Consider the following 56,576-nt stretch of genomic DNA (forward strand, 5'->3'; position numbering starts at 1 on the left):
CTTCAGCCGGACTCCTTGGCAAAGTACGCGGCGGCCTTTTTTAGGATGTCTCGCTCTTCGGTCACTCGCTTGAGTTCAGCACGCAGACGACGCAGTTCGGCCTGCTGATCGTTCTCTTGCTGCCGCTTTTCCTGGGGCTTGCTGTAGCGCTTGATCCAGGCATACAGGCTGTGCACCGACATACCTAACCGCGCTGCCACTTCGGCTACAGGAAGGCCACGCTCGGTCACTTGCTTGACCGCTTCGATTTTGAATTCTTCGGGGTAACGCTGGTTGCTCATGGCACCTCCTAGTGGGCCTCATTATGAGGCTTGGAGGTGTCTACGAAACTAGGGGCGATTCATTCCAAAAAGTCCATCTCGAGTCGACTCAGCTTGATTAATAGGCGTTAGCCTTTCCCATACACCAGGATTCTCCTTACGCCACTGCTCAGTCGTCTTATGTTGCTCGAACCCCGCTTTGTTATTACAGTAATACCGATAGGTAATTTCCATCGGAATTCAGTCCCAGAACACCATGCCCAGCATCACCACAAAGGCCGGCACGCCAACTGACCAACCTCGCCAGTCGCGCCGCGAGCTTGGCAATGAAAAACGACAGGGCTAGATAAACAGCCAGTGCCAGAAAGAATGCGACAGCAAACATAGCGATCACCAAATAAACCTAATCATCTTTCAAGATAAATACGTGTCGGGTCTCCCCTGCTACAAGGACGTATTTTCTATACATTCATAGCCCTAACGGAAGCGAGCCGCTCCACCTTGCTTGCGACCAAAAGGGGACAGATTTATTTTCTTTGTCACCAACTCCATTTGGTATGAAAATCCCTGAAGGGAGAAAATTCAGCAACCTGTCAATTACATCGCCAGCGTTACCAGGGTTTTCATTGCTGTATGGATCTGCCCCGCCTTTGATAACTTCAGCGCCAGTCTTAGCCGCGTTGCTTACCGTTCCCATGCCACTTCCCTTTTGCTGGTTAGTTACTGTGCCGCTGATATTCTTCTAGAATTCGCACAACCCCTTTTCGCCTCTCTGAAGACTCATGCTTGTAGAGCAGCGCAGCAAATTCGAAGCTGTTTAGGCCATTTACCCAGGGGCGCTTGCTTCTAATTTTAAGCATGGGATCGGCCCCAATTTTTAATAAATGATCAAGCAGTTCGGGTTCGCCCTTCAAAACTGCCACATTTAATGCTGACGTTCCTTCACTGTCGCGGGCCTCTAAAGAACAACCATTGGCGACTTGCATTTCAATCAGATAAATAACTTCATTTTTTTCGACACTACTTAAACTATAAGCGGTCGCAGTGAACGGAACTATTGCTTCCTTTTTGCCTCTATAAGTGATCTCACACAATTTTTCCGTAGTGGCTTCGCTAAGAGTCTGCATTGCCTCTAGCTCACCACCAGTAACTTTCAAGCAAAAAAACACAGCAATTAATGTCAAAGTTGCAATTTTCAGACGCATATGGTCTCCAGGTCTTGATTTACTTAACAAACGGGGCGCTAATCACCCTCCTAAATCCGCAGTCCCCCGGATGACGGGGAGCCCATCGGCATGTGTGAAGGGCGCGTCGAGCAGGCATGTCGGGGGATATTGATGCGCCAGATTTATTTTTTCAGTTCCTTCTTGATTAGTTTCTTTAGCGCTCGGCTAGCCCTTCGTCCAGATGTTGCTGCAAGGGGCTGAGAAAATAATCGATCACCTTGCGCTTGTCGGTCTTCACCTCTGCTCGTACAGCCATACCTGGAGACAGCGCAACAAGGCTGCTCCCCACAGCAATAGAATTCTCTTTCAATTGAATTCGCGCGCTGTAAACCAAACCAAGTTTTTCATCCTCAATCGCATCGCTGGAGACGCTCACCACAGTCCCATCGACCACACCGTATTTTGTGAAGTTAAAGGTCTCGATCTTTACTTCGACAGCCTGGCCAGGTCGTACGAAACCGACGTCCTTGTTCTCCAGCATCGCCTCAACTTCCACCGGCTGGTCGCTCGGGACAATGACCATCAGCGGCTGGGCCTGAGTTGCAACGCCGCCCTGGGTATGGATCGCTAGCTGTTGGACAGTCCCGTCTACAGGTGCAGTGAGCCGCGTGAGCCGGTTTCGCTGCTCTGCCTTTCTAAGTTCCTGGGTGAGGCTTGCTGCACGAACGTCTGCATCGTTCTGCAGATCAAGCATCGCCCTACGCGTCTGTGCTAAAACCCCAATGCGCTGCTGCTGGGCAGCTTTCAAAGCGGCTTCCAATTCGCTGATTCGTGCTTTTTGCTGGGCCAGCTCACGCTCCTGACCCAGAAGAATCTGCTCTTTCTCCAGGTAGGCGTGTTTGGCGACAAATTGCTTGTCGAGCAGGCCACGGTAGTCGGCTGCCAGCTCACGGGAGATAGGGAGCGTTTTGCTGAGTGCAGTGATAGAGGCTCGGAGGGAGCGTATTTCAGCCTCGCGTTGCTCGATCTGGGCATCGCTTTGGTCGAGGGCTGCACGCAGCTCGAGATACTGACCTTGCACCCATCGCTGCAGACTTTCCTGATGCGCGGGAGTGGCGTTCGGAATAAAACCGGAAACAGATGCTGGCTCGGTCTTATCTTTTATTGCCTGCAGAAGCAGTCGAGCGCGGGCGCTATCGACTTGGGCGGCGAGTAGCTCACTGTGGAGCCTCTCGACATCCGCCCCAGTGATCTGGCTATCGAGTTCAACGAGCAGCTCACCTGCCTTCACCTGCTGGCCATCATGAACATAGATGGCCTTGACCACGGCGACCTCATTGGGCTGGATCACCTTGGTTTTGCCGCTTGGCACTATCTTGCCGGTCGCAGTGGCCACGACATCAATCTCGCCAACACAGGCCCAGACCAACGCGAGCGCCGCGAAGACCATGATCGTCCACTGGATGTAACGAGGGGCCGGGTGAACGGGCTTTTCCTGCAACGCCAGAGCAGCGGGCAGAAACTGAACTTCGTGACTTAGACGAGCCGGCGCATCCATCGCCTTGCGGTTACGCCATGAGTGTCGCCAGGCACTGCGGTAACGATTCAGTAACTCACGCTTAGCGCCCATGGCATTGCTCCTTTGCCAACGGCAGTACGCACGACGCTAGGCAACTGTTCATGCCACATCCCCCTGCTGCAAGCGATGCAAGCGCGAATAGTGCCCTGCCTGGTGAGTCAGTAATTCGGAGTGGCTGCCCTGCTCCACGATCTGGCCACGATCCATGACAACGATGCGGTTTGCATCGCGCACGGCAGAAAGCCGGTGAGCAATGATGATCACCGTCCGTCCCTTGCAGATGGCCTGCATGTTGTGCTGGATGACCCGCTCGGATTCGTAGTCGAGGGCACTGGTGGCTTCGTCGAAGATCAGGATGCGCGGGTTGCCGATCAGCGCCCGGGCGATGGCGATGCGTTGCCGCTGCCCGCCGGACAGCGAGGCGCCGTGTTCGCCGACCACCGTGTCGTAGCCTTCCGGCAATTCGAGGATGAAGTCATGGGCCCCGGCCATCCTGGCTGCCTGCATCACCGTTTCGATGGGTGCACCGGGATCGGTCAGGGCGATGTTTTCCCGAATGCTGCGGGCGAACAGCATATTGTCCTGCAGCACCACGCCGATCTGCCGGCGCAGCGAGGACACGTCGGCCAGTGCCAGGTCCATGCCGTCGACCAGCACGCGGCCCCGCTCCGGTGTATACAGCCGCTGCAAAAGACGCGTCAGCGTACTCTTGCCCGAGCCCGATCGACCCACGACGCCAATCACCTCACCAGCCTGAATCCTCAGGCTAACGCCACGCAGCACTTCGGAACCATCCGGCCGGTAGCGGAACTGTACCTGGTCGAACTCGACGTCGCCCTTGAGGGGCGGCAAGGCGCTGCGCGAGGCCTGGGACATCTCCGTGCGGCTGTTGAGGATATCGCCGAGGCGCTGCACCGAGACGCCTGTTTGCTGGAAGTTGGTCCATAGCTGAGCGAGGCGCATGATCGGCTGCGACACCCGGCCGGCCAGCATGTTGAAGGCGATCAACTGGCCAACGCTCAGTTGCCCATCGATTACCAGGCGGGCGCCCAGCCACAGGGTCGCCACGGTAACCAGCTTGCCGATCAGCCCGACGCTCTCGTTGGCCAGGTTCGACAGGTTCTGGGTCTTGAAGCTGGCCGCCACATAGCCGGCCAGCTGGTTATCCCACTTGCGGCCCACCTGCGGCTCCACCGCCATGGACTTGAGGGTGTCGATGCCGTTGACGGTTTCCACCAGAAACGCCTGGTTCTCCGCACCGCGGGTGAAGCTCTCGTTGAGCCGCGCGCGCAGTACCGGGGTAATCAGCAGCGAGACGATGAAGTACAGCGGCAGCGACAGGATCACCACCAGGGTCAGCCAGCCGCTGTACATGAACATCACGGCGATGAAGACCACCGAGAACAGCACGTCCAGCACCAGGGTGATGGCGTTACCGGTCAGGAAACTGCGGATGTTCTCCAGTTCCCTGACCCGGGCCACCGAGTCCCCCACCCGGCGCGCCTGGAAGTAAGCCAACGGCAGGGTGACCAGATGCCGGAATAGCCGCGAGCCCAGCTCCACATCGATGCGGCTGGCGGTGTGGGCGAACACATAGCTGCGCAGCCCCGACAGCAGGGTCTCGAAAATCATGATGCCGAGCAGGCCGATGGCGATCACGTCCAGGGTGGTCAGCCCCCGGTGCACCAGCACCTTGTCCATCACCACCTGAAAGAACAGCGGCGTCAGCAGCGCGAATATCTGCAGCACGAAGGAGACCAGCAGCACCTCGCCCAGCAACTTGCGGTACTTGACGATCGCCGGAATGAACCAGGTGAAATCGAACTTCGACAGCTCGCCGCTCATCGAGGCCTCGGAGCGGATCAGCAGCAGATCACCCGTCCAGCGCGCCTGCAGGTCTTCCAGGGTGAGCACTTCAGGGCGCTGCGCGCGAGGATCGTGGATCAGCGCCTTGCCGTCATCCATCCGGGCGATGATGAAAAAACGGCCATCCGTGTCAACGGCAATCGCCGGCAAAGGCGTCTGCGTCAGTCGCGATAGCGAGCTACGCGCGGACTTGGCCTTGAGCCCGAGCTTTTTCGCAGCCAGCAGGATTTCCGGGCGACCGAACAGTCGACCGTCTTCGGCGTACTCATGGGTGAGCTGTTCGGCAGAGGCGGCAACATTGTGGAAACGGGCCAGCATGACCAAAGTGGCCAGGCCTGTATCCAGCTCGGAGGCGGGTTCGGGGGCAGCTGAATCGTTCAGCATCATTGCGTCCATGCAAGTGCAATGGCAAAGCGCCACCGCCTGTACAGATTTTACTCAGTTACCGTGGCAGGGCAAGATGCCGGATATCGATTGAATCACAGAATTGCGAATAAATCCCATCGCCCGCAAAAAGGCATTCTAGAGCCGTCGTACCTATCGATTTCGCTTGAGCCAGATACCTTTTTCTATCGCCTGGGCGGACACTCAACGCTGATCTACGCCAGAGCGCACCGCCGGCAGAAAATCGCGATCAGGGTCGTAATCCGATTTCAGATAACCGGAAAATTCTTCGAGATCACCAACACCCAGCATCCCGGCAGCCTGTTTGAGCTTGAAGTTATCGATGATGTAGTCATAACGGAAATTGTTGTAGTCACGTACAGCCGCATACAGTTGCCGCTGGGCATTCAGCACATCTGCCATGTTGCGAGTCCCCACCCGTAACCCGACCTGGTTAGCCTCCAGGGACATCCTGCCGGATCTGATGGCCTGCAGCCGCGCGGCGATCTGCTCCACGCCGGCGTTGATCGCCCGATGTGAGCTCCGCGTCAGGAAAACCACCTCGCGCCTGGCGTTTTCGCGGTCATCCTCACTCTTCGCCAGAAGCTCCACCGATTGGCGCACCTGGGAGCGGGTCATGCCGCCGCTGTAGAGGGGGATGTTCAACTCGATGCCGATGCTGCTCTGCGCCACGTCATCGCGGTAGTCGCTGCGGCCAAAGTCGGATGGGTTGTTGTAGCCGAAGCTGTCGTTGTCTCCTTTTCGGTAGGAGGCGACGACATCGACGGTGGGTGCAAACCCCGCCTTGCTTTGCCGGACCTTCTCTTCAGCGAAGCTGACCGCGTGGTTGCTTGCGAGCAGGTTGAGGTTCTGCCTGGTGGCCGAGTCGACCCATACCGCGGCATCATTGGGCAATGGTGGGTTTACCGGCATGGAATGATCTACGCCATCGATATAGGCATAGTCGCGCGTGGTCAGCCTGAAAAGCACATCGAAGGCCTCATCGGCGTTACGTTGAAAGACCTGGGTATTCGCTTTTGCCAAGTCATGGGCAGCCTGTGCATCCAGCACATCGGTGATGCTGGCCACACCGCCTTCAAGGCGCCCTTGGGCCTGGGCCTGCTGCTCCAGCAAGGCCGATTCTTCTGCCCGGGAGGCAGCAAGGGCATCCAGCTGACGCAGCACGTCGAAATAGGCCTCGGCAACCTTCAGGATCAATGCCTGCTCTTTGGCCGCCAGCTCCATTTCCGCCTGGGCGACATCGGCCTGGGCAGCCTTGAGCTCGAACCAGCGATCGAGACGAAACAGCGGCTGGGTCAGGCTTGCGCGGAGCGTCGTGCCACTGCGGGAACGAATCAGTTCCGGCCGGTCCCTGTCCAGCCGGGTCGCCTCGCTGACCATCCCGGCCGTGATGCTCGGCAGCAACCCCGAACGCGCCTGGGGAGTCGCCTCGCTACGGGCCTGATACTCATGCCGCGCAGCCGCCAGTTCCGCGTCGTTCAGTGCGGCCTGGGTGTACACCGACAGCAGACTAGCCCGAGTAGCGGACTGCCCTTCGCGGCTTTGTGCATGACCGACTAGGGAAACCAACATCAAGGACATCAAGCCCGCGCGCGCAACGAAATATCTCATCAACGATCCTTGTCAAATTGCCATCATGAACGGGCATGGTGCCGAATCCTAAGAGATCGGTGGATTACGTCAAGATGAAAAATCCCGAGTCAGGAGCTGGCTCAAGTTCATGACCCGTTTTTTAGGCGCCTGAACGATTCGCAGAGATCGTCCTGTCGCATTCGCGAGGCACCTCCAGCCGCAATCGTGGACGGCGCAGCCGGGCCGCTCTGCATACCGTCCGCTCACGATCGAGGTTTGTATTCCTGATAAACTCGCCCCCAATTCCTCGCCCATACCCAGGCTCGGCGCTACATGGCGCTGACGAATTGCCTTCGGGCAGCGCCGGGCGCCCGTAAATACGCCTAATTCAGCGAAAGTCAGACGTCACGCATGCAACCAGACCAAGCCTCAACGCCACACGCTACTCGCCCCGAGCCGTCCCATCGCTTCTCGGTGGCGCCGATGATGGACTGGACGGATCACCATTGTCGGTACTTTCTGCGTCAGCTGTCGCAGCACGCGCTGCTGTATACCGAAATGGTCACCACTGGCGCATTGCTGCACTGCGATGCCCAGCGGTTTCTGCATTACGACGAGACCGAGCACCCGCTCGCGTTGCAACTCGGTGGCAGCAATCCGGCCGATCTGGCGGCCTGTGCACGGCTTGCCGAGCAGGCGGGCTACGACGAGGTGAACCTGAATGTCGGCTGCCCCAGTGACCGGGTACAGAACAACATGATCGGCGCCTGCCTGATGGCTCATCCGGCGCTGGTGGCCGAGTGCGTCAAGGCGATGCGCGATGTGGTGAACATTCCCGTCACGGTCAAGCATCGTATCGGCATCGATGGGCGTGACAGCTACGAGCAGCTCTGCGATTTCATCGGCCAGGTGCGTGACGCCGGTTGCCGCAGTTTCACGGTGCACGCCCGTATCGCCATTCTTTCCGGGCTGTCGCCCAAGGAGAACCGCGAGGTGCCGCCGCTGCGCTACGATATCGCCGCGCAGCTGAAGCAGGATTTCCCCGAGCTGGAGCTGGTGCTCAACGGCGGGATCAAGACCCTGCAGGCCTGTCAGGAGCACCTCGAGACCTTCGATGGCGTGATGCTCGGCCGTGAGGCGTACCACAACCCTTACCTGCTGGCCGAGGTCGACGGGCAGCTGTTCGCTAGCGAACGGCCGCCAATCAGCCGGCATGAGGCCATGCGGGTGATGCGCCCCTATATCGAGCGGCACATGGCCGCCGGCGGCCTGATGCACCACGTCACCCGCCATATGCTCGGCCTGGCCCAGGGCTTCCCGGGTGCCCGGCGCTTCCGCCAGTTGCTTTCGGCGGACATCCACAAGAGCGATCAGCCACTGGCCATTTTCGACCAGGCCAGCGAACTTCTGCTGGGTCGCTGACAGGTCGTCGAAAGGGACCTGCCGTGCCACCAGTTGAGCCCTACATGATGCTCAGGTAAGGTCATGGCACCCGAATCGACAAGGCCGCGCCATGACCTCCAAGCTGGATCAACTCAAGCAGTTCACCACCGTGGTCGCCGACACCGGCGATATCGACGCGATTGCCCGCCTCAAGCCGGTGGACGCCACCACCAATCCTTCCCTGTTGCTCAAGGCAGCCGCCCTGCCGCGCTATGCCGAATTGCTCAAGCAGGCGGTCAGTGCCAGCAAGGGCGATGTCGATCTGGCCAGCGACCGTTTCGGCGTGACCGTTGGGCGGGAAATTCTGCAGGTGATTCCGGGGCGCATTTCCACCGAGGTGGACGCCCGCCTGTCCTTCGACACCCAGGCGACCCTGGCCCGTGCCCGACGCCTGGTCGAGCTGTATGAAGAAGCCGGCGTCACCCGCGAGCGGATCCTGATCAAGATCGCCTCGACCTGGGAAGGCATCCGCGCTGCCGAGCAGCTGGAAAAGGCTGGCGTGCAGACCAACCTCACCCTGCTCTTCTCCTTCGCTCAGGCGCGCGCCTGTGCCGATGCTGGTGCGTTCCTGATCTCGCCGTTCGTGGGCCGCATCTACGACTGGTACAAGAAGGCCAAAGGCCGCGACTATATCGGCGCCGAAGATCCCGGCGTGCAGTCGGTGGCGCGCATCTATGACTACTACAAGGCCAACGGCCACAAGACCGTGGTCATGGGCGCCAGCTTTCGCAACATCGGCCAGATCGAACAACTGGCCGGCTGCGACCGCCTGACCATCAGCCCGGAACTGCTGCAGCAACTGGCCGACGATCATGGCCCGCTGCAGCGCAAGCTGAGCGCGGAGGTTTCCGGGCAGAGCGAAGCACACATCGGCGAGAGCGAGTTCCGCTGGGAAATGAACGAGGACGCCATGGCCACCGAGAAGCTCGCCGAAGGCATCCGCCAGTTCGCCCGAGATCAGGAAAAGCTGGAAAAACTGCTAGTCACCAACAGCTAGCAGAATGGAGAACTGGGCGCCGACTCCATCGGCGCCCCGCTATCGGCAGCAGCCAGCGTTCAGGGATGCTGCTCCAGGGCGCTGACCAGGTCATGGAAGGCCGCGCGGTTCGATTCGTTCAAGCCCATCAGAATCCTGTGGGCTTCCAGTACCCGAGCACGCACCACATCCTCCGACTGATCCTGCGACGGCAGATCGGCCAGGCAGTCCGGGCACTCGTAGGGCTGGTTGATGATGTTGAACACCTGATCGAAGCCCATCGATTGCAACAGACGGGTGATGTCGGCGTGGGTGGTCACCACCGTCGGCAACAGGCCGACCTTCTGCCGCGACAGAATCGACAGTTTGGCCAACAGCCCCAGGGTGGTGCTGTCGATGCTACGCGTCTCCGTCAGGTCGATGACGATGGCCGAGAAATTCAGCGCAGTGAAAATCTTTTCGATCGTGGAGTCCAGCGCCGAACACAAGGTCAGGCGCACTTCGCCGATGAACTTCAGGACGAAGGTTCCATCCTGCTCGGCGAACTGGATTCTACCGGGGTTTGTCCCAGGATTCATGCAAGGTTCCTGCTTAACACCAGCAAGGCGATATCATCTGGCATCTCCGCCAGACTGGCCAGTCCAAACACGCTGCGCAACCCATCCAAGGTTCCGCCTGCTTCGCTCACCAGTTTCGGCAGCAAGGCTTCTTTTTCCTGCAGAGTGTCACCGGCCAGCAAATCGAGAATGCCATCCGACAACAGGGTCAGACTGAACGTCTGTGGAAGATCAATTTCCAGATCAGTGTAGTCCGCTTCCTTGAACAGGCCCACAGGCAAGCCACGGCCTTCCAGATAATGGGCTTCGCCGCCGCTGTACATCACGGGCAGCGGCAGGTGGCCACCGATACTGTAGGTCAGGCGGCCACTCTCCTCGTCGATCACCCCGCCGAGCATGGTCACGTGCTTGCCCAGCTTGCAATTGATCAGGCCACGGTTGATGTGTCCAAGCACGTCCGACGGCTTGAACTCCGGCAGCATGCCGTTGCGCTTGGACTCATAGAGCAGGCGCGTGGTCATGAACTTGAGCAGGACGGTGACGAATGCCGATGACGCTCCGTGCCCGGAAACATCTGCCAGATAGAACGCGACGCGCCGCTCGTCGACGCGGAAATAGTCGACGAAATCGCCAGAGAGGTAGAGCGAGGGAATGATCTGGTGGGCGAACGAAAGCCCGCCGTTGTCCCAAGGCGTGACGGGCAGCATGTTCATCTGCACCTGGCGCCCGGCGTTCTGGTCCTCCTGCAGCAGATGCAGGCTGGCCTGCAGCTCGCGGTTGGCGGCTTCCAGCTTGTCGCGGTACCGCTCGTTCTCCTGGCGCAGTTGCACACGATCCAGGGCGCGTCGTACCGAGTGTTCGAGCACGGCGAGGTCTTCGAGGGGCTTGATCAGATAGTCGGCAGCACCAAGGCGCAAGGCTTCGACCACATCGGCCATTACGCCGGCACCGGAGACCACAATGATCGGTGCGGGCATTTCCAGGGCATTGATACGGCGGATCAGTTCGAGACCATCTACCTGGGGCATGCGCAAGTCGCAAATGACCAGATCCGGTCGCTCGCGCTCGAACACTTCGAGACCTTGCGTGCCGTTGCCGGCGAGCAGGATGTTGAAGCCGCTGTCTTCCAAGTAGGCTGCAATGCTGGCACGGACGACCTCGTCGTCATCGATCAGCAGCAACGTGGCACTGGTTTTGTGCATGGGGTGTCCAGGCAAACTGCGCCAGGGATGGTCAGCGTAAACGCCGCCAACAACCTGCGCGGGTACACGGTTCGCGTCAAGGCGCAGACGGTACTCCCATCCTCAACACGATTCAACAGGCGCCGTTCACCACCAGGCGACTTTACACCTGAAATCGGTGAGGGTTATAAGAGCCGCAACAGAGCCCGACAAAAACGAGGATAGCTTGATGAGCCAAAGTGATCGTGATTACGAAGAAAAGCGCGATTACATTCGCATGCGTCTGGAAACCCAGGTGACGCTCCACCATGGCGGTCAGGAAATTCCGGCACTGTGCCTTGACCTGTCGAGCACCGGCATGCAGCTCGAAGCACAGTGCAACGTGCAGGTCGGCGACAAGGTGCGCGTCTGGGTGCCTTCCGGGCACGGCGAATTGAAGGGGCTGGAGACCGAAGCGGAAGTGGTGCGGGTGACCGAACAGGAAGGCGGCCGGCAGATTCTCGGCCTGGCCGTGGTATCGATGAGCTGAAACACGCGGTAACGCGATGGAGCGGTTTCCATCGCGTCGCCATGTGTCCAGCCTTGCTGCCTGATCCTTGTCAAGGCGACAAGGTCTCGCGTTCAGAAGTCGTCCTCGACGTCACCGTCGCGCACGCGGAACTCACGGTTCTGCAGGTAGGCGTTACGGATGAAGATGTATTTGTCGCCACTGATCATGCGCTCGGCATCCAGCAGGCTGGCGCGAGTATCCACCACGTTGATGCCCCGGGTGACATTACGACTTGGCACGTGATCCATATACGGATAAGGGGTCAGGAAACTGTCCGGTATCTTGCTCGGCGCATCGCGCAGCGAGCTCGGGCCGAGCAGCGGCAGCACCAGATACGGGCCACTGCCCGCACCCCAGACACCGAGCGTCTGGCCAAAATCCTCGTCGCTGCGCTGCAGGCCCATGCGGCTTGCCACGTCGAAGAAGCCGAGAGCACCCAGGGTGGTGTTGAGCAGCAGACGGCTGGTATCCACGCCGGCATCGTGTGCCTTGCCCTGCAGCAGGTTGTTGGCCAGGTTGCCAACATCGCCAACGTTGCGGAATACGTTGTGCACACCGGTCTCGAGGAACTGTGGCGTCACGGCCTGATAACCTTGGGCCAGGGGCTTGAGGGCATAGGTATCGACGGTATCGTTGAAGCGGAAGATGGGCCGGTTGAACGACTCCCAGGGGTCTTCCGTCGCCGCCTGGCTCGCCAGCGGCAGTACCATCACACCGGCGCAGGCCAGCATGCGCCCGACACTTCCGATCCAATCCGATCCAATCAAAGGCATTACTGTTCTCCTAGGCTATTGAGCACGGTATCTCCGGCAGCAGCGGCGCAGTATAAAGCCGCGCGCGGGCAATAGGCAGCACACCGATGCCGGGCCACTCCGCGCAAGCCCTATCCCCATCACCTACGCTTGCCGGGTGTCTGGCCGCAGGCTGGCGTCACCTTATCGTCACAATCGCTGGTCATGGTAAACGCGATCATCGCCAGGGAACGACATCGCATGCCTCAGCCAGCACTGTCCGTAGTGACGCCATCCTTCACCGCCTTCCTGTTCGGCCTGTCCGGCTGCCTGGTCGATTTCGGAGCCCGTGGCGCCTCGCGGGCCGGCGCTCGCCACCTGACGCTGCTCGGTGAGGATGACAGCCCAACGCGCGACATGGAAACCTGCGCCGAACCGACACCCGGCGCGATGGCGGCCCTTCACAGCCTGCGCGCGCAGGGTGTCCCCTGCGCCTGGCTTGACGAGCTTCCCGCCCTCCTCGCCGAGAAACTGACGAAGCAGCTACCCGGTTGGCTGAAGGCCTCACCTGCCTGCTCACAGCGCGCCTGGCCGGCACCGGATGCCTGCTGGCAGGCATTGAGTACCCTGCAGATCGATCGCTTGGATGGCTGCGTGCTGGTCAGCGGTGAACCTCGCCTGCTGCAGGCGGGCCTGAATGCCGGGCTATGGACGGTCGGCCTGGCCGCCTGCGGTTCGCTGGCCGGCCACGCCCTCAGCGACTGGGAAATACTCGATGCCGCGCAACGTGATCGGGTGCGCGCTGATGCAACCCTGGCGCTCTACCGGTTAGGTGCTCATTCGGTGATCGATCAACTGACCGATCTGCCCGCCTGCCTGGACGACCTGCAGATCCGCCGCAGCAAGGGCGAGAAACCCTGAACGGGTGGCGACAGCGCGGCGACGAAGTACTGACCTTTCGTCATGTCGTAGGGTCTATGGTCTTGCCTATCAAGAAACGGAGAATCTCCATGCCTGCGAACCATCTGCAGCAGCAACTGGAAGAGCTGCACAAGCAACTGGCGCAGAACCCGCCGGTAAACGAGGAAGATCGCGAGTCGCTGGCCCTGCTGGCCCGCGACATTGAACTGCAGCTGGCGGCTCAGCCTGTGACCACCCCCGACGCATCGCTGGTCGATGGGGTCAACCTGGCCGTGGAGCGCTTCGAGGTGAGCCATCCGACGCTGGCCGGTAGCCTGCGCAATATCATGCAGAGCCTTGCCAATATGGGCATCTGATAGTGATGGGGAAAACCAGCCTTGAAGGGCTGGTTTTCGCTTGTGTGACACTTACTGCCTGACCAGGCGCCGATTTTCTGGCAATTGAGTCAGTGTCGTCCGGTAGGGGTTGATATCCAGCCCACCACGGCGCACGTAACGCGCATAAACGGTCAGGTGCTCCGGCCGCAGCAACCGCTGCAGATCCAGAAAGATGCGTTCGACACACTGTTCGTGAAAGTCGGCGTGCTGACGAAAACTCACCAGATATGCCAACAGGCTCGCCGGCTGCAACGCTGCACCACGGTACTCGACCACCACACTGCCCCAGTCGGGCTGGCCGGTTACCGGGCAGTTGGATTTGAGCAGGTGGCTGTGCAGAGCCTCCTCGACGATACGTGACGCATCACAGCTCAGCAGCTCGGGCCGGGGGGCCTCGTAGGTACTGACGCTGATATCAAGATCGTCGATACAGACTCCTGGCAATGTCGCCAAGCCTTCCTTCGCTACCTCGCTCAAGCTGCGCACCCGCACGCCAACCGCCTTGCCTGCCGTGGCAGAAAGGTCTCTCTCCAGCACCGTCACCAACTCGGCCTTACTGGCGAATACCGACTGATTCAGCGAGTTGAGGTAGAGCTTGAAGGATTTCGACTCGATGATGTTCGGCGAATCGGCGGCAATGCTGAACTCACCGATCGCCACCACCGGTTTGCCGGACGGCAACAGCCAGGACAGCTCGAAACAGTTCCAGAAATCCACACCCCGATACGGCAGGGTTTGCGCGCTCAATCCCAGCTCGGCCCACTTGGCCGCGCGAGGGATGGCAAACAGCAGTTCGGGCGAATAGCTGGCGATGTACTCGCTGCGCTTGCCCAGCGGCGAATGTTCCACGGAATGCATGACGGATTACCTGCAACGCACAAGGGTACGGCGGCCGGATCGCCACCGTACGGGAATGGATGGACCGATCAGCCCAGTTCGGCGACCAGCTTGGCCAATGCGGCGGCCGGGTCGGCAGCCTGGCTGATCGGTCGGCCGATCACCAGATAATCCGAGCCGGCTTCCAGCGCCTGGCGCGGCGTGAGAATGCGCCGTTGATCGTCCTGCGCGCTGCCAGCCGGGCGGATGCCCGGCGTGACCAATTGCAGTGCAGGTTGTGCCGCTTTCAGCGCCGGGGCTTCGAGGGCCGAACAGACCAGGCCGTCCAGGCCAGCCTGCTGGGCCAGCGCAGCCAGACGCAGCACCTGCTCCTGGGGCTCGATGTCCAGACCGATGCCGGCCAGGTCCTCGCGCTCCATGCTGGTCAGCACGGTGACGCCGATCAGCAGCGGCACGGGACCATTGAATGTGTCCAGGGTCTCTCGGCAGGCACTCATCATGCGCAGGCCACCGGAGCAATGCACGTTGACCATCCACACGCCCATTTCCGCCGCGGCCTTGACGGCCATGGCGGTGGTGTTGGGGATATCGTGGAATTTAAGATCGAGGAACACATCGAAGCCGCGCTCGCGCAACGTGGCGACGATATCCGAGGCGCAACTGGTGAACAGTTCCTTGCCCACCTTGACCCGGCACAAGCTGGGATCGAGCCTGTCGGCCAGGGCAAGCGCGGCCTCCCGGGTCGGGTAATCCAGAGCGACGATGAGCGGGGTCTGACAAACGGACATGGGGCAATTCTCGAGCGAGCCAAATTCGGCGCGCATTGTAGCGCAAGTGCTTCCTAGAGTTCGCTGCGCAAGCGCAACGCCGCATCGCTGAGACAATTGAGCTGCACCGCAGCGAGGCCAAGCCAGGCTGCCAGGTCATGCAAGGTGCGGGCGAGCTGGGCCATGCCGAACTCATCCAGCCCTTCCGGCTCGAGGTGAACGGCATGCACTGCCAGTCGTCCCTGGCTGCGCTCGGCACGAATGTCCAAGCGTGCGGCGATACGCTCGCCGTACAGGAACGGCAGCACGTAGTAGCCGTAAACCCGCCTGTGCTGCGGTGTATATAGTTCCAGGCGATAGCGGAAATCGAAGAGACGCTCGGTGCGTGCTCGTTCCCAGATCAGCGAGTCGAATGGCGACAGCAACGCACAGGCACTCACTCGACGGGGAATCTTCAACGGCTGCAGACAATATGCAGGCTGGCTCCAGCCGCGAACTTCGACCTGGTTCAACACACCCTCCTCCAGCAACTCCTGAAGCCGCGCCCTGGCGTCGGCGGGCTCGAAACGAAAGTAGTCGCGCAGATCGCGTTCCGTGGCGACGCCCAGAGCCTGCGCCGCCTTCAGCAACAGGCGTCGTTGCGCCTCTGCCGACTCCAGCTCGGGGTGTGCCAGCCAGACAGCCGGCAGTACGCGCTCGGGTAAATCGTACAGGCGCTCGAAGCCACGGCGACCCGACACGGTCACCTCACCTGCCGCGAACAACCACTCCAGCGCCTGCTTCTCGGCCGTCCAGCCCCACCAGGGCGCGCTGCGCGCATGCGACTGCCTCAGACTACCTGCACCCAATGCCCCTCGCTCACGGACTGTCTGCAGCACCTGAGCGATCAGCCCTTGCTGCTCGCGGCCGAACGAGGCCAGCCCCTTGTAAATCCCCCGCCCCTGTCGGGCACGCTGCATCCGCCAGCGCAGCAGGGGGTAAGACGCCAACGGCAGCAACGATGCCTCATGCCCCCAGTACTCGAACAAGGTACGACTGCGCCCCCGCCCCCAGGCGGCCTGCTCCAGCAAGGCCGAGTCATAGCCGCCGAGGCGCGAGTACAGCGGCAGGTAGTGCGAGCGCACCACGGCATTGACCGAATCGATCTGCAGCACACCCAAGCGCTCGACCAGGGCATTCAGCTGTCGGGCGCCTGGCGCTGCAGAGCGGAGCCGCCCGGCAAACCCCTGGGCCGCCAGCACCGCGCGGCGCGCCTGGGGCAAAGACAGGGATTCGATCATGGGCATGCCGCTACCTCGGACGCGGGGGCGAAGTGTTCACGGTAGATCATCATCCGCCCACGGCCAACCCAGCCTTTTCACTTGCACAACGGGTCGTCCCAGAAGGGCCGCTCGGTCTCCTGGAATACGTCGCCGCGGCTGAGGCCGAGGTCTTTCAGCCCGGCATCGCTCAAAGACGCCAACTGCCGACGCTCACGCGCCAATTGGTGCCAGCGCGACAGTCGCCGTATCAGCCGGGTCAATACACGTCGCACGCCAGGCAGCGAATGCTGCGACACCTCGCTACGGACACAGGCTTTACTGTTCATCTGATTGCACTCCGCTGGGATTGGCGACAGTCTCCCGCTCGGCATATGATCAATCCAACGAATGTTATTTATGCCTTACATCTCGGAGATTGATGGATGGCCTGGTACCCGAGCATCGACAGTGAATTGCTGCGCACCTTTGTCGCCATCGTCGATCAGGGTGGTTTCACACGCGCGGCAGACGTCATCAATCGCACTCAGTCGGCGGTCAGCATGCAGATGAAGCGGCTCGAGGAAGAGGTGATCCAACGCCCGTTGTTTCACCGCGAGGGTCGCCAGCTCAACCTGACCGCCGAGGGCGAAGTACTGCTCGGCTATGCCCGTCGCATCCTCAGACTGCACACGGAAGTGCTCAATACCCTGCGCGAACCGCATATGGTCGGCACCTTGCGAATTGGTACACCGGACGATTACGTGATGCGCTTCATGCAGGGCATCCTGATGCGCTTTGCCCAGGCCTATCCGCTGGTGCAGGTGGAGCTGCACTGCGAGCCATCCTTCGCCCTGCTGCAGCGCCAGGATCTGGATCTGACCATAGTGACCCGCGAGCCCGGCACCGAAGTCGGTCAGTTGCTGCGCCAGGAGCGCCTGGTCTGGGCCCAGGCAGCCGACGCTCGCCTGCACGAAGTGGCCACCCTGCCGCTGGCGGTGTTCAATACCCAGTGCTTCTGCCGCGCCTGGGCCTGCAACGCGCTGGACGCGCGTTCCCGGGCATATCGGATCGCCTACAGCAGCCCCAGCCTGTCGGCGATCATGGCCGCTGTCGGCGCCGGCCTGGCAGTCACCGCGCAGTTGCACAGCCTGATCACCCCCGACCTGCAGGTCATGGGCAGCGAGCAAGGCATGCCTGAACTGCCCAAGGCCAGCGTCGTGCTAATACGCAACGAACGGACACGCTCGCCGGCCGGCGATGCACTGGCCGAACAGATCATCGAAGGCTTCAAGCTCTGACGGCCGGCTTTCTATCCTGCACCTCATGAACCGGCGCGCAGCCCGAGCAGCAGCGCACACAACAACAGGAACAGGGTGAACAGAACGCGCAATAGCGGCTCCGGCAAAGCATGCGCCATACGCACCCCCCAACTGATGCTCAGCAGCCCCCCTATGGCCAGGGGCATAGCCAGCGCCCAATGGACATGATCATGCAGCGCATAGGTCGCCAGCGTCACACCGGTGCTGGGCGCCGCCAGCGCCAGAGACAAGCCCTGTGCAACCACTTGGGAAGTACCGAATACACTGGTTAGGATCGGCGTGGCGATCACCGCACCACCTACGCCGAACAGCCCGCCGAGCAGGCCCGAGCCACTTCCCAGCACCGCCAGCCAAGGCCAGGGATGGCGCAACTGCGCGGCTGCGCTCGGCGGGCGCAGGAAAAGGCGCAGCAGGTTATAAGCCGCCAGCGCGACCAGAAAGATCACGAACGCCACGCGCATCGATTGCGGATCGAGGTTCACTGCCCAGCCCGCGCCGTACAGAGCGAACACGAAGCTGCTGAGCGCCAATGCCAAGGCGTGGCGCAGATCGATACGGTTGCGCTGGTGATAACGCCACAGCGCCAGCAGCACGTTGGGCACCACCATTACCAGCGCCGTCCCCTGGGCCAGTTGCTGATCCAGCCCGAACAGCACCCCGAGCACCGGAATCGCAATCAGCCCCCCTCCGATGCCGAATAGCCCGCCGAGGGTCCCCAGCAGCACGCCGAGCACTACATTGAGAGCGAAGGTGAGTACATCCATCGGGTAATCCTGTTGGCAAAGTGCACGCATCCTACCCGCTGCTGCTTGGTGGGGTAATGCACAGCCGAGCATAATGGCTTTGCGATTCGCGCAAAACGCTGAACCTTTTGAGGTTTTCCGCAGTTGGAGATCCGCGCCCGCTTACCGCTGCGGCCAGGCTGCATCCACTGACACCGCCTGCGCTGTCACGGCGCATCGACGCGCTGGAACGCTCGCTCGGCTGCAGCTTGGTCAGCCGCAGTACCCATGCAGTACGCGCAACACCTGCCGGACTGGCTTTCGCCGAACGAGCAAGACGCATTCTCGCCGAACTGCACCTGGGCCAGGCCATTGCCGACTTCCTGACCGCCTACCCCGGGCTCGACGTACAGCTGCGCCTGATAGACAGCTTCATCGATCTGCACGGCGCCCGCCTGGGTGAAGTGGATCTGGGGCTGCGTACGGACCACTGGCCGATACACGCCTGGTCGCCACCCCACTGGCGCCAATGGTTCGCGTGGTCTGTGCCAGCCAGGCCTACCTGGCTGGTCAGCGAATACCTGGCCCGCGGCGAACTGGCCAGGCTGTTTTGCGAGAACGGTCTGCCAGCCCCGGAGCCCAGCGGCATTTATGCCTTGCGGCTGGAGCGTGATACCGACTCACGCAGCCGTCTGCTGCTGGCGTTCCTGAAAAACCGCTTCGGGCCGATTGCGCCCTGGGGCATTCCCTTGCAAAGCGGCGTGCAGCGAGGTGCTCGCAACTGACGCAAAAAAACGCGGCCGAGGCCGCGTTACGATTGTTCATGGTTGCGTCCAGCGCCTGGCGCTGGACGACCAGATCAGAAGAAGCCCAGCGGGTTGATGTCATAGCTGATCAGCAGGTTCTTGGTCTGCTGGTAGTGGTCGAGCATCATCTTGTGGGTTTCGCGCCCGACCCCGGACTTCTTGTAGCCGCCAAAGGCAGCGTGCGCCGGGTACAGGTGGTAGCAGTTGGTCCATACGCGGCCAGCCTTGATGCCACGGCCCATGCGGTAGGCGCGGTTGATGTCGCGCGTCCATACGCCGGCGCCCAAGCCGAACTCGGTGTCGTTGGCGATGGCCAGGGCTTCGGCCTCGTCCTTGAAGGTGGTCACGCCGACCACCGGGCCGAAGATTTCCTCCTGGAACACGCGCATCGTGTTGGTGCCCTTGAGCAGGGTCGGCTGGATGTAATAGCCGCTGGCCAGGTCGCCTTCGAGTTTCTCGATGGCGCCGCCAGCGAGCAGTTCGGCACCTTCCTGCTGGGCAATCTCCAGGTAGCTGAGGATCTTGTCGTACTGCTGCTGCGAGGCCTGGGCGCCGACCATGGTCTCGGTGTCCAGCGGGTTACCGCGCTTGATGGCCTTGATCTTCTTCATCACCTCGACCATGAACGGCTCGAAGATCGACTCCTGCACCAACGCGCGGGACGGGCAGGTGCACACCTCGCCCTGGTTGAAGAAGGCCAGTACCAGGCCTTCGGCAGCCTTCTCGATAAACGCCGGCTCGGCCTGCATGATGTCTTCGAAGAACACGTTCGGCGACTTGCCGCCCAGTTCCACGGTACTCGGGATGATGTTGGCGGCGGCGCATTTCATGATATGCGAGCCGACCGGGGTGGAACCGGTGAAGGCGATCTTGGCGATGCGCGTGCTGGTGGCCAGCGCCTCGCCAGCTTCACGGCCATAGCCCTGGACGACGTTGAGCACGCCGGGCGGCAGCAGGTCGCCGACCAGTTCGACGAACACGCTGATCGACAGCGGCGTCTGCTCGGCCGGTTTGAGCACCACGCAGTTACCGGCCGCCAGGGCTGGCGCCAGCTTCCAGGCGGCCATCAGCAGCGGGAAGTTCCACGGGATGATCTGCCCGACCACGCCCAGCGGCTCATGGAAGTGATAGGCGGCGGTGTGTTCGTTGATCTCCGCGGCACTGCCTTCCTGGGCGCGGATGCAGCCGGCGAAATAGCGGAAGTGGTCGGCGGCCAGCGGCACGTCGGCGTTGAGGGTCTCGCGCACGGCCTTGCCGTTGTCCCAGGTTTCCGCCACGGCCAACTGCTCGAGGTTGGCTTCGATGCGGTCGGCGATCTTCAGCAGGATCAGCGCACGCTCCTGCACCGAGGTCTTGCCCCAGGCATCGGCGGCGGCATGGGCGGCGTCCAGGGCTTTGTCGATGTCCTTGGCGTCTGAACGGGGGAATTCACCAATCGCCGAGGCATCCACCGGGCTGGTGTTGGTGAAGTACTGGCCACCGACCGGCGCGACGAATTCGCCACCGATGTAGTTGCCGTAGCGCGGCTTGAGGGTGACGACGGCGCCTGGGGTACCGGGTTTGGCATAAATCATGTGAATCACCTCTACTTTTTATGGACGCCTGCCCTCTGAGGCGAGAGACAAGGCTTGGTTCGATTCTGGACGACAACTGGACAGTTCAATGAACCCTGGCCAAGCGTCGATCCGGCCGCCTGGTTGTAGCCGCAAGGTGGCGTACCGGGGGGCATGGGGCCAGCGTGCTCTCAGGGTAGCCCCCCGCCGACGATTTTGCCGCTGAGATCCAGCGCATGAGATAAGAACGGATTCGCGTGTCTTCCGGAAGATCCAGTGAACATTGCCCCATGCCGGCCGGTCACCTGATCACACTACGCCCTGGAGACGACGATGAAAACGCCAATTGCAGCGGTGGTCTTACTGGCTGCCCTGTTCATCACTGCTGCTCAAGCCTACGACAGCAGCCCGTCCCTGCAACAGCAGCGCGAAAAGATCGGTGACAACATGGTTCGTGACCGCACTGGCGCGCCGCCCGCGGAAACCGGCGACAACCGCCAGCCGCAAACCAGTCCGGATCTTCAGCCCGAAAACGATCAGTCACGGCCACGCAGTACCATCAACTCCCCAGCCCGGCAGGAGCGCTCCGCCACCCCCTCTGGCAGTCAACAGCCCTCCAAACCAGCTTCCGGGGTACCGGCAGGTGATGGATAACGCTCACCCTCTTTCCAGGAAGGCTCGACAGGCCTGTAAGCCCTGCCTGCGCGTCTGGCGCGAGTACCCATAGCGGCACTTGCCTGCCGGAAAACGGCGACAATCCGCCATAACCAATGCAAAAATCGGCAAATTAAGGCGAAATCCCGCCACCCATGCGTAAATAGATGACAAAAATGTTAAGACAGATCTCCGGTTCATTGACTCGCAGAGGTTTCGGCATCGATTTTGCTTACTGCCGGCGCCTGCGACGAAAGCGCGCACTGGAAGGTATATCGCCCGGCGTTTCAAATAATCGCCGGGACTGACCGGTTTCGCAAAACGGAACCTGGCAGCACGCAACAGACGATACAGCTTCGCTACCCAAGGCTGTACAGCGTCGGTCGTGACGTCACGCAATCACATCAATGAAATGGTCTGTCTAATGAAAAAACTCCTGCTGTCCCTACTGTGCTTGAGCGCGCTCGGCTGCGCCAAGCAGCCCGAACCGGAAAAATCCGTGGACGTCCTGCTGATCGGCGGGGGCATCATGAGTGCAAGCCTCGGCACCTACCTCAACGAGCTGGAGCCTAGCTGGAAGATCGACCTGTACGAGCGTCTGCCTCAGGTGGCCAGCGAGAGTTCTAATCCGTGGAACAACGCCGGCACCGGTCACTCGGCCTTCGCCGAGTTGAACTACACCCCGGAAAAGGCTGACGGCAGCATCGACATCAGCAAGGCTGTGGCGATCAACGAGTCGTTCGAGATTTCCAAGCAATTCTGGGGTTATCAGGTCGAGCAGGGCATCCTGAAAAACCCGAAATCCTTCATCAACAACGTCCCGCACATGAGCTTCGTGTGGGGCGACAAGAACACCGAGTTCCTGAAAAAGCGCCATGCCGCCCTGCAGCACAGTTCGCTGTTCCGCGACATGCAGTTCTCCGACGACCCGGAGCAGATCAAGCAGTGGATTCCGCTGGTGATGGAAGGCCGTGAACCGGGCGAGAAGCTGGCCGCCACCCGTGTGGAAATCGGCACCGACGTCAACTTCGGCGAAATCACCAATCAGTTGCTCGATTCGCTGTCGCAGAAGAAAGACGTGTTCAACGTCCATGTGCAGCATGAAGTCCGCGACATCACGCGCGCCGACGACGGCACCTGGAACGTCACCGTGGCCGACCTGGCCAATGGCGAGAAGCTGAGCACCGTCAACGCCAAGTTCGTGTTCATCGGTGCTGGTGGTGGTGCCCTCAAGCTGCTGCAGAAATCCGGTATTCCGGAAGCCGAAGGCTATGCCGGTTTTCCGGTTGGAGGTTCTTTCCTGGTGACCCGCAACCCGGAAGTGGTGGCCAGGCACCAAGCCAAGGTCTACGGTCTGGCGTCGGTCGGTTCGCCGCCCATGTCGGTTCCGCACCTGGATACCCGCGTGATCGATGGCCAGAAAGTCATCCTGTTCGGGCCATTCGCGACCTTCTCCACCAAGTACCTGAAGAACGGTTCGCTGCTGGACATGTTCGGCACCGTCACCACCCACAACATCTCGCCGATGGTCAACGCAGGCATCGACAACTTCTCGCTCAGCACCTATTTGATCGGCCAGCTGATGCTCAGCCAGGAAGACCGCATGCACTCGCTGCGTGACTACTTCCCGGAAGCTCAGGACAAGGACTGGGAACTGGTACAGGCCGGTCAGCGCGTACAGATCATCAAGAAAGATCCTGAGCTGGGCGGTGTCCTGCAGTTCGGTACCGAAGTGGTCAGCTCCGAAGACGGCTCCATCGCTGCGCTGCTCGGCGCGTCGCCAGGCGCCTCCACTGCTGCGCCGATCATGCTTCACCTGATGGAAAAAACCTTCAAGGACAAGATCAAGACACCGCAATGGCAGGCCAAGCTGAAGGAGATCATCCCCTCCTACGGCCAGACCCTGAACAATAACCTGGAACTGACCAACAAGACCCGTGCCTGGAGCAGCGAGCGCCTGCAACTGACCTTCGTCGAGGTCAAGCCAGAACAGGCTGAAGAACCAGCCGAGGCACCAGCCCAAGCCCAGTAACACCTCTGAACGGGCGCCTCCACGCAAGGCGCCCTGTAGAAACGACAACGGCCCATAAAGGGCCGTTGTCGTTTCTGCAGGTCACTGACGCTCGGCCCGCCTGGGCTGGACTCCCGGGCTCACGCGGGCTCGGCACTGCGTCCGTTGGCGACGAAGCGCAGCATCCACTCACCCACCGTGCGCCCGTGGTGATCTTCGTGCAGGCTATCCACGGCCACGCGATACACCGACTCGCCGATGTGTTGCTGGCGGATATCCAGCAAGGCACGCGAGTACTCGGGGACGAATTCCGGGTGGCCCTGGAAGCACAGCACCTGATCGCCGATACGATAGGCGGCATGGGCGCAGAACGGGCTAGATGCCAGCAACGTAGCGTTTTCCGGCAGGCGGGTGACCTGATCCTGGTGACTGATCAGCAAGGTTACTTCCTCCAGCGATGGCGTCATCCATTCCGGCTGCTCGGCCAGCTGATAACGATGAATGCCCACGCCCCAACCGCCACTCGCACGCTCGGCCTTGCCACCGAGCAGCAGCGCCAGCAACTGGTGACCGAAACAGATGCCAAGGAGCTTGTCACCCGCCTGATAACGCTCCAGCAGATAAACCTTGAGGGTCTCGATCCACGGATCGGTGGCGAACGAATCGGCTTTGCTACCGGTAACCAGGTAGGCGTCGAAACACGAATCGGCTGGCGGGTAGTCGCCGTTCATCACGTTGAACACCGTGAATGTGGCGGCGATGGCCTGGCCGGCGAAAAGACGTTCGAACATCCTGCCGTAGCCCTGGTACTGATCGACCAGCTCTGGACGCAGGATGTCGGTTTCCAGAATGCATATCTGCAACGACATGGGCGGTACCTGAAAAATGATGAAGCGATTAAAGCGTGCCTGCAGTCGCTGAGCAAGACAAGGGGCCGACCGTCAAAGGCGTGGGCGATCTGGCGCAACTTCCCTGAACCAGGGGCATCGCGGCATGCTCCAAACTCTGACGCCGATACAGGCGCGCCCCCATAAACAACAAAGGATTTTCACGATGTTCAAGAAGACATTGACTGCCCTAACCGCTGCGGCTGCCTTGAGCGCCGGCTTCGCCATGGCCGATCGTCCTGGCGCTGACTGGATCAGCATCGAGCAGGCCCTGAGCAGTGCCAAGCAGGCCGGCTTCACGCAGATCCACAAGATCGAAGCCGACGACGCCGGTTACTGGGAAGGCGAAGGCACCAAGCAGGACAACCGCCTTTACGAATTCCGTGTCGATGGCAAGTCGGGCAAGGTCATTCGCGAACAACTCGACAACTGAGCAGAGGCAGCCAGGCAAAACTGGCCCTCCGCAGAGGCCGATCAGATAGGGGGTCGTTCCGCAGGAGCGCCCCCTCCTTACACCATGCGCTCGAACGTTTGACTGATTCGCGCTGATCCACTGGCCGTTAAGCGCGCAGCCATTCTGACGAACGGTCAAGCCACGCCGAGGGCGATAGGCCTCGCGTAAGCGCTACACCAGGTATATCGGGACCTCCATAACCGCGCGATACCAGTGACCGCTATGCTAGGAACCAACTGATATAAAAAAAAAGAACATTCCCTCTACAGTGAATACATACACCGCCGGGTTTTGCCGGGGTGATCACCAGGGGACGCGGCATTCACCGGCCCGCATGACAACAATCAAAAGGTAATGGCCATGCTCAAAACGCCTAAATTCCGCCAAGCAGGACTGATTCTCTTCGCGACGGCGGTGCTGTTGATCCTGCCCAACCTGAGCAGGATGATCGGTTGATACACCGTCAGTTCACCAGCGGCATCCACCAGGCCAGAATCAGCGGCAGCACGCCGACAGCCAGTACCGTCGAGCACAGCACCAGGCTGGCGACCTGCTCGGGCGAACGATTGGCACGCACCGCGAACAGATAATTGAATACCGCCACCGGCATGGCCGACTGCACCACCAGCACGGCGTGCGGCAACGGCTCGAGCGTCAGTGCAGCACCGATCCCCCACCCCACCCCCGCGCCCAGTACAATGCGCAAAGCGCCGAGCGCCAACCCGGCACCGAGATGATGCAGGCGAATGCTCGCCAGCGAGACCCCCAGGGTCAGCAGCATCAGTGGAATCGTCATGCCGCCCAATAGGCTGATGGTGTTGTCCAGCCAGCGCGGCAATTGCAGATCGAAGAAGATCATTGGCAGGGCCAGCAGCAGGCTGATCATGATCGGGTTACGCAACAAATCACGCCATGAAGCCGCATTGCCCGACAGGGCGATGCCCACACTGAACTGGAAGATCGACAAGGTCAGGAAAAACGCCACCGCCAACGCCAGGCCGTGCTCGCCAAAGGCATAGAGACTGATCGGCAAGCCCATGTTACCGCTGTTGGGAAACAGGAACGCGGGCACCAGGACCTTCCACTGCTGGCGAAACAAGCCACTGAACAGCCAGCCGAATACCCCCATGCAGCCAGTTACCAGCACACAGCCAAGGGCCATGCTGGCAAACGCATCGGGATCGAGATTGGCACGGCTAAGGGTCGCAAGCACCAGGCTCGGCGTACCGATGGTCAGCACCAGGCGGGCGATGAATTCCGTGGGATAGCTCTGGCCACTGCGCGCCCAGCCGTAGCCGATGGCAGAGACGATGAGCACGGGTGCCAGTACGGCGAACAACTGGGCCAGCATGGCCATTCCCTTCGACGCAAAGCGGGCATCCTAGAAGCGATGGGCGAGTCATCGCAAGCCGTTCACGCCTGGCCAGTCACCGCACGTCGCGCAGGAGACGTACAGGCGATCATTGCAGCCAGGCGCTCCCCTGCTCCTGACCTATATCACTGCTCCTGGACGACGATCAGCGGCTCCACGTCGACTCGGGCCACCATCCGTTCGCCACCGCCGCCTCGGCGCATGCCGCGCACCGGGCAGGCGTCCAGATAATCGAGTCCAACCGCCAGCTTGAGGTGCCGTTCTGGCCGGGCCAGGCAGTTAGTCACATCGAAGCTATACCAGGCCCCCTCCAGCCAGGCCTCGGCCCAGGCATGGCTGGCCAGATGATCGCGGCTGTCGGTGAATAGGTAACCGGACACATAGCGTGCCGGGATACCGAGGCTGCGGGCACAGGCGAGAAACGCGTGGGCATGATCCTGACAGACGCCCTGACGGCCGGCGAAAGCCTGCGCAGCGCTGGTCTGCACGTCGGTAACGCCTGGCAGATAGCTGATATGACCGTTCAGGGCGTGCATCAGATCGATCAAGGCAGTGCGGTCACGGCGACGTGCACATTGCACCACGGCGAAATCACGCAGGGCCTCGTCCGCCTCGGTAAGCCGCGTGAAGCGCAAGAACGGCAACGCCGACTGGCTTTCGTGCTCGGCATCGGTGGACTCGTCGATCTCCACCTGCCCACGGGCACCGATGACGATCGACTCATGGGGCTCGTCCAGCGTCAGCACGTGCAGGATGTTGCCGTACGGGTCTCGCTGGGCGCGGACGGGGCGCGGCAGATCCAGCTGCCAGCTGAGCACCTGCTGGCGTTCGCTGTCGTGGGGGGTGAGGCGCAGGTACTGGATGCTGGCACGAACCTGATCGTCGTAGTGATAGGTGGTGTTATGGCGAATGGACAGTCTCATGCGACCTCCAGATAGGACAGATGAATGACGCGCCCGAGTTCATGTACCTGGCCGATGAAGTCGGTCAACCAGGCATGCAGACCCTCTTCCAGCACCTCGTCGATGCTGGTATAGCGCAACCGGGCGTCGAGCTCGGCGGCCAGGCGCTGCGCCGGCCGGCCGTTTTCACCAGGCAGGTTGGCGAGCATCAGGTCAAGCTCGTCCATGCAGGCACGCAGCGAGCGCGGTACCTCGGGACGCAGCAACAGCAATTCGGAGACCTTGCGCGCGCTGGGGGAGCCTCGATAGACCTCGGCGAACGCCTCGAACGACGACAGGGCACGCAACAATGCGCTCCACTGGTAGTAACTGTGTGCCGGACGGCCGTCGATCTCATCGATATCCTCGCCCAGTAGCTCGTAGCGCGAGTCGAGCAGGCGCAAGGTGTTGTCGGCACGCTCGATGAAGGTTCCCAGGCGGATGAAGCGATAGGCTTCGCCGCGTACGATGGTGCCGAAGGTGGCGCCGCGGAACAGGTGGGAACGCTCCTTGACCCACTCGCAGAACCGATTGATGCCGTAGCGCCCCAGGCCCTGATCGGCAATACCGCGGATCTCCAGCCAGGTGGCATTGATGTTCTCCCACATGTCCGCGGTGATGCGCCCACGCACCGCATGCGCATTGCTGCGGGCCGCACCCAGGCAGCTGTAGATGCTGGCCGGGTTCTGCGCATCCAGCGCGAAGAAGTGCAGCATGCGCTCGGCATGCAGTGCACCGTGACGCTCCTGATACTCCTCCAGCGTGCCGGTGATCAGCAGCGGCATCGCCAGCTCGTCCAGCCCGTCGCGACGACCGTCCTGCGGCATCAGCGACAGCGAATAGCTGCCATCGAGCATCCGTGCGAGGTTCTCGGCACGCTCTAGGTAGCGGGACATCCAGTACAGATCGGAGGCAGTTCTCGATAGCATGCTCAGTCCTCCACTACCCAGGTGTCCTTGGTACCGCCGCCTTGCGACGAGTTGACCACCAGCGACCCTTCACGCAGGGCCACCCGGGTCAGCCCACCGGGCACCAGACGAGTTTCCTTGCCGGACAGCACGAAGGGACGCAAATCGATGTGTCGCGGCGCTATGCCGTTCTCGACGAAAGTCGGGCAGGTCGACAGGCACAGGGTCGGCTGCGCGATGTACGCCTCCGGCCGGGCAATCAGCCGCAAGCGGAACGCTTCGATCTCCGCCTTGCTGGCGGCTGGCCCGACGAGCATGCCGTAACCACCGGAGCCTTGGGTTTCCTTGACCACCAGGTCCTTGAGGTTGGCCAGCACGTGGGACAGCTCGCTGGGCTTGCGGCATTGCCAGGTCGGCACGTTCTTGAGGATCGGCTCCTCGTCGAGGTAGAAGCGGATCATCTCGCCGACATAGGGGTAGATCGACTTGTCGTCGGCCACCCCGGTGCCGATGGCGTTGGCCAGCACCACGTTGCCGGAACGGTAGGTGGACAGCAGGCCGGGAACGCCGAGCATCGAGTCGGGGTTGAAAGCCAGCGGATCGAGGTAGGCATCGTCGAGCCGGCGATACACCACATCGACCTGCCTGGCCCCCGAGGTGGTGCGCATGAACAGCTTGTCGTCGCGCACGAACAGGTCGGCACCTTCCACCAGTTCCACGCCCATTTCGCGGGCCAGAAAGGCGTGCTCGAAGTAGGCACTGTTGAAGCGCCCCGGCGTCAGCACCACCACCGTAGGGTTATCCAGCGGGCTGGAACTCTTCAGGGTGTCGAGCAGCAGGCTCGGATAATGATCGATGGGGGCGATGCGCTGATTGGCGAACAGCTCGGGGAACAGGCGCATCATCATCTTGCGGTCTTCGAGCATGTAGCTGACGCCACTGGGCGTGCGCAGGTTGTCCTCGAGCACGTAGTAGGTACCATCGCCATCGCGAACCAGGTCGACGCCGGCGATGTGCGCATACAGGTCACGGTGCAGGTCCAGCCCCTGCATCGCCATCTGGTAGCCTTCGTTGGCCAGCACCTGTTCGGCTGGGATCAACCCGGCCTTGATGATGCGCTGGTCGTGGTACAGATCGGCGAGGAACATGTTCAGCGCCTGTACCCGCTGAATGCAACCGCGCTCGACGATACGCCACTCGCTGGTCGGAATGCTGCGCGGAATGATGTCGAAGGGGATCAATCGCTCGGTGCCCTGGTCGTCACCGTAAAGCGTGAAGGTGATGCCGGCGCGGTGAAAAAGCAGATCCGCCTCACGGCGCCGCTGAGCCAGCAGTTCCTGCGGAGTGTCCGCCAGCCAGCGGGCGAAAGCTTGATAATGCGGACGACAGGCGCCATCCGCCAGGTGCATCTCATCGTAAAAGGTGCGGGCCATGCCGTACTCCTTGCCACCCGTGTCAAGCCATACGCTGCAAACGTCGAGCCAGCGTATTTATTCCTTTAAAATCATTTGGCCGTCCTGAAAAAGGAGCCCTTTCGCACCACATTGATGCACGCGCATGCTCCCTGATCACAGGCCATGCTCCATCGCGTTGCACCGCGCGGTCGTCAATGGCGCCTCATGAAAGCGTAGACAGGCGGTACGGCAAAGCATTGCACTTTTATCTGAGGCCCTTCCGTCCAGAAAAACCCTGATGGGAGAAACCTCGACGGCAGCACGCGATCCCACCATACAGGTGCCGTGTATCCACGCGGCTGACCAGCATCAAAGGTCCATGAATAAGGAATGCCCGATGAACAGCTGCCTCGTACCTCCCTATATCCTCGACCGTATCATCGGTCACGGCACCGAACGTCAACGCGACTGCGCGCGTAGCACTCTGAATCATGTCAAATCGTTGCGACTGAATGCCGGAGTGTCGACGCGCGCCGCGCAGTCGGTCGGGTCTGTTTCGGCGCAGACGGGTCGTCCGGACCGCAGCGTTCACGATGCCCAGCAGGACATGCGGCTGCCGGGCGTACTGACCCGCGGCGAGGGCCAGGCCGCTACGGGCGACCTGGCAGTGGACGAGGCGTATGACGCGCTGGGCGCCACCTATGCCTTTTTCTGGAAGGTTCTGGGCCGTCACTCCATCGACGGCAAGGGCCTCCCATTGGTAGGCAGCGTGCACTATGGACAGGCCTATGAGAATGCGTTCTGGAACGGCGAACAGATGGTCTTTGGCGACGGCGACGGAGAAATCTTCAACCGTTTCACCATCGCCCTGGACGTGGTCGCCCACGAGCTGACCCACGGAGTCATCGATAGCGAGGCGGCACTTGCCTACGTCAACCAGTCCGGGGCGTTGAACGAATCGCTGTCGGATGTGTTCGGCATTCTCACCAAGCAATACGCGTTGCAGCAGACTGCCGAACAGTCGGACTGGATCATCGGCGCAGGCCTGTTGACCGACGCCGTGAATGGCCAGGGTCTGCGCTCCATGTCGGCACCAGGCAGCGCCTACGACGACCCCTTGCTGGGCAAGGACCCGCAACCGGCGCACATGGATGATTTCGTCGAGACACGTGACGACAATGGCGGCGTGCATATCAATTCCGGGATTCCCAATCGCGCCTTTCACCTGGCATCCACCGCCCTCGGTGGATTCGCCTGGGAAAAGGCCGGGCTCATCTGGTACGACACCCTGTGCGACCGGCGTTTGAGCAACGACGCCTCGTTCGTGGATTTCGCACGCCTGTGCGTGGACAGGGCGCAGCAGCGTTATGGACAGGGTTCGGCGGAGGCGAATGCCGTGGCGAAGGCTTGGGATGACGTCGGCGTAAGGATCGCATCATGAAAAGACTGCCCGAGCTGGGTAGCGATGCCGTGGTGCGGATTTCCCGCCAGGGCGGATTCGCGGCGATCGCTGCGCTGAGTCATCCGCGGGAAATCGACTTCGCGCAGTGCGACCCGAACCAACGCGGGCAGGTCTGCTCGGTTCTGCAGACCTGCCTGCCGATGGCCAGCCAGGAAGCGGGTAAGGGAGACCAGCGTTTCTATCGCATCGAGCTGCGGATAGCGCGCCAGGACGCACCAGGCGAGTTGGTGCTGCAGATCCCCGAGGAGCGGGCGCCCAGTGATCTGGTGAAACTCTGGGAAAAAGGTGCCTGACGGCCCCGGCAGTGGCTGAGGCCAGGGCCGTCGACTGGTTCGATGAGCCCTGGCATCAATCCCTCAGACCACCGGGCCTGGGCTCCTGGGTCACGCCCCAGCCATCCAGCTTGCCGCCCAGGGGCACCACGACGGCCTGCATGCCCTGTTCGAAATCATCGATACCCGCATAGGTGACATGCATCACCTTGCTCACCTGCAAGTGCCACCCGCCTTCGTCCCGTTCGGTGACTTGGGCGTGCAGCGACTCGCCGCGAAAGTTTTGCGTCGCCTTCAGCGCGTTGCTCTCATCGGAAAAAATTGCGTAGAACTCGATGGGATGGACACTGGCAAAGTCGAATCCCCCCTGCTTCATCCGACCCAGGACGCCACCGCTGACATCATCGTGCAAGGCTGTGCTCATAACGTTGATCTCCATCGGGTAGAAAGGTTGGATCGTCGCACCACCGGCACTCAGCCGCCTGCCCTGAATGACGGGCGCGGGCCTCGAAAGCCGGCCCTCCCAAGAGAATAGACCGCTCGGCAGCGCGCGTCGTCGTGCCGCCTCACCATGCTATACCCATTGATGAACAGCATGCCCGTCTTTCAGCTGGATTTCGATCAAGGATCAGCGCACTGCCCCGGCGGGCCAGACACAGGAGGTATCACCCATGAATACGTTACAGTGCACCCACCGTGGCTACCGTATCAACGCCGACGTCATGGAGCATCCTGGCATTCCAACCCCCTGGGCGGGCGGGTGCCGGATCACCGCCCCCGACGGTCGCAGTACCCGACGACTGGTCCTGCCGGTGAACGGCGCATTCCTCGAGAACCTGGGCAAGGCTCAGCACGCCTCGATCGCCCATGGTAAATGGCTGGTCGACCAGTATCTTGATAAGCAGCGGGATCTTTTTAACGATGGTGCGGCCAAACATCACGCAGCATGAGGCCGTCCCGAATGGCCCGCATCCGCAGCGGGCCATTGCATTTTCCAGCCAAAGCGCGCAAGCGCCCACTCCAGCGGGTCTCATGCTCAGATAGATCCCGGCCACCTATGGAGGTGGCCGCTCCCATTCGAGACGAAGGTTGGATTTCATGGCGCAACGCACGCTTTTCATTTCCACAGTTTTGATGACCAGCATCCTCGCACTCACCGCTTGCAGTGATGCCGACAACACCCCAGCCAAGACCGCCTCGGCCGCCCAGAGCAGCCCGCCAACGCTGCAGGAAAAAGCGGATCTCAGCCCATTCGCCGGTTTCGCCAGCGCGCGCTTCGGCAGTGACGAAGCGGCGGTACGTGCCGCCTGGAAGGGTTCTCTGCGCGAAGCGAGGGGTATATCGGACACCTGCCGCCAACTGGTTCAGGATCCGCGGCCCGAGAAGGGTTTCGGAACCTCGTTCATGCTGGAGAACGGACTGTTCGTGCGTTACGACATCGATACCCGCGAGCGCAAGGCGCCCCGTGGATTGCAGGTTGGCAGCAGCGCCCAGCAGATCCGTTCCACCTATCCCGGTCAGTTCGAAGAGCAGCCACACAAGTACGTAGAGGGCGCCCGCACCTTTATCGTCAAACCCTTCGCTGACAACGAGGCACGGCTCGTCTTCGAGACGGACGCCAACGGCCTGGTGACTCGTTGGCGGATAGGCATGCCCCCTGCCGTGTTCTACGTCGAAGGCTGCAGCTGAGACGGTGTTGGTGCAGGTCGTGCGGCTCGCTTGTGACAGCTGCACGCAATGCCTGCAAGCGGCCCACCCCCATGGTGATCCGCTTGCAGGCAGTCGGGCGCATGCGCAGCAGGGGCGCCAGGCCATCCGTGCCGAGCGACAGCTGCGGAACAAGACCGGACATGATCCAGCGGACTCAGAAATCGGCAATAGCCGGCACGGGATGACGCGCTTCACCCACCGCCACGGACTTTAAGGCGGTTCTGGGAAGCGCTACCACGGGGCATGGCGGCAGCTGTGCAGGCAGGTTTACAGCATTGGTGGCGAAGGTAGAATGGCGCCACTTTTCCGCGGAAACCCCAGATGGCCTGGCCGACCTTAAGACTCATCGCGTTCATCAACGGTATCTTTCTGATCACCCTGGCCATCGGCATGACCGGCCCCATGCTGACACTGGTGGCCTTCGAGCGTGCACCCGAGCTGAGTCCCTTCATCTGGTCGAGCCTGATAACCTTCATCGCCGGGCTGTCGATGATCGTTCGCGGCCGTCCCCAGGATGTACACCTGCGCCCCCGCGACATGTACCTGCTGACGGTCTCGAGCTGGCTGATGGTCTGCATATTCGCTGCGCTGCCGTTCATGTTCACCCAGCACATGAGCTACACCGATGCCTTTTTCGAGAGCATGTCGGGCATAACCGCCACCGGCGCCACCGTATTGATCGGCCTGGACAGCATGTCCCCGGGCATCCTGATCTGGCGCTCGATGCTGCACTGGCTCGGCGGTATCGGCTTCATCGCCATGGCCGTGGCGGTCCTGCCCATGCTGCGCATCGGCGGCATGCGGTTGTTCCAGACCGAGTCGTCGGATCGCTCCGACAAGGTCATGCCACGCTCGCACATGGTGGCCAAGTACATGGTGGTGGCCTACCTGGGGATCAGCCTGCTCGGTTGCCTGGGCTTCTGGCTCGCCGGCATGAGCTTCTTCGACGCCATCAACCACAGCATGTCGGCGATCTCCACGGGTGGATTCTCCACCTCGGACCTGTCCCTGGCCAAATGGACACAGCCCGCGGTGCACTGGGTGGCGGTGGTATTGATGATACTCGGCAGCCTGCCTTTCGTGCTGTATGTCTCGACCCTGCGCGGCAACCTCGGCGCGGTGCTGGGTGACCAACAGGTACGTGGCTTCCTCGCCATCCTGGTGGGTACCTGGCTGATTCTCGGTACCTGGTACTACCTGACCACCGACCTGCACTGGCTCGATGCCCTGCGCCACGTGGCAGTGAACAGCACCTCGATCATGACCACCACCGGTTTCGCCCTTGGCGATTATTCGTTGTGGGGCGGCTTCGCCGGCATGCTGTTCTTCTACCTGGGCTTTATCGGCGGCTGCTCGGGCTCCACCGCCGGTGGCTTGAAAATCTTCCGCTTCCAGGTCGCCTATATCCTGCTCAAGGCCAACCTGATGCAACTGGTGCATCCTCGCGCGGTGATCAAGCAGCAATACAACCGCCATCGGCTCGACGAGGATATCGTCCGTTCGATCCTCACCTTCTCCTTCTTCTTCACCATCACCATCGCTCTGCTGGCCCTGGCGCTGACCCTGTGTGGCCTGGACTGGATCACCGCACTGAGCGGGGCGGCCAGCACGGTGGCCGGCGTAGGCCCCGGCATGGGCCCGATCATCGGCCCGGCCGGCACCTACGCCAGCCTACCGGATATGGCCAAGTGGCTGCTGACCCTGGGCATGCTGCTGGGGCGCCTGGAAATCCTCACCGTACTGGTTCTGCTGATGCCTGCTTTCTGGCGACATTGACCGCCAGCGCCATGCAGACCCGGAACCGGCCCTACACTCTCCTGACCTAACAACAAACAGGAAGCCAGTCGATGAGCAGCCAGCCCCCGGGGCCCTTCAACTCCTTCGCCGAGTTCTACACCTATTACCTCCAGGAACACGCCAACCCGACCTGCCGGCGCCTCCACTATCTGGGCAGCCTGCTGGTTCTGGTGGTACTCGGCTATGCCCTGAGCAGTCAGCGCTGGCACTGGCTGCTGGCCTTGCCGATTATCGGCTATGGCTTTGCATGGATGGGCCATCTGTTCTTCGAACACAACCGCCCGGCCACCTTCCAGTATCCGCTGTACTCGCTGATCGGCGATTGGGTGATGCTCAAGGACGCGCTCACGGGGCGAATCCGCTTTTAACGATCGGCAGGCGAACTGCAACGCTAGAAAACGGCTATTCGCATGACAGGTCACTGCGCCTTTGCCGGTCCTGACATCAACGTATATGATCCCGTTTTCGCACCTGGATCCGTTGCCGTCTCGGCGCCGCCGCACCGCGAGGCAAGACACGGGCCGCGAAGCCTGGCTGGCTTCGTGCGCTGCTTCCAGGCCAGCGCCCGGTGATGCAGCCGGATCACCAGCAGGATCGTAGCCAACGCATGAATGCCCCTCAATCATCGTACCTGGCAGTGCTGCCGAAGATGCCCATACGCGAGTATTACTCACGGGTCATGGCATACATCGCCCTGGCAGCTGCCGTCGCCGCCGGGACCTATTGTCAGGCGTTCACCCCCTCGCTGCTGTGGATAGTGCCCTACGCCCTGCTGTACCCCCACCTGGCGTACTGGCTGAGCAAGCATCCTCGTGCCGAACACCCCCACTACACCATCCTCTGCCTGCTATTCATCGATGCGCTGCACACTGGAATAGCCGTGGTGATGCTGGGTTTCTCGGTGGTGCCCAGCCTGATGAGCCTGCTGACCCTCACCTTCAGCGCGTTGATCATCGGCGGGCTACGCAACCTAGGCATCGCATTGCTGGTCGCGCTCAGCGCGACTCTGTTGACCGCCTCGCTTACCGATACGCGGGTGAATCTGCACACCCCGGTTGTGGTCGCGGTGGTCAGCATCGTTTTCACGACGATGTACCTGTGTATCACCGCGTATTTCGTCCACCAGCAAGGCATCCGGCTCATTCGCATTCGTAGCGAGGTGAAGGGCGAGCAGGAAAAGGCTGCACGCCTGGCCCGCAACCTGGCCAAATACCTGTCGCCCCAGGTGTGGGAGTCGATCTTCAGCGGCAAGAAGCATGTGCGCCTGGAAACCCAGCGCAAGAAGCTCACGGTGTTCTTCTCCGACATCCGTGGTTTCACCGAGCTGTCCGAAGAGCTCGAGGCAGAAGCGCTCACCGACCTGCTCAACACCTATCTCAACGAAATGTCGAAGATCTGCATGAAGTTCGGCGGTACCATCGACAAATTCATCGGCGACAGCGTGATGGTGTTCTTCGGCGACCCGAGCAGCCAGGGCGCCAAGAAGGACGCCATGGCCGCCGTGTCGATGGCCATCGCGATGCGCAAGCACATGAAGGTATTGCGCCAGCATTGGCGTGCCCAAGGCATCACCAAGCCGCTGGAGATTCGCATGGGCCTCAACACCGGCTATTGCACGGTGGGCAACTTCGGCGCCAACACGCGCATGGACTACACCATCATCGGCCGCGACGTGAACCTGGCCAGCCGCCTGGAAAGCGCCGCCGAAGCCGGCGAGATCCTCATCTCCCATGAGACCTACTCGCTGATCAAGGACGTGATCATGTGCCGCGACAAGGGCCAGATCAGCGTCAAGGGCTTCACCCGGCCGGTGCAGATCTACCAGGTGGTGGACTTCCGCCGTGACTTGGGTGCCACCTCCAGTTATGTCGAGCACGAGTTGCCTGGTTTCTCCATGTATCTCGACACCAACGGCATTCAGAACTTCGACAAGGAGCGGGTCATTCAGGCCCTGCAACAGGCTGCCGAAAAGCTGCGTGACAAGATCATCATGTGACTTCGGCCCGCTGAGCCCGCTGCGCCACCTCAACAACCGCCCACGACTCGCCCGACATGGCAACGCATACTTGCTCACCGTTGAGCAACGGCTGCCGGGCCAGGAACTCGACAGCCGAAGCACGCCATGACTGCCGCCCGGCCTCCTGCGCGCATCGCGCGCGATCCAGTTCCACTGCCGCCAGGCAGGCCTCACGCAAGTCGTCGGCGAGTACACCGGTCACCCCGCATACCACCACGTCCAACGGCCCCGGCACGGCGAACGCGGCCACCGGCGTTCCGCAAGCCTGGGCCTCGAGCATTACCAGGCCGTAGGTATCGGTTCGCGAAGGAAACACCAGCACACTGGCGCGGCGATAACACTCGGCCAGCGCCTCGCCGTGTCGGTAACCGAAGAATTTCACCTGATCATAAACCTGCTGCAGCGCCTCTCGCTGAGGTCCATCGCCCACCACCCATTTCTCGCCTGGCAGATCCAGCTCGAGAAACGCTTGCAGGTTCTTTTCCGCGGCGATACGCCCAACGTAAAGAAACACCGCCGTCAGTGGCGCTGGTGCGCCCGCGCGCGGCGCGAACAGCTGGCTATTCACCCCCTTGCGCCATAGCGCCAGGCGCCGCAGCCCTCGGGATCCAAGGTCCTCGCGCAAGCGTTCGGTGCTCACCAGGACCGCCTGGCTGTGCCGATGGAACAGGCGCAGATAGGCATAGCCCAGAGCCAGGGGAAACCAGCGGCATCGGGCCTTCAGGTATTCGGGAAAGCGGGTATGAATCGCACTGGAAAAAGCCAGTCCGCGACGCAGCAGCCATCGCCGGGCGGCCCAGCCCAAAGGTCCCTCGGTTGCCAGGTGCAGGCCATCCGGTGCGAAGGCCTCGATGGCCGCAGCGACCCGCCACAGGTTCCAGGCCAGGGGGATCTCCGGATAACCGGGACAAGGCACACAGCGAAATGCCCCAGGCGACAGCACTTCGACGCAATGCCCCATGCCCCGCAGTTCGCTGACCAACGCCGTCAGGCTGGTGACCACGCCATTGACCTGCGGTGCCCAGGCATCGCTGACGATCAGCAACCTCATGCCGCCGGCTCGATGAGCGCGACCTGCTCGGCCTGCAGTTGCGCCAGCCGCTTCTGCTCATCGGCAAGACGATAGAGCTCGATGCGTCCATCCGGGTGTTCGATCAGCGCCGTGCAGGATTCTACCCAATCGCCACAGTTGAGGTACTCGACCTCGCCCAACTTGCGGATCTCCGCATGGTGAATATGCCCGCACACCACCCCGTTGAAACCACGGCGAGCACATTCATGGGTGATGGCTTCCTCGAAATCGCTGATGAAGTTCACCGCACCCTTGACCTTGTGCTTGAGGTAGGCAGACAGCGACCAGTAGCCGTAACCGTAGCGACGCCGCCAGGCATTCAGCCAACGATTGAGCACCAGGGTGAAGGTGTAGGCCGAGTCGCCGAGAAAGGCCAGCCAGCGATGATAGCGGGTGATCACGTCGAACTGGTCGCCGTGGATCACCAGCAGGCGCCTGCCGTCGGCGGTCAGGTGTTCGGCCTCGTCGACCAGTTGGATGTTGCCCAGCAGCAGCGTCGAATAACGGCGCAGGAATTCGTCGTGATTGCCAGTCACATAGATCACCTCGGTACCACGCTTGCTCATGGTCAGCAGGCGCCTGATCACATTGGTGTGTGCCTGGGGCCAGTAGACGCCACCTCGCAGCTTCCAGCCGTCGATGATGTCGCCCACCAGGTAGATGCGCTCGGCCTGATAACGCTTGAGAAAGGCCGCCAGGTGCTCGGCCTGGCTATCGCGCGTGCCCAGATGCACATCGGAAATCCACAGCGTACGTACAGGTTGCTTGCGGCTCGGCCTTACCAGTCGTGCGATGCTCATCGGCGATCTCCGGCGGATTTTCGGCAGAGCTTGCGCGAGCGTGGTGAAGTGAGTGTGAACACGGCATGGCGATTAGATGACAGCCTGCGATGCTCGGGCGTGGACTGGCGCCATCGATGCGCCGCGACCGCGGGGGCATCACCAGGCTCGAGCAAGACCCTGTCCGTCGGGACAGTGGCAGCAGCGACTCAGTTGGGCGCCAACCGGTCGTTGTGGCCAAGGTCACGCCCCGGCGCGATCTGATCGCGGACCCGCTGCTTGAGCACTTTGGCCTCGGGAAACCCACCGTCGGCCTTGCGCTCCCATATTTCCACGCCGTTGCAACAGATGCGGAAGGTACCGCCCGTGGCCGGTTCGAGGCAGACCCTGGCAAGCTCGTCGGCAAACGTCGACAACAGTTCCTGGGCCAGCCAGGCCGCGCGCAGCAGCCACTGGCATTGGGTGCAGTAGGTGATGGTCACTTCGGCTTTGTCTGAGGTCATGAGCGGCTCCACGGCTGGGGACGTGCATCTTAGGGTCTGTTGAGCTTTCAACGCGAGCCGTGCGTGAAACGTCAACAGCCCCTAGTCCACAAGAACGCGCGGCGGAGCTTTTGTCAGCCAGTCGAGCGCTTGCCCGGCGCAACGACACGGCCAGCCCACCGTGGGTCTCGCCCAGGTCGCCGCGCCTAAGCGATGCGAGCCAGCAGTTCGCGGGCTTCCTGCCGCTCGTCCTCGTCGCCCTCGTTGATCACTTCGTTGAGGATGTCGCAGGCGGCCTCCAGGTCATCCTGTTCGATGTAGGCCATCGCCAGGTTGAGCTTGGTTAGGTTCTCGTGGTTGGTGACGAAACGGTCGAGACCTTCGGCGGATTCGGCCGGCACATCCTCCAGCTCCAGCCACTCGTCTTCCGGCCCCTGCTCCTCGACCAGCATCGAGCCAGCGAACGGGCTGCGGGCATCGTGGCCGAAGATATCGGCTGACTGCTCGGCCTCTGGTGCCGCCGGGGCATCCGGTTCGGCGCCTCCTCGCTTCTTGCGCGCGCCGTTCTCGAACGGGTTGACCAGATCCCAGTCGGCATCCAGCGACAGATCATCCAGGTTCAACTGGAAATCGTCATCCTGAGTCTGCTGCGCCGGTGCCGGCACCTCATCCAGTTCGAGGGTCAGCTCCTCCAAACCGTCCAGCGGTTCGAGGGGCTCCAGCGAATCAGCGGATTGCAGCGTGCCAGACGGCACTGTGAACAGCACCGGATAGCGAGCCTTGAGCCCGTCGATGCGCTCACCATCGAAGTCGGCCCGGCGCAGCGTCTCTTCCTCTTCCGCGAAAGCCGTCTTGTTGCCCTGTTGTGCCAGCACTTCGAGCAGACGGAAGCGAATGTCCAGGCGCTGCGGGTTGGCCTCGCTAGCCTGCCGCAACACCGATAGCGCCTCGCCCAGGCGCCCATAGGCCAGGTAGATGTTTGCCGCATCCAGCGGATCGGTGGGGTTCGGCTCCGCTCGCGCGACAACCGGTGCACGCATGGGCAGCGGCACGTCCACCAGCGTGGTGCGCAGCGCCTCCGGCGGCTCGGCAACCTCCGCTGCGGGCGCCTGGGCCACAGGCGGGACGACGATCAATGGTTCGCTGAGCGCTTCGCGGTCTGGCTTGCGCCTGCGCCGGAACAACAGCAGGAAAAGCGCCAGGAGTGCCAGCAGAGACGCCAACAGCACGTTCCACAGACTCCAGAAGCTTTCTGCGGGCGGCTCCGCAACGGGCGCAGCAGCGGTCTCCTGCGCAGCCGGTTGCTCACTCTGCACGTCAGGCAGCGCAGGTGTCGGAGCCTCCACAGGCGCCGGCCGCTGGGCGAGCTGCTCGAGCAATTGAGCGACCTGCTGATCGCGTGCTTCCATGCGCGTCATCAGATCCTTGAGCTGGTTCTGCACCACCAGCAGATCCTGCTGCAACTGCAGATTCTCGGCAGTCCGGTTGGCCACTTCCTCCTCGACACGGCGGATCTGCGCGATCACTTCCACCTGTGGCTCGGCAGGCTGCGGTGGCGCGGTATCGGGGATGATCTGCGCCGGTGTCTCGGGACGCGGTACGGCACCAGTCTGCACTGGCTGGCTCGGCGGCGCCTCCGGCATGCGCACGTGATCAGGCAGCAGCAGGGACACCCCGGCGCGCAGTCGATGGATGTCGCCGTTGCTGAAGGCCTGCGGGTTGAGCGCGTGAATGTCCAGCATCACGTCCTGTAGGGAAGACTGATTGCCCTCGACCCGCAGTTTGGAGGCGATGGTCCACAGACTCTCACCGCTGGCAACCTGGTAACGCTCGCCGCGGCTGGCGATCGGCGTACGACGCGGCGGCGCGTAAGAGGTGAACTGTTCGTTGCCGACCTGGGCAGCCTGGCTATTGTAGGAAGAGGACGTCGGCGGATCGAGCAGCACCGTGTATTCGCGCAGCAGCTGGCCGCCCGGACGCTTGAGTTCGACGATGAAATTCAGATAGGGCTCACGCACAGGCTGGTTGGAAACCACCCGCACCACACTGCGACCGCCACGCAGTACCGGATTGAAGCGCAGATCGTTGAGGAAGTAGACACGATCGACACCGGCGAGATTGAAAGCATCGGCGGGCGCCAATGCGACCCTGATATCCGAGGCGCTCATGTCGTCGCCGACCGCCAGTAGCTCGATCTCGGCGTTCAACGGCTGGTTGAGCGCCGAATGCAGGGTGATCTCACCCAGCCCCAGCGCTGGCGCCAGTCCCGAATAGAACGCCGACCCCGATACCAGGCCGATCAGTAAATGACGAACATGAGTCATAAAAGCTCCCGATAACTCCGCTCGAAGAGTCGCTGCAGCAACCGCGACCGAACCGGCCTTCCCACAAGATAGGGCGTAACGCAGCGCTGCGTCGGCAAACGCTCCTTGTCCCACCGATTAGTGAGTATGGCCTCAATTCAAAGGCTTGCGAGTTTTCAGCGCGCCCCATCCGCTGCACACGCAGCATCTGGCCATCATACGCAAAAAGTCAGAAATACGGCTACAGATGTGAACCACGTCAACGTTGTGACGGCCGAAGGTTCCAAGCGGCGATCACCGTGAGGACGAACAGCGCGCCCATCAATAAGTAACTCTGTTGAAACGCCACCACCTCCGCAGCAAAATCGCTGCCCTCCTGGCGATGGCGCCACTCCAGAAAGAAGGTCAACAGGTTCACCCCGAATGCGCCCCCCAATTGACGCACGAAGGTAATGGCCCCCGCGCCATGGGCAAGTTGCTCATGCTCCAGAATGTCCAGCGCCCCCGTGTTCAGCGCCGGGAGCAGGATACCCAGGCCGATACGCCCTACGCAGGCCCAGCCGCAAAGCACCAGAAACGACGCCCCCGGCTCCAGCCAGCCGAGCCCGAACGAAGACAGCGCGAGCATCAGTAAGCCGCTGACCAGCAGCACGGCAGTGGACAGGCGATCACTCAACCAGCCGCCAAGAAACGACGCAATGCCCATCAATATGCCCGTGGGCAGCAATAGCAGACCGGCCCGCCCGGCGCTGTAGCCCTCGATGGCCTGCACATGCAGAGGAATCAAGTAAGTGGTGCCGTACAACCCCATGCCCAGAGAGAGCGCCACCCAACTGGCCTTGCGGAAACCCACATGCCGCCAGAGGCCGAGGGGCAGCAGGGGCCGCACGCTGTAGCGGCTGCGCCAGAGAAAACCGCCCATTGCCAGAGTACCGACCAGGCCGGTCAACCACACGCGCCCCTCGCTCCAGGGAAAGCGCTGCGCCTCGGCCAGGGCACCGAGCCAGGCGAACAGGCCAACGCACAGCAGGCTGAACGCCCAGAGATCGAGAAAGGGTGTATTGCGCTGGCGCTCGCTGGGCATCAGAAACTGCCCGGCGAGCATCGCCAGCAGGCACATCGGCAGCGGCAGCCAGAACACCGCGTACCAGCCGAAACCATCGACCAGGTAGCCGCCGATGGTCGGTCCCAGGGTCGGCGCAATCATCACGCCAAGCCCATAGGCCCCCAGCGCGGTACCGCGACCGCCGCCAGCGAACACCTGGAAGATCAACACCATCGCCAGCGGCTGGACGATACCGGCGCAGAGCCCCTGGATGATTCGCAAGGCGATCAGTTGCCAGGCGGCATCGGCCAGCAGTGCCAGCAGCGAGGTGACGATGAACAGCCCGAGGCCTGCCTGCGCCGTATGCCGCGCCCCAAGGCGCGCCTGAGCCCAGGCCGACAGCAGCAGGCCAGCGGTCATGGCGGCGAGAAAACCGGTGGACAGCCACTGGGCGAGCGGTCGACCCACCTGGAAGTCGGCCATGATCGCCGGCAAGGCCACGTTGATGCTGGTCGACGCGAGAATCATCGCCATGCTGCCGAGCATCAGCACCACCAGCAGGTACTGCGGATAGCGTGGCCCGAAGCGTCCCTGCAAGAGAGACAGGCCCTGCATCAGCGCCGTTCCAGGTTACCCAGGATGCGCGCATGCACCTGCTGACACAGGCGCAGATCCTCCTCGTCGATGCCGGCGAAAAGCTCTTCACGTACTTGCGTGGAGATGGCCTCGATCTGCTCGATCAGCGGTTTGGCCGGGGGGCACAGGGCAATCTTCTTGGCACGACGATCCTCGGGCACCGGGTGCCGGCTGACCAGCCCCTGGGCCTCCAGGCTGTCGAGCAAACGCGCCAGGGTCGGCCCTTCGACCCCGACACTCTGTGCCAACTCGCGCTGAGTCGGTAGCTCGGCGAACCGGCCGATATGCAGCAGCACCAGCCAGCGCGCCTGGGACAGCCCCAGGCCGGCGAGCCGACGATCCAGCTCGGCGCGCCAGGAGCGCGACAACTGCGCCAATTGCATGGCAAAACGGTGTTGTTCGGCTTGGGACATTGAGGCAACTCTTGAAATTATCAAAAACTAATTATTAGCGAGCTAACCATAGCTTTTGACAGAGAGCAAGATTGCCGTCGTTGCGAGACAAGAGTCTGTCGTGGCGCTAGTGCCACATCACAGATCAAATGTCGTATCCGAGCGAACAGGCTGAGTGGCTGCTCAAAGGCGCAAGCGGACGCTCACCCCGTAGGGTGGATGACGCTCTTTTCATCCACCATTACGATTGCAGAGCGGTGGACGGGTAAAGCGTCGTCCACCCTACGACAGGCCGCTTTCGCCACATGGCTGCCATACCCCATTACGATTACCCCGTTCGCCGTCTCGGGCACATCTACCACCCTGGCCGACACATGACCGTTGTCGCGACCCTATCGCCGATCAGGCTTCGAATTCGGCTTGCAGGGCAGCACGCACACAATGCAGCACGCCCTCTTCCACACGCCCAACGAACAGCGGACTGATTTGCGCCACAGGCGGCAACTCACCTTCACCATCGAGAAACGCATCCTGAATCTCATCGAGCAGCTCTTCGGGCAGATCGAGGGCCTGTTCGAGGGAAATCTGCTGCTCGGCGATTGCTTCGGCGAGCAGCGAGTAGGCGCTCTTCTGGCTGCAACCGAGCTGGCTGGCGATCTGTGCGGGGGTCATCCCGGCACGGGCCAGGCTGACCAACTCGTGACGCAGGTCCACTACCGGCAGCGGCGTTTCGCTGCCAGCGAGCACCTCGAGGAAGGCATCGCCATAGCGCTCCAGCTTGCGTGCCCCCACCCCGCTGACACGGGCCATTTCCGCCAGCGTGGTGGGTTTGCTGCGCAGCATTTCCAACAGGGTGGCATCCGGGAAGATCACGTAAGGCGGCACGGCATGCTCTTCGGCCAGACGCTTGCGCAGGGCACGCAAGGCTTCCCACTGCTCGCGCTCGTCGCCACGCACCAGTTGGCGTGCAGGGCTGCCCGACGCCTTGGCAGTCTGTTGCGGTTTGAGGTCGCGGCGCAGTTGCAGCGTCACCTCGCCACGCAGCAAGGGCCGGCAGCTGTCTGACAGGCGCAGTCCACCGTAGCCTTCCAGGTCCACATCCGCCAGGCCACGAGCCACCAACTGACGAAACAGCGAGCGCCACTCGCCTTCGCTGAGCGCACTGCCCACACCGAAAACAGAGAGGTGCTGATGACCGAGGCCACGCATCTTCTCGTTGTCACGGCCGAGCAGAATGTCCACCAGATGGCCGACGCCATAACGCTGGCCACTGCGGTAGATGGCCGACAGCGCCTGGCGCGCCGGTTCGGTGGCATCCCAGGTCTGCACGCCGTCGGTGCAGTTGTCACAATGCCCGCAGGGCTGCGGCAGCTCCTCGTCGAAATAGGCCAGCAGCACCTGGCGACGACAGCGGGTTTCCTCGCACAGCGCCAGCATCGCATCGAGCTTGTGCTGCTCGACCCGCTTGTGGCGCTCGTCGCCTTCGGAGTTAGCCAGCATCTGCTTGAGGAAGATCATGTCCTGCAGCCCATAGGCCATCCAGGCATCGGCGGGCAGACCATCGCGGCCCGCCCGGCCGGTTTCCTGGTAATAGGCTTCCAGCGACTTGGGCAGATCGAGGTGCGCGACGAAGCGCACGTTGGGCTTGTCGATGCCCATGCCGAAGGCGATGGTCGCCACCATGATCAGGCCTTCCTCGTTGAGAAAGCGCTTCTGGTTGTAGGCACGCAGTTCGGCCGGCAGGCCGGCGTGATAAGGCAGCGCCGGGAAACCCTGCTCGGTCAGGAACCCCGCCACGTCCTCGACCTTCTTGCGCGACAGGCAATAGACGATACCGGCATCCCCCTTGCGCGCGGCCAGGAATGCCAGCAACTGTTTGCGCGGCTGCTCCTTGGGCACGATACGGTAGAAGATGTTGGGACGGTCGAAACTGGACAGGAATCGCTCGGCATTCTGCAGATGCAGACGCGTGACGATTTCCTCGCGGGTCCGCATGTCGGCGGTCGCGGTCAGGGCGATGCGTGGCACCTCGGGGAACGACTCGGCCAGTTGTCCCAGTTGCAGGTACTCGGGGCGGAAGTCATGCCCCCACTGGGACACGCAGTGGGCCTCGTCGATGGCGAACAGGGCGATGCGCAGTTGCTGCAGGAACGCCAGCATGCGCGGCTGCACCAAGCGCTCCGGGGCGAGATAGAGCATTTTGATCTCGCCGCGACGAATACGCTCGGCGATATCCCGCTGCTGATCGGCTTCCAGGGTGGAGTTCAGCGCCACCGCTGCCACGCCCAGCTCTTCCAGCGTCGCTACTTGATCGTCCATCAGGGCGATCAGCGGAGAGACCACCACGGCCAGGCCATCGCGCAGCAGCGCAGGCACCTGGAAGCACAGCGACTTGCCGCCCCCGGTCGGCATCAATACGAGCGCATCGCCACCGCTGGCTACGCGCTCGATGATCGCACCCTGCCGGCCACGGAAGCTGTCATAGCCGAATACGTCTTTGAGGATGCGTTGCGCCTGCTCGAGCATGTAGGGTCTCCGAATCGAGCGGGGCATTATACGCAAGTGTCTCGCGACCACGGGCAACCGATGCGTTTTTTAGCGTTTGGCACGCCCTTTTGCCTGCAACTCTGGTCGGGCTGGTTGGTCTGCTCTAACAGGTCGTTGAAAAACGCAGGCGAGGCAGTTGGTGCGATACCGGTGGCGGCTCCGCGGAAAGCAGGTGAGACGGTGTCGGAGTCGCGGGTGCCTTGACGAGCCTGTTTCGACGAAGCAACGGCAACGCAGATAGTTTTTCAGCAGCCTGCTAGAATCCAGCCTCGTTTACTTTTTCAAGGTAGCCACCGATGTCCTTCGCCGAGCAACTGTCCCGCCTGCAAGCCTTCCTCGATGCCGATGATCTGCATGAAGAAGCGCTGGACTATGTCGCCGCACACGGTTACCTGACCGCGCTGTCCATCTGCCCGGACAAGATCGAGACCCGCGAGTGGATCGATGCCCTCTTCTCGGAGCCGCCGCACTACCGCAGCGACGAAGAGCGCGATGACATCGAAGCCACCCTTGTCCAGTTGCAGGCGCACATCGCCCGTCAACTGGCCAGCGACGACGAGCCGGAAGTACCCTGCGAGCTGGATCTGGGCGACGAACCGGATGATTCCGATCTGCGCGGCTGGTGCATCGGCTTCATGGAAGGCGTGTTCCTGCGCGAGGCGGTGTGGTTCGACGATGCCGAAGATGAAGTCAGCGAGCTGCTGCTGCCGATCATGGTCGGCTCGGGCCTGTTCGACGAGCAACCGGAGTTCGCCGAAATTGCCCGTGACCGCGACCTGGTCAACAGCATGATCGAGCAGATTCCGGAATTGCTCACCGCCTTGTTCCTGCTGTGCAACGCCCCTGAAGAGAAACCGGCGCTGCTCAAGCCACGCCACCATTGATGGCGACGCCATCGATATGGCGCGCGAACCCTGCGAAACCCGCAATCCCCTGCTGCGCTACAGCCTGCTTGCCCTCGGCTGGCTGAGCGTGGCTCTGGGTGTGCTGGGCATCTTCCTGCCGGTACTGCCCACCACACCCTTTCTGCTACTGGCCGCCGCCTGCTTCATGCGCAGCTCGCGGCGCTTCTATCTGTGGCTGGTCCAGCACCCACGGCTCGGCCCATGGATTCGCGACTACCTGGAAGGCCAAGGCATCCCACGCAAGGCCAAGGTCTATGCCATCTCGCTGATGTGGTCGAGCATCGGCATTTCCTGCTGGCTGGTGCCGTTGCCATGGGCGCGGGCGTTCATGCTGACCAGCGCCGTGCTGGTCAGCCTGTACATCCTCAGGCAGAAGACCTTGCCGGATCGGCGCTGAACGGCACTCATCAAACCAGAAACCCGGCGCAGGCAGCGCTGCGACCACGCGGGATAACGCCCGCGGCCCCCCCTTTCCCTACCGCTTGTCCCTCTCGAATGCCGCTTCCAGCGCATCGTTGAGGGTACGCAGCACTTTTACCCTGGCGAACGGCTTGTCGTTGGCTTCTACCAGCGTCCAGGGCGCCAGGCGGGTACTGGTACGGTCGACCATATCGCCTACGGCTTCGCGGTACTGCGGCCATTTCTCGCGGTTACGCCAGTCCTCTTCGGTGATCTTGAAGCGCTTGACGGGGTTCGCCTCGCGCTCGCGAAAACGCATCAACTGGGTGTTTTCGTCGATGGCCAGCCAGAACTTCACCAGCACCACCCCGGCGTTGCTGAGCTGCTCCTCGAAATCATTGATCTCACCGTAGGCGCGCAGCCAGTCCGCCGGTTCGCAGAAGCCTTCGACCCGCTCCACCAGTACCCGTCCATACCAGGAACGGTCGAACACGGTGAATTTGCCACGCGCCGGAACATGCCGCCAGAAACGCCACAGATAAGGCTGGGCGCGTTCCTCCTCGGTCGGCGCCGCCACTGGCACGATACGGTACTGGCGGGGATCCAGCGCGGCGGCGACCCGACGGATCGCCCCGCCCTTGCCAGCCGCGTCATTGCCTTCGAACACCGCCACCAGAGCATGACGCCGCATGCGCTTGTCGCGCATCAACTGCGCCAGGCGCGCCTGCTCACGCGTCAGTTGCTCACGGTAGTCGACCTTGCTCAGGCGCACGCTCATGTCCAGGCTGTCGAGCAGGCTGCGCTGGTCGGTGCGGGTCATCAGCGGCGTGGCATGGGGCAAGGGCGCGCGTTCGCCGGTACCACGCAGTGCTGCCTGCAAGCCGTCGAGAAGAATGCGCCCGACGGTCAGGCTACGGTAATTGGCATCCGCGCCTGCGACGATGTACCAGGGTGAATAGTCGCGACTGGTGCGACGCAACACGTCCTCGCCAGCCCGCACGAACTTGTCGTAGGTCTTCGACTGCTGCCAGTCCAGTGGGCTCAGGCGCCAGCTGTGCAGCGGGTCATCGCGCAGCGTCTTCAGGCGCACCAGCATCTGTTTCTTGGACAGGTGGAACCAGAACTTGAAGATCAGCGTGCCTTCGTTGCACAGCATCTGCTCCAGGCCCAGTGCGCCGTCGACGGCAGCGTTGAGGTCGTCCTTCTTCAGGTCTCCGTGCACGCGGCCCTGCAGCATCTGGCTGTACCAGTTGCCGAAGAAGATGCCGATCCGCCCCTTGGCCGGCAATTGCCGCCAATAGCGCCAGGCGGCCGGCCGCGCCAGTTCTTCGTCGGTCTGCTGATCGAAGGTACTGACCTGAATCAGCCGCGGATCCATCCATTCACTGAGCAGCTTGACCGTCTCGCCCTTGCCTGCCCCTTCGATACCGTTGATCAGAATGATCACCGCCAGGCGCCCCTGCTCGCGCAAGGCGTATTGCGTTTCGAGCAGAGCCTCGCGCAGCACCTGCTCTTCGGCCTCGAAGGTGGCCTTGTCGATGACGTGGTCGATCTCGGCAGATTCGAACATAAGCACCTCTTCCTGACATGTACGCCCAGCCTAGGTGGCGTTGATGTTCCAGTGCAAGCAGCGTCGTCGAGACGCTCTCGGGCATCGCTCCGCTCGAAGCGGGCCGCGCAATGCTGCGCGCCTGGCGCCACAACACCATCACCCGCCTGTTAGAATCGCCGCCCTGTCCGCTCCGGAGTCCTGCCATGGCCGATCAATACGCACAACTCGACTGGGACGAGCAGGGCCAGCCCACTTCGCGCCAATACGCCGATGTGTATTTTTCCCGGGACAATGGCCTGGAAGAAACCCGCTACGTGTTCCTGGCCAACAATGATCTGCCGCAGCGCTTCGCCGCGCTGCAACCTGGCGAGCAGTTGGTGATCGGCGAAACGGGGTTCGGCACCGGCCTGAATTTCCTCTGCGCCTGGGAGCTGTTCGAACGGCAGGCGCCAGCCGGGGCACGCTTGCATTTCGTCAGCGTTGAAAAACATCTCCTCAGCCAGGCCGATCTGCAGCGTGCACTCGCCCTGTGGCCATCGCTGCAGCGCTACAGCGAGCCGCTGCTCGCAGGCTATGTGGGGCTCAACCCGGGCTTCCAGCGCCTGGTATTCGACGCCGGCCGCGTGGTGCTGACGCTGCTGATCGGTGACGCCACAGCCATGCTGCCGCAGCTCGATGCGCGTATCGACGCCTGGTTCCTCGATGGTTTCGCGCCGTCGAAGAACCCCGAGATGTGGACGCCCGAGCTGTTCGCCGAACTGGCCCGGCTGAGTACGTCGCACACCACCCTCGGCACCTTCACGGCCACCGGCTACGTTCGCCGTGCGCTCAGCGCGGCAGGCTTCCAGATGAAACGCGTGCCCGGCCTCGGCAAGAAATGGGAGGTCATGCGCGGCACCTTCGACGCGGCGGCGAGCCCCTCGGGCAAGCCCTGGTTCGCCCGCCCCGGGTATCGCCCCAGCGAGCGCCGAGCCCTGGTGATCGGCGCCGGGCTGGCCGGCTGCGCCACCGCTGCCAGCCTTGCCGCCCGCGGCTGGCAGGTGGATTTACTCGAGCGGCACGCGGCCATCGCCGAGGAAGCCTCGGGCAATCCGCAGGGCGTGCTCTACCTCAAGCTGTCCGCCCATGGCACCACGCTGTCGCGGCTGATCGTCGATGGTTTCGGTTACACCCGCCGGCTGCTCGAGCGCCTGCAGAAAGGCCGGGACTGGGACAACTGCGGCGTGCTGCAGTTGGCTTTCGATGAGCGCGAGACGCAGCGCCAGAGCAAACTCGCCGGCGCCTTTGCCGAGACGCTGCTGACCCAGCTGGATCGCGAACAGGCCGAGCGCCGCGCCGGTATCGAACTGGCCAGCGGCGGGCTGTTCTATCCCGACGCAGGCTGGGTGCACCCGCCTGCGCTCTGCCAGCATCTGATAAGCCATCCCAATGTGCATCTGCAGGGCTGTCGGCACGCCTTGCAGCTCAAACGCACAGACGGTGAATGGCAGGCCTGGGGCGGCGAGCAACTGATTGCCAGGGCTGCGGTGGTGGTGCTCTGCGGGGCGGCGGATATCACCCGTTTCGAACAGAGCGCGCAGCTGCCACTCAAACGCATTCGCGGGCAGATCACTCGGCTGCCGGCGTCCCCTGAAAGCGCAACGTTGCGTACGGTGGTGTGCGCGGAAGGTTATGTGGCACCGCCGCGCAACGGCGAACATACCCTGGGGGCCAGCTTCAACTTCGCCAGCGACGACCTGGCGCCGAGTGCTGCCGAACACGCCAGCAATCTGGAGCTGCTCAGAGAAATCTCCGCCGATCTGGCCAAACGCCTGCAGGTCGACAGGCTCGAGCCCGATACGCTGCAGGGTCGTGCGGCCTTTCGCTGCACCAGCCCGGATTACCTGCCGATCGTCGGACCACTGGCAGAGCCTGGTGCCTTTGCCGAAGCCTACGCGGTGCTGGCGCGCGACGCCCGCCAGGTGCCGCAGGCCCCCTGCCCCTGGCAGGAGGGTCTGTATATCAACAGCGGTCACGGCTCCCGTGGACTGATCACCGCACCGCTGTCCGGCGAACTGATCGCCGCCTGGCTGAACGACGAACCGCTTCCGGTCGCGCTGGACGTCGCCGAGGCCTGCCATCCCAATCGTTTCATGCTTCGGCAACTGATCCGCCAGGGCTGAGCGCTGATCATGGGTGCGCGGCACCTGCAGGATCGCAGGCCGCATACCTGTACGAGCGCCCCCCCCCCGCCACGAAGGGTAGTGGCCATACCGCGACTTCGGCGCTGTCAACGCATTCCACTCCTTCGCCCCCTGCTCCGTATGCCAATAGCCGTTCATTTAATTGAACATTCCTGCGCCGAGGTGACTCGAAAAAAGCTCGGGACTGGCGTGCTGCCGCAGGCGTACATCGGTCACACAGATGCGCGATCATCTCCGGTACGCCATGGGGCGTGCTGGAACTCAGAACCGGTACACAACTGGTACGGACTGCAGTTAAGGAGGAACAGAGCCCGGGAAACACGAGGGCTTTATAGACTATGTGCGGAATAGCAGGCGAACTACGCTTCGATAACCGACCGGCCGACCTGGCTGCTGTCGAACGAATCACTCACCACCTCGCCCCGCGTGGCCCCGACGCCCATGGCTTCCACAGCCGCGGCCCCGTCGCCTTCGGCCACCGTCGGTTGAAGATCATGGATCTCGCCGAAGCCTCGGGCCAGCCGATGATCGATAACGACCTCGGCCTGTCGATGGTCTTCAACGGCGCCATCTACAACTATCCGGAACTGCGTGGCGAGCTGGAACAGCTCGGCTACCGCTTCTTCTCCGGCGGCGATACCGAGGTGCTGCTCAAGGGCTATCACGCCTGGGGCGCCGACCTGCTGCCCAAGCTCAACGGCATGTTCGCCTTCGCCATCTGGGAGCGCGACAGCCAGCAGCTGTTCGTCGCCCGCGATCGCCTGGGGGTGAAACCGCTCTATCTCTCCAAGACCAAGGAGCGCCTGCGCTTCGCCTCCAGCCTGCCGGCCCTGCTGAAGGGTGGCGACATCGGCAAGACCCTCGACCCCATCGCCCTCAACCACTACCTCAACTTCCACGCCGTGGTACCGGCGCCCCGGACCATTCTTGCCGGTGTCGAGAAGCTGCCGCCTGCCACCTGGATGCGCATTGACGTCAATGGCAAGGTCGAGCAGAAGGTCTGGTGGACGCTGAACTACGGCCCGAGCGCCGACGAAGCCAATTACGGTTTCGACGAGTGGCGCGATGCGGTACTCGACGGCATGCGCGAGGCGGTCTCGATCCGTCAGCGTGCAGCGGTCGATGTCGGCGTACTGCTTTCCGGCGGTGTCGACTCGAGCATGCTGGTCGGCCTGCTGCGCGAGGCGGGCGTCGAGAACCTGCTGACCTTCTCCATCGGTTTCCAGGATGCCGGTGGCGAGCGTGGCGACGAGTTTCAGTACTCGGACCTGATCGCCAAACGTTTCGAAACCCAGCATCACCAGCTACGCATCGGCGAGAACGAGATTCTCGATCAGTTGCCAGCGGCCTTCCGCGCCATGAGCGAGCCGATGGTCAGCCACGACTGCATCGCCTTTTACCTGCTCTCCCGGGAAGTGGCCAAGCACTGCAAGGTGGTGCAAAGCGGCCAAGGCGCCGACGAGCTGTTCGCCGGCTACCACTGGTATCCGCTGGTCGATGGTGCCGAAGACGCCTTCAGCGCCTATCGCAAAGCCTTCTTCGACCGCGAGCACGACGAATACGCAGCTTGCGTGCAACCCGCCTGGCTGACCGATGACGTGGCCGGCGAATTCGTCCGCCAGCACTTCGCCCAGCCGGGCGCCGATGCGGCCGTGGACAAGGCGCTGCGTCTGGACAGCACGGTGATGCTGGTCGACGACCCGGTCAAGCGCGTCGACAACATGACCATGGCCTGGGGCCTCGAGGCCCGCACGCCATTCCTGGACTACCGCCTGGCCGAATTGTCCGCGCGCATCCCGGGCCAGTACAAACTGCCTGAAGGCGGCAAGTACGTGCTCAAGGAAGCCGCGCGCAAGGTCATCCCTTCCGAGGTCATCGACCGCAAGAAGGGCTACTTCCCGGTGCCGGGTCTCAAGCACCTGGAGGGCGCGACGCTCGGTTGGGTTCGCGACCTGCTGGTGGACCCGGCCCATGACCGCGGCATCTTCAACCCGCAGATGCTCGACCGCCTGCTGACCGACCCGCAAGGCCAGCTGACCCCGCTGCGCGGTTCGAAGCTGTGGCAGATGGCAGCACTCAACCTGTGGCTGAGCGAACAGGGGCTGTAAGCGAGGACGGGGGAGCCAGTGGCTCCCCCGCAACCCAACAGGAATGGCCGAATCCGCCTCGATACGGATCAGCAGACAGGTCAACCGATCGCCGGCACATGCCGGACATGCGAAAGCAAAGGAACATTCTCCAATGCGAGCCACTGCCCACAATCAACGCCTCCTGCGAGGCCAATCCCCCTCCTACGAGCGCCTGCAGGCCCGCTTCGCCGAAGAACACGGCGATGGCATCAGCCAGCCGCAGATCGTGCATTGCGGATGGGGTCGACTGCTGATCGGGCATACCTTCCCCGATGCTTCGGTGCTGGCCGAAGAGCTGCTCAGCGAGCAGCCCGGCGAACGCGACATCGCTCTTTACGTGGCTGCACCGCAGCAGGTGCTGGCCCAGGCGCCGCAACAACTGTTTCTCGATCCGTCGGACACCCTGCGCCTGTGGTTCAGCGATTATCGTCAGGCCCGTCGTGGCTTTCGCGGCTTCCGCGTGCGCCGCGCGCAGACGCCAGCGGACTGGCAGGCGATCAACTGCCTGTACCAGACCCGCGGCATGCTGCCCATCGACACCGAGAAGCTGACCCCACGGCATCAGGGCGGCCCGGTCTACTGGCTCGCCGAAGATGAAGACAGCGGCGCCGTGATCGGCAGCGTGATGGGCCTAAATCATCAGAAGGCCTACCACGACCCGGAACTCGGCAGCAGCCTGTGGTGCCTCGCGGTCGATCCAACCTGCAGCCGCCCCGGCGTCGGCGAAGTCCTGGTGCGTCACCTGGTCGAGCACTTCATGAGCCGAGGCCTCAGCCACCTCGACCTGTCTGTACTGCATGACAACGGCCAGGCCAAGAAGCTGTATGCCAAGCTGGGCTTCCGCGAGCTGCAGACCTTCAGCATCAAGCGCAAGAACGGCATCAACCAGACACTGTTCCTCGGCCCCGGCCCGGACGACAACCTCAACCCTTACGCGCGCATCATCGTCGACGAAGCACGGCGCCGCGGCATCGATGCCCATATCGATGATGCCGAAGCCGGCCTCTTCACCCTCAGCCAGGGTGGTCGTCGCATCCGCTGCCGCGAGTCGCTGACCGACCTGACCAGCGCCGTGACCATGACCCTGTGCCAGGACAAGCGCCTGACCCATCGCACCCTCAGCCGCGCCGGCCTGAGCCTGCCGGCCCAGTGCCTGGCCGGCAGTGCCGAAGATAATGCAGCGTTTCTCGCCGAGCACGGCAGTCTGGTGGTCAAGCCGGTAGACGGCGAACAGGGCCAGGGCGTGGCGGTCGACCTGCGCACGCCGGCCGATGTGCAGGCAGCCATCGAACGCGCCCGTCCCTTCGACGAGCGTGTGCTGCTGGAGAGTTATCACGAAGGTTTCGACCTGCGCATCGTGGTGATCGGCTTCGAGGTGGTGGCCGCCGCCATTCGTCGCCCCGCGGAAGTGCTTGGTGACGGCCGCCACACCATCGGCGACCTGATCGACGCGCAAAGTCGTCGACGCCAGGCGGCTACCGGTGGTGAAAGCCGCATCCCCAAGGATGCCGAGACCCTGCGCACCCTGCATGCCGCCGGGTTCGACTACGACAGCGTACTGCCCCAGGGCAAGCGCATGGCCGTGCGCAAGACCGCCAACCTGCACACCGGCGGCATCCTCGAGGATGTCACCGGCATTCTTCATCCGACGCTTGCCGAAGCAGCGGTCAAGGCCGCCCGTGCGCTGGACATCCCCGTGGTCGGCCTCGACCTGCTGGTGCCGGCTGCGGATCAGCCCGAGCACGTGTTCATCGAAGCCAACGAACGTGCCGGCCTCGCCAACCACGAACCACAGCCGACCGCTGAACGCTTCATCGATCTGCTGTTCCCCCTCAGCCATGGCGTAGGCGATTGAGCATGACGCGTGATACCGGAGGTATCTGCCAGTTGGGAGGCATTCTGTAGGGGCGGCGCCCCAGGTGCGAATAATGATCGCGGCCTTACCGCAGTATCGGGGGTCGCCGACATCACTCGTCGGAAGGTCGCGCCCCCTGAACACGGAGGCAACCCATGACGGGTAGCAACGTCGCCGTCGTGCGAACCGATGTTGCCGTACCTGCAAAGCATCGTTGAAACCCTCACCGCCATCGCAGGTCAGCATGTAACACAGGCCCGAATTTACCGTCCGTCGACCGGCGTCGAAGCATTCACCCAAGACTGACGCCACTCGGCGGCCCGTCCCCGTCACAGATGGAGATCCCATGTCGCAAATTCCCGAACCCGACCTCGAGTACATGCAGAAAGTACTGCTGGAAATGCTCGCCATTCCCAGCCCGACCGGTTTCACCGACACCATCGTGCGCTATGTCGCCGAGCGCCTAAGCGAAATCGGCATCCCCTTCGAAATGACCCGCCGCGGCACCATCCGCGGTACGCTCAAGGGCCGCCGCTACAGCCCGGATCGTGCGGTATCCGTGCACCTCGACACCATTGGCGCCATGGTTCGCGAAATCAAGGACAACGGTCGCCTGTGCCTGACGGCCATCGGCTGCTGGTCGAGCCGCTTCGCCGAAGGCAGCCGCGTCAGCGTGTTCAGCGACCATGGCGTGTTGCGCGGCAGCGTACTGCCACTGCTGGCCTCCGGGCACGCCTTCAACACCGAAGTGGACCAGATGCCGATCTCCTGGGATCACGTCGAACTGCGCCTGGACGCCCTGGTCGCCAGTCGCGCCGACTGCGAGAGCCTCGGCGTATCGGTCGGCGATTTCGTGGCCTTCGACCCATTGCCCGAATTCACCGAAAGCGGCCATATCAGCGCCCGCCACCTCGACGACAAGGCCGGCGTCGCTGCACTGCTCGCCGCGCTCAAGGCGGTCGTCGAAAGTGGCCAGGAACCCCCCATCGACTGCCATCCATTGTTCACCATCACCGAGGAAGTCGGCTCCGGCGCCGCCGCCGCCCTGCCATGGGACGTCAGCGAGTTCGTCGGCATCGACATCGCCCCGGTAGCCGCCGGCCAACGCTCCACCGAGCATACCGTCAGCGTGGCGATGCACGACTCCGGCGGCCCTTACGACTATCACCTGTCACGCCAACTGCTGCGCCTGGCAAGCGACAACGAGATCCCGGTACGCCGCGACCTGTTTCGCTACTACCACAGCGATGCCCAGTCCGCCGTTACCGCCGGCCACGATATCCGCACGGCGCTGATCGCCTTCGGCTGCGACGCCACCCACGGCTACGAGCGCACCCATATCGACAGCCTCGCCGCCCTCTCCCGCCTGCTCGGCGCCTACCTGCTCAGCCCACCGGTATTCGCCAGCGACGCACAACCGGAAAACGGCTCCCTGGAGCGCTTCAGCCACCAGTTGGAACACGATGCGCAGATGGAAACGGACACCCGCGTGCCGACCGTCGATAGCTTGGTAGGCAATAGAGATAGAGAAAGCTAAGCCAGCGTAGGAGCCATGCCCTCGCGGCGAATCTCATCGGCAGCGCAGATTG

At 62.3% G+C, this 56,576-nt stretch carries 49 protein-coding genes and 2 pseudogenes; 23 read left to right on the plus strand and 28 right to left on the minus strand.

Features of this window, described 5'->3' with window-relative positions; translation table 11 throughout:
* The 5 genes and pseudogenes from BLR94_RS20065 to BLR94_RS20080 form a co-directional block, all read right to left on the minus strand.
* Positions 1-281 (minus strand): annotated as a pseudogene (locus BLR94_RS20065) (transposase); the annotation flags it as partial.
* A 695-nt stretch (positions 282-976) separates the two neighbouring features.
* Complete coding sequence (locus BLR94_RS27285; RefSeq protein ID WP_139207482.1) at positions 977-1,465, minus strand: ankyrin repeat domain-containing protein; 489 nt, start codon at positions 1,463-1,465, stop codon at positions 977-979.
* Positions 1,466-1,640: 175 nt separating this feature from the next.
* A complete protein-coding gene (locus tag BLR94_RS20070; RefSeq protein ID WP_084307890.1) occupies positions 1,641-3,056 on the minus strand; it encodes an HlyD family type I secretion periplasmic adaptor subunit in 1,416 nt (471 codons plus the stop codon).
* Positions 3,057-3,104: 48 nt separating this feature from the next.
* Positions 3,105-5,255 carry a type I secretion system permease/ATPase gene (locus BLR94_RS20075; protein ID WP_167359789.1) on the minus strand — a complete coding sequence of 717 codons (2,151 nt, stop codon included), beginning with the start codon at positions 5,253-5,255 and terminating at the stop codon, positions 3,105-3,107.
* A 204-nt stretch (positions 5,256-5,459) separates the two neighbouring features.
* Complete coding sequence (locus tag BLR94_RS20080; RefSeq protein WP_425262116.1) at positions 5,460-6,887, minus strand: TolC family outer membrane protein; 1,428 nt, start codon at positions 6,885-6,887, stop codon at positions 5,460-5,462.
* Between the two features lie 372 nt (positions 6,888-7,259).
* Between BLR94_RS20080 and dusA the strand changes: the two genes are divergently transcribed.
* Together dusA and tal are read left to right on the plus strand one after the other, a co-directional pair.
* Positions 7,260-8,270, plus strand: a complete 1,011-nt coding sequence (gene dusA, locus BLR94_RS20085; protein ID WP_084307888.1) for a tRNA dihydrouridine(20/20a) synthase DusA — start codon at positions 7,260-7,262, stop codon at positions 8,268-8,270.
* Positions 8,271-8,361: 91 nt separating this feature from the next.
* Positions 8,362-9,288, plus strand: coding sequence for a transaldolase (gene tal, locus BLR94_RS20090; RefSeq protein ID WP_084307887.1), 927 nt, complete (start codon positions 8,362-8,364; stop codon positions 9,286-9,288).
* A 59-nt stretch (positions 9,289-9,347) separates the two neighbouring features.
* On the opposite strand, the gene rssC is transcribed toward tal, so the two are convergent.
* Both rssC and rssB read right to left on the minus strand, forming a co-directional pair.
* Positions 9,348-9,845: an anti-sigma factor antagonist RssC gene (rssC, locus tag BLR94_RS20095; RefSeq protein WP_084307886.1), complete on the minus strand. Its 498-nt coding sequence runs from the start codon at positions 9,843-9,845 to the stop codon at positions 9,348-9,350.
* Positions 9,842-11,026, minus strand: coding sequence for a two-component system response regulator RssB (rssB, locus tag BLR94_RS20100; RefSeq protein WP_084307885.1), 1,185 nt, complete (start codon positions 11,024-11,026; stop codon positions 9,842-9,844). The genes rssC and rssB overlap by 4 nt, the downstream gene beginning before the upstream one ends.
* 208 nt (positions 11,027-11,234) lie before the next feature.
* Between rssB and BLR94_RS20105 the strand changes: the two genes are divergently transcribed.
* The gene (locus BLR94_RS20105) at positions 11,235-11,534 is read left to right on the plus strand and encodes a PilZ domain-containing protein (RefSeq protein WP_084307884.1); all 300 of its coding nucleotides are present in this window, start codon (positions 11,235-11,237) and stop codon (positions 11,532-11,534) included.
* 92 nt (positions 11,535-11,626) lie between these two features.
* Here the strand turns inward: BLR94_RS20105 and BLR94_RS20110 are convergent, their stop codons facing one another.
* The gene (locus BLR94_RS20110) at positions 11,627-12,328 is read right to left on the minus strand and encodes an MlaA family lipoprotein (RefSeq protein ID WP_084307883.1); all 702 of its coding nucleotides are present in this window, start codon (positions 12,326-12,328) and stop codon (positions 11,627-11,629) included.
* A 219-nt stretch (positions 12,329-12,547) separates the two neighbouring features.
* On the opposite strand from BLR94_RS20110, the gene pcrP reads away from it, so the two are divergent.
* Together pcrP and BLR94_RS20120 are read left to right on the plus strand one after the other, a co-directional pair.
* Positions 12,548-13,207: an HAD superfamily inactivated hydrolase PcrP gene (gene pcrP, locus BLR94_RS20115; RefSeq protein ID WP_084307882.1), complete on the plus strand. Its 660-nt coding sequence runs from the start codon at positions 12,548-12,550 to the stop codon at positions 13,205-13,207.
* A gap of 89 nt (positions 13,208-13,296) precedes the next feature.
* Positions 13,297-13,563, plus strand: a complete 267-nt coding sequence (locus tag BLR94_RS20120; protein ID WP_084307881.1) for a DUF4404 family protein — start codon at positions 13,297-13,299, stop codon at positions 13,561-13,563.
* Between the two features lie 51 nt (positions 13,564-13,614).
* Here BLR94_RS20120 and queF read toward each other — a convergent pair whose 3' ends face one another.
* From queF to BLR94_RS20140, 4 genes are all read right to left on the minus strand, one after another.
* Complete coding sequence (gene queF / locus BLR94_RS20125) at positions 13,615-14,442, minus strand: NADPH-dependent 7-cyano-7-deazaguanine reductase QueF (RefSeq protein ID WP_084307880.1); 828 nt, start codon at positions 14,440-14,442, stop codon at positions 13,615-13,617.
* A gap of 68 nt (positions 14,443-14,510) precedes the next feature.
* Positions 14,511-15,209: an orotidine-5'-phosphate decarboxylase gene (gene pyrF / locus BLR94_RS20130; RefSeq protein ID WP_084307879.1), complete on the minus strand. Its 699-nt coding sequence runs from the start codon at positions 15,207-15,209 to the stop codon at positions 14,511-14,513.
* A 53-nt stretch (positions 15,210-15,262) separates the two neighbouring features.
* The gene (locus BLR94_RS20135; RefSeq protein ID WP_084307878.1) at positions 15,263-16,474 is read right to left on the minus strand and encodes a winged helix-turn-helix domain-containing protein; all 1,212 of its coding nucleotides are present in this window, start codon (positions 16,472-16,474) and stop codon (positions 15,263-15,265) included.
* Positions 16,475-16,545: 71 nt separating this feature from the next.
* The gene (locus BLR94_RS20140) at positions 16,546-16,776 is read right to left on the minus strand and encodes a DUF1127 domain-containing protein (protein WP_084307877.1); all 231 of its coding nucleotides are present in this window, start codon (positions 16,774-16,776) and stop codon (positions 16,546-16,548) included.
* A 96-nt stretch (positions 16,777-16,872) separates the two neighbouring features.
* Here BLR94_RS20140 and BLR94_RS20145 point away from each other — a divergent pair, with 96 nt between their 5' ends.
* The gene (locus BLR94_RS20145) at positions 16,873-17,727 is read left to right on the plus strand and encodes a LysR substrate-binding domain-containing protein (RefSeq protein WP_084307876.1); all 855 of its coding nucleotides are present in this window, start codon (positions 16,873-16,875) and stop codon (positions 17,725-17,727) included.
* A 23-nt stretch (positions 17,728-17,750) separates the two neighbouring features.
* Here BLR94_RS20145 and BLR94_RS20150 read toward each other — a convergent pair whose 3' ends face one another.
* The gene (locus BLR94_RS20150; protein WP_084307875.1) at positions 17,751-18,512 is read right to left on the minus strand and encodes a sulfite exporter TauE/SafE family protein; all 762 of its coding nucleotides are present in this window, start codon (positions 18,510-18,512) and stop codon (positions 17,751-17,753) included.
* A 98-nt stretch (positions 18,513-18,610) separates the two neighbouring features.
* Between BLR94_RS20150 and BLR94_RS20155 the strand changes: the two are divergent.
* A pseudogene (locus BLR94_RS20155) lies at positions 18,611-19,255 on the plus strand (LysR family transcriptional regulator).
* 74 nt (positions 19,256-19,329) lie between these two features.
* Here BLR94_RS20155 and exaC read toward each other — a convergent pair.
* Positions 19,330-20,850: an acetaldehyde dehydrogenase ExaC gene (gene exaC / locus BLR94_RS20160; RefSeq protein ID WP_084307874.1), complete on the minus strand. Its 1,521-nt coding sequence runs from the start codon at positions 20,848-20,850 to the stop codon at positions 19,330-19,332.
* A gap of 312 nt (positions 20,851-21,162) precedes the next feature.
* Between exaC and BLR94_RS20165 the strand changes: the two genes are divergently transcribed.
* Together BLR94_RS20165 and mqo are read left to right on the plus strand one after the other, a co-directional pair.
* Complete coding sequence (locus BLR94_RS20165) at positions 21,163-21,483, plus strand: hypothetical protein (RefSeq protein WP_084307873.1); 321 nt, start codon at positions 21,163-21,165, stop codon at positions 21,481-21,483.
* A 424-nt stretch (positions 21,484-21,907) separates the two neighbouring features.
* The gene (mqo, locus tag BLR94_RS20170; protein WP_084307872.1) at positions 21,908-23,515 is read left to right on the plus strand and encodes a malate dehydrogenase (quinone); all 1,608 of its coding nucleotides are present in this window, start codon (positions 21,908-21,910) and stop codon (positions 23,513-23,515) included.
* Positions 23,516-23,634: 119 nt separating this feature from the next.
* Here the strand turns inward: mqo and BLR94_RS20175 are convergent, their stop codons facing one another.
* Positions 23,635-24,363, minus strand: coding sequence for an amidotransferase (locus BLR94_RS20175; protein ID WP_084307871.1), 729 nt, complete (start codon positions 24,361-24,363; stop codon positions 23,635-23,637).
* Between the two features lie 184 nt (positions 24,364-24,547).
* On the opposite strand from BLR94_RS20175, the gene BLR94_RS20180 reads away from it, so the two are divergent.
* Positions 24,548-24,814 carry a PepSY domain-containing protein gene (locus tag BLR94_RS20180; RefSeq protein WP_084307870.1) on the plus strand — a complete coding sequence of 89 codons (267 nt, stop codon included), beginning with the start codon at positions 24,548-24,550 and terminating at the stop codon, positions 24,812-24,814.
* A 484-nt stretch (positions 24,815-25,298) separates the two neighbouring features.
* Here the strand turns inward: BLR94_RS20180 and BLR94_RS20185 are convergent, their stop codons facing one another.
* The 4 genes from BLR94_RS20185 to BLR94_RS20200 form a co-directional block, all read right to left on the minus strand.
* A complete protein-coding gene (locus tag BLR94_RS20185) occupies positions 25,299-26,186 on the minus strand; it encodes an AEC family transporter (protein ID WP_084307896.1) in 888 nt (295 codons plus the stop codon).
* A gap of 146 nt (positions 26,187-26,332) precedes the next feature.
* Positions 26,333-27,130: a transglutaminase family protein gene (locus tag BLR94_RS20190; RefSeq protein ID WP_084307869.1), complete on the minus strand. Its 798-nt coding sequence runs from the start codon at positions 27,128-27,130 to the stop codon at positions 26,333-26,335.
* Complete coding sequence (locus BLR94_RS20195; protein ID WP_084307868.1) at positions 27,127-28,077, minus strand: alpha-E domain-containing protein; 951 nt, start codon at positions 28,075-28,077, stop codon at positions 27,127-27,129. Before BLR94_RS20195 ends, BLR94_RS20190 begins: the two co-directional genes overlap by 4 nt.
* Positions 28,078-28,079: 2 nt before the next feature.
* Complete coding sequence (locus BLR94_RS20200) at positions 28,080-29,489, minus strand: circularly permuted type 2 ATP-grasp protein (protein ID WP_084307867.1); 1,410 nt, start codon at positions 29,487-29,489, stop codon at positions 28,080-28,082.
* 358 nt (positions 29,490-29,847) lie between these two features.
* Here BLR94_RS20200 and BLR94_RS20205 point away from each other — a divergent pair, with 358 nt between their 5' ends.
* Together BLR94_RS20205 and BLR94_RS20210 are read left to right on the plus strand one after the other, a co-directional pair.
* Positions 29,848-30,891, plus strand: a complete 1,044-nt coding sequence (locus BLR94_RS20205) for a M4 family metallopeptidase (protein ID WP_090423749.1) — start codon at positions 29,848-29,850, stop codon at positions 30,889-30,891.
* On the plus strand, positions 30,888-31,205 hold the full coding sequence (locus tag BLR94_RS20210; protein ID WP_084307865.1) for a protealysin inhibitor emfourin: 318 nt from the start codon (positions 30,888-30,890) through the stop codon (positions 31,203-31,205). The genes BLR94_RS20205 and BLR94_RS20210 overlap by 4 nt, the downstream gene beginning before the upstream one ends.
* 55 nt (positions 31,206-31,260) lie before the next feature.
* On the opposite strand, the gene BLR94_RS20215 is transcribed toward BLR94_RS20210, so the two are convergent.
* Positions 31,261-31,608: a ribonuclease E inhibitor RraB gene (locus BLR94_RS20215; RefSeq protein WP_084307864.1), complete on the minus strand. Its 348-nt coding sequence runs from the start codon at positions 31,606-31,608 to the stop codon at positions 31,261-31,263.
* 247 nt (positions 31,609-31,855) lie between these two features.
* Between BLR94_RS20215 and BLR94_RS20220 the strand changes: the two genes are divergently transcribed.
* From BLR94_RS20220 to BLR94_RS20240, 5 genes are all read left to right on the plus strand, one after another.
* Positions 31,856-32,134: a hypothetical protein gene (locus BLR94_RS20220; protein WP_084307863.1), complete on the plus strand. Its 279-nt coding sequence runs from the start codon at positions 31,856-31,858 to the stop codon at positions 32,132-32,134.
* 184 nt (positions 32,135-32,318) lie between these two features.
* Entirely contained in the window at positions 32,319-32,873 is a 555-nt protein-coding gene (locus tag BLR94_RS20225) for a lectin (protein ID WP_139207483.1), read from the plus strand.
* A gap of 342 nt (positions 32,874-33,215) precedes the next feature.
* Complete coding sequence (locus BLR94_RS20230) at positions 33,216-34,670, plus strand: TrkH family potassium uptake protein (RefSeq protein WP_084307861.1); 1,455 nt, start codon at positions 33,216-33,218, stop codon at positions 34,668-34,670.
* Positions 34,671-34,741: 71 nt separating this feature from the next.
* Positions 34,742-35,059, plus strand: coding sequence for an Mpo1-like protein (locus BLR94_RS20235; protein ID WP_084307860.1), 318 nt, complete (start codon positions 34,742-34,744; stop codon positions 35,057-35,059).
* 239 nt (positions 35,060-35,298) lie between these two features.
* Entirely contained in the window at positions 35,299-36,687 is a 1,389-nt protein-coding gene (locus tag BLR94_RS20240) for an adenylate/guanylate cyclase domain-containing protein (protein WP_084307859.1), read from the plus strand.
* Here BLR94_RS20240 and BLR94_RS20245 read toward each other — a convergent pair.
* The 7 genes from BLR94_RS20245 to recQ all read right to left on the minus strand — a co-directional run bounded on the left by BLR94_RS20245 (position 36,680) and on the right by recQ (position 45,943).
* Entirely contained in the window at positions 36,680-37,759 is a 1,080-nt protein-coding gene (locus BLR94_RS20245) for a glycosyltransferase family 4 protein (RefSeq protein WP_084307858.1), read from the minus strand. The two genes, BLR94_RS20240 and BLR94_RS20245, sit on opposite strands and share 8 nt — an antisense overlap.
* Entirely contained in the window at positions 37,756-38,580 is an 825-nt protein-coding gene (locus BLR94_RS20250) for a UDP-2,3-diacylglucosamine diphosphatase (protein WP_084307857.1), read from the minus strand. The genes BLR94_RS20245 and BLR94_RS20250 overlap by 4 nt, the downstream gene beginning before the upstream one ends.
* A gap of 188 nt (positions 38,581-38,768) precedes the next feature.
* The gene (locus tag BLR94_RS20255; RefSeq protein WP_084307856.1) at positions 38,769-39,062 is read right to left on the minus strand and encodes an Rdx family protein; all 294 of its coding nucleotides are present in this window, start codon (positions 39,060-39,062) and stop codon (positions 38,769-38,771) included.
* A 185-nt stretch (positions 39,063-39,247) separates the two neighbouring features.
* Complete coding sequence (locus BLR94_RS20260; protein WP_244158238.1) at positions 39,248-41,365, minus strand: motility hub landmark protein FimV; 2,118 nt, start codon at positions 41,363-41,365, stop codon at positions 39,248-39,250.
* Between the two features lie 238 nt (positions 41,366-41,603).
* Complete coding sequence (locus BLR94_RS20265; protein WP_084307855.1) at positions 41,604-43,004, minus strand: DHA2 family efflux MFS transporter permease subunit; 1,401 nt, start codon at positions 43,002-43,004, stop codon at positions 41,604-41,606.
* Positions 43,004-43,438, minus strand: a complete 435-nt coding sequence (locus BLR94_RS20270; protein ID WP_084307854.1) for a MarR family transcriptional regulator — start codon at positions 43,436-43,438, stop codon at positions 43,004-43,006. The genes BLR94_RS20265 and BLR94_RS20270 overlap by 1 nt, the downstream gene beginning before the upstream one ends.
* A gap of 381 nt (positions 43,439-43,819) precedes the next feature.
* A complete protein-coding gene (gene recQ, locus BLR94_RS20275; RefSeq protein WP_084307853.1) occupies positions 43,820-45,943 on the minus strand; it encodes a DNA helicase RecQ in 2,124 nt (707 codons plus the stop codon).
* A gap of 317 nt (positions 45,944-46,260) precedes the next feature.
* Between recQ and BLR94_RS20280 the strand changes: the two genes are divergently transcribed.
* Both BLR94_RS20280 and BLR94_RS20285 read left to right on the plus strand, forming a co-directional pair.
* Positions 46,261-46,848: a UPF0149 family protein gene (locus BLR94_RS20280; RefSeq protein WP_084307852.1), complete on the plus strand. Its 588-nt coding sequence runs from the start codon at positions 46,261-46,263 to the stop codon at positions 46,846-46,848.
* A 16-nt stretch (positions 46,849-46,864) separates the two neighbouring features.
* Positions 46,865-47,266 carry a YbaN family protein gene (locus BLR94_RS20285; RefSeq protein WP_084307851.1) on the plus strand — a complete coding sequence of 134 codons (402 nt, stop codon included), beginning with the start codon at positions 46,865-46,867 and terminating at the stop codon, positions 47,264-47,266.
* A gap of 78 nt (positions 47,267-47,344) precedes the next feature.
* Here BLR94_RS20285 and pap read toward each other — a convergent pair whose 3' ends face one another.
* Positions 47,345-48,838: a polyphosphate:AMP phosphotransferase gene (gene pap, locus BLR94_RS20290; protein WP_084307850.1), complete on the minus strand. Its 1,494-nt coding sequence runs from the start codon at positions 48,836-48,838 to the stop codon at positions 47,345-47,347.
* A 185-nt stretch (positions 48,839-49,023) separates the two neighbouring features.
* On the opposite strand from pap, the gene mnmC reads away from it, so the two are divergent.
* The 4 genes from mnmC to BLR94_RS20310 all read left to right on the plus strand — a co-directional run bounded on the left by mnmC (position 49,024) and on the right by BLR94_RS20310 (position 56,524).
* Positions 49,024-50,982: a bifunctional tRNA (5-methylaminomethyl-2-thiouridine)(34)-methyltransferase MnmC2/FAD-dependent 5-carboxymethylaminomethyl-2-thiouridine(34) oxidoreductase MnmC1 gene (gene mnmC / locus BLR94_RS20295; RefSeq protein ID WP_084307849.1), complete on the plus strand. Its 1,959-nt coding sequence runs from the start codon at positions 49,024-49,026 to the stop codon at positions 50,980-50,982.
* Positions 50,983-51,341: 359 nt separating this feature from the next.
* The gene (locus BLR94_RS20300) at positions 51,342-53,111 is read left to right on the plus strand and encodes an N-acetylglutaminylglutamine amidotransferase (RefSeq protein WP_084307848.1); all 1,770 of its coding nucleotides are present in this window, start codon (positions 51,342-51,344) and stop codon (positions 53,109-53,111) included.
* A gap of 133 nt (positions 53,112-53,244) precedes the next feature.
* Positions 53,245-54,987 carry an N-acetylglutaminylglutamine synthetase gene (gene ngg, locus BLR94_RS20305; RefSeq protein ID WP_084307847.1) on the plus strand — a complete coding sequence of 581 codons (1,743 nt, stop codon included), beginning with the start codon at positions 53,245-53,247 and terminating at the stop codon, positions 54,985-54,987.
* Between the two features lie 346 nt (positions 54,988-55,333).
* The gene (locus BLR94_RS20310) at positions 55,334-56,524 is read left to right on the plus strand and encodes an osmoprotectant NAGGN system M42 family peptidase (protein ID WP_084307846.1); all 1,191 of its coding nucleotides are present in this window, start codon (positions 55,334-55,336) and stop codon (positions 56,522-56,524) included.
* Positions 56,525-56,576: the final 52 nt, after the last annotated feature.

The organism is Phytopseudomonas flavescens (genome assembly GCF_900100535.1).
Lineage (GTDB): Bacteria > Pseudomonadota > Gammaproteobacteria > Pseudomonadales > Pseudomonadaceae > Aquipseudomonas > Aquipseudomonas flavescens.

What these genes read in the sequence shown, in the direction of transcription:
- BLR94_RS20185 (WP_084307896.1), bottom strand. Translation starts at nt 26,186, where the DNA reads ATGCTGGCCCAGTTGTTCGCCGTACTGGCACCCGTGCTCATCGTCTCT.
- mnmC (WP_084307849.1), top strand. Translation starts at nt 49,024, where the DNA reads ATGGCCGATCAATACGCACAACTCGACTGGGACGAGCAGGGCCAGCCC.
- BLR94_RS20230 (WP_084307861.1), top strand. Translation starts at nt 33,216, where the DNA reads ATGGCCTGGCCGACCTTAAGACTCATCGCGTTCATCAACGGTATCTTT.
- BLR94_RS20225 (WP_139207483.1), top strand. Translation starts at nt 32,319, where the DNA reads ATGACCAGCATCCTCGCACTCACCGCTTGCAGTGATGCCGACAACACC.
- BLR94_RS20175 (WP_084307871.1), bottom strand. Translation starts at nt 24,363, where the DNA reads ATGTCGTTGCAGATATGCATTCTGGAAACCGACATCCTGCGTCCAGAG.
- BLR94_RS20075 (WP_167359789.1), bottom strand. Translation starts at nt 5,255, where the DNA reads ATGCTGAACGATTCAGCTGCCCCCGAACCCGCCTCCGAGCTGGATACA.
- BLR94_RS20150 (WP_084307875.1), bottom strand. Translation starts at nt 18,512, where the DNA reads ATGGATGTACTCACCTTCGCTCTCAATGTAGTGCTCGGCGTGCTGCTG.
- rssC (WP_084307886.1), bottom strand. Translation starts at nt 9,845, where the DNA reads ATGAATCCTGGGACAAACCCCGGTAGAATCCAGTTCGCCGAGCAGGAT.
- BLR94_RS20235 (WP_084307860.1), top strand. Translation starts at nt 34,742, where the DNA reads ATGAGCAGCCAGCCCCCGGGGCCCTTCAACTCCTTCGCCGAGTTCTAC.
- BLR94_RS20135 (WP_084307878.1), bottom strand. Translation starts at nt 16,474, where the DNA reads ATGCCCATGATCGAATCCCTGTCTTTGCCCCAGGCGCGCCGCGCGGTG.
- BLR94_RS20195 (WP_084307868.1), bottom strand. Translation starts at nt 28,077, where the DNA reads ATGCTATCGAGAACTGCCTCCGATCTGTACTGGATGTCCCGCTACCTA.
- exaC (WP_084307874.1), bottom strand. Translation starts at nt 20,850, where the DNA reads ATGATTTATGCCAAACCCGGTACCCCAGGCGCCGTCGTCACCCTCAAG.
- dusA (WP_084307888.1), top strand. Translation starts at nt 7,260, where the DNA reads ATGCAACCAGACCAAGCCTCAACGCCACACGCTACTCGCCCCGAGCCG.
- pap (WP_084307850.1), bottom strand. Translation starts at nt 48,838, where the DNA reads ATGTTCGAATCTGCCGAGATCGACCACGTCATCGACAAGGCCACCTTC.
- BLR94_RS20210 (WP_084307865.1), top strand. Translation starts at nt 30,888, where the DNA reads ATGAAAAGACTGCCCGAGCTGGGTAGCGATGCCGTGGTGCGGATTTCC.
- ngg (WP_084307847.1), top strand. Translation starts at nt 53,245, where the DNA reads ATGCGAGCCACTGCCCACAATCAACGCCTCCTGCGAGGCCAATCCCCC.
- BLR94_RS20180 (WP_084307870.1), top strand. Translation starts at nt 24,548, where the DNA reads ATGTTCAAGAAGACATTGACTGCCCTAACCGCTGCGGCTGCCTTGAGC.
- BLR94_RS20070 (WP_084307890.1), bottom strand. Translation starts at nt 3,056, where the DNA reads ATGGGCGCTAAGCGTGAGTTACTGAATCGTTACCGCAGTGCCTGGCGA.
- BLR94_RS20285 (WP_084307851.1), top strand. Translation starts at nt 46,865, where the DNA reads ATGGCGCGCGAACCCTGCGAAACCCGCAATCCCCTGCTGCGCTACAGC.
- BLR94_RS20165 (WP_084307873.1), top strand. Translation starts at nt 21,163, where the DNA reads ATGAAAACGCCAATTGCAGCGGTGGTCTTACTGGCTGCCCTGTTCATC.
- BLR94_RS20300 (WP_084307848.1), top strand. Translation starts at nt 51,342, where the DNA reads ATGTGCGGAATAGCAGGCGAACTACGCTTCGATAACCGACCGGCCGAC.
- pyrF (WP_084307879.1), bottom strand. Translation starts at nt 15,209, where the DNA reads ATGTCCGTTTGTCAGACCCCGCTCATCGTCGCTCTGGATTACCCGACC.
- BLR94_RS20270 (WP_084307854.1), bottom strand. Translation starts at nt 43,438, where the DNA reads ATGTCCCAAGCCGAACAACACCGTTTTGCCATGCAATTGGCGCAGTTG.
- pcrP (WP_084307882.1), top strand. Translation starts at nt 12,548, where the DNA reads ATGCCTCAGCCAGCACTGTCCGTAGTGACGCCATCCTTCACCGCCTTC.
- BLR94_RS27285 (WP_139207482.1), bottom strand. Translation starts at nt 1,465, where the DNA reads ATGCGTCTGAAAATTGCAACTTTGACATTAATTGCTGTGTTTTTTTGC.
- rssB (WP_084307885.1), bottom strand. Translation starts at nt 11,026, where the DNA reads ATGCACAAAACCAGTGCCACGTTGCTGCTGATCGATGACGACGAGGTC.
- BLR94_RS20255 (WP_084307856.1), bottom strand. Translation starts at nt 39,062, where the DNA reads ATGACCTCAGACAAAGCCGAAGTGACCATCACCTACTGCACCCAATGC.
- BLR94_RS20080 (WP_425262116.1), bottom strand. Translation starts at nt 6,887, where the DNA reads ATGAGATATTTCGTTGCGCGCGCGGGCTTGATGTCCTTGATGTTGGTT.
- BLR94_RS20265 (WP_084307855.1), bottom strand. Translation starts at nt 43,004, where the DNA reads ATGCAGGGCCTGTCTCTCTTGCAGGGACGCTTCGGGCCACGCTATCCG.
- BLR94_RS20190 (WP_084307869.1), bottom strand. Translation starts at nt 27,130, where the DNA reads ATGAGACTGTCCATTCGCCATAACACCACCTATCACTACGACGATCAG.
- BLR94_RS20120 (WP_084307881.1), top strand. Translation starts at nt 13,297, where the DNA reads ATGCCTGCGAACCATCTGCAGCAGCAACTGGAAGAGCTGCACAAGCAA.
- BLR94_RS20250 (WP_084307857.1), bottom strand. Translation starts at nt 38,580, where the DNA reads ATGAGCATCGCACGACTGGTAAGGCCGAGCCGCAAGCAACCTGTACGT.
- BLR94_RS20310 (WP_084307846.1), top strand. Translation starts at nt 55,334, where the DNA reads ATGTCGCAAATTCCCGAACCCGACCTCGAGTACATGCAGAAAGTACTG.
- BLR94_RS20200 (WP_084307867.1), bottom strand. Translation starts at nt 29,489, where the DNA reads ATGGCCCGCACCTTTTACGATGAGATGCACCTGGCGGATGGCGCCTGT.
- BLR94_RS20105 (WP_084307884.1), top strand. Translation starts at nt 11,235, where the DNA reads ATGAGCCAAAGTGATCGTGATTACGAAGAAAAGCGCGATTACATTCGC.
- BLR94_RS20215 (WP_084307864.1), bottom strand. Translation starts at nt 31,608, where the DNA reads ATGAGCACAGCCTTGCACGATGATGTCAGCGGTGGCGTCCTGGGTCGG.
- BLR94_RS20280 (WP_084307852.1), top strand. Translation starts at nt 46,261, where the DNA reads ATGTCCTTCGCCGAGCAACTGTCCCGCCTGCAAGCCTTCCTCGATGCC.
- BLR94_RS20145 (WP_084307876.1), top strand. Translation starts at nt 16,873, where the DNA reads ATGGCCTGGTACCCGAGCATCGACAGTGAATTGCTGCGCACCTTTGTC.
- tal (WP_084307887.1), top strand. Translation starts at nt 8,362, where the DNA reads ATGACCTCCAAGCTGGATCAACTCAAGCAGTTCACCACCGTGGTCGCC.
- mqo (WP_084307872.1), top strand. Translation starts at nt 21,908, where the DNA reads ATGAAAAAACTCCTGCTGTCCCTACTGTGCTTGAGCGCGCTCGGCTGC.
- recQ (WP_084307853.1), bottom strand. Translation starts at nt 45,943, where the DNA reads ATGCTCGAGCAGGCGCAACGCATCCTCAAAGACGTATTCGGCTATGAC.
- BLR94_RS20110 (WP_084307883.1), bottom strand. Translation starts at nt 12,328, where the DNA reads ATGCCTTTGATTGGATCGGATTGGATCGGAAGTGTCGGGCGCATGCTG.
- BLR94_RS20220 (WP_084307863.1), top strand. Translation starts at nt 31,856, where the DNA reads ATGAATACGTTACAGTGCACCCACCGTGGCTACCGTATCAACGCCGAC.
- BLR94_RS20240 (WP_084307859.1), top strand. Translation starts at nt 35,299, where the DNA reads ATGAATGCCCCTCAATCATCGTACCTGGCAGTGCTGCCGAAGATGCCC.
- BLR94_RS20140 (WP_084307877.1), bottom strand. Translation starts at nt 16,776, where the DNA reads ATGAACAGTAAAGCCTGTGTCCGTAGCGAGGTGTCGCAGCATTCGCTG.
- BLR94_RS20260 (WP_244158238.1), bottom strand. Translation starts at nt 41,365, where the DNA reads ATGACTCATGTTCGTCATTTACTGATCGGCCTGGTATCGGGGTCGGCG.
- BLR94_RS20205 (WP_090423749.1), top strand. Translation starts at nt 29,848, where the DNA reads ATGAACAGCTGCCTCGTACCTCCCTATATCCTCGACCGTATCATCGGT.
- queF (WP_084307880.1), bottom strand. Translation starts at nt 14,442, where the DNA reads ATGCATTCCGTGGAACATTCGCCGCTGGGCAAGCGCAGCGAGTACATC.
- BLR94_RS20245 (WP_084307858.1), bottom strand. Translation starts at nt 37,759, where the DNA reads ATGAGGTTGCTGATCGTCAGCGATGCCTGGGCACCGCAGGTCAATGGC.